The sequence below is a fragment of the Pantoea sp. Ep11b genome (assembly GCF_040783975.1).
GTDB lineage: Bacteria > Pseudomonadota > Gammaproteobacteria > Enterobacterales > Enterobacteriaceae > Pantoea.
Map to the genome: position 1 here is coordinate 2631008 of NZ_CP160631.1, position 57671 is coordinate 2688678.

A 57671-nucleotide genomic window follows, 5' to 3' on the forward strand; every position below is an offset into this window, starting at 1 on the left:
GGCCATCAGCAGCGCCCCCAGCCCCAGCCCCACCGCAATCCCCCAGAGCAGACAGCCCAGCGTGACACCAAAGGCGGTAGCCCAGGCGCGCTGCCAGCCCTGCGCAATCGCGGTGCGCAGCACCAGCGCCGTATCAAAGCCAGGGGTCAGCGTCAGGATGGTTATCGCAAACAGAAAGGAGAACAGCGTGGCGGTCATCATAATCTCTTTATCACTCCCTACGTTTTTTCACGCCAGGTAACGGCGCGGGCAGCCGGGTGCCAGGACAGCCAGAATGTGCCAGGCTGGATCAGGTTAATTCATTCCTGTCACGGAGTTGTGGTTATGAGCAAATTTATTTTTTCGTCACCCCGAAAATATGTGCAGGGCGCCGGCGTACTGGATGAACTGGGAACCTGGCTGGCAGAGCTGGGCGATCAGGCGTTTCTGGTGGCGGACGATGTCGTCTGGAAACTGATTGGTGAACGCACGCAGCGGACGCTGCAGTCGGCCGGTATCCGCTTCAGCTGGCAGCAATTTAACGGCGAGGCCTCCAGTAACGAAATCACCCGCCTCAGTAAGCTGGCGCAGGATCAGGGCTGTAACGTGGTGGTCGGGCTGGGCGGCGGTAAAACGCTGGATACCGTGAAGGCGATAGCGGATGAGCTGAAACAGCCGGTGGCGATCGTGCCGACGATCGCCTCCACCGATGCGCCCTGCAGCGCCCTGTCGGTGATCTATTCCGACAGCGGGGTTTTCGAGAGCTATCGCTTTTACAGCAAAAACCCTGACCTGGTGCTGGTCGATACGGCCGTCTGCGCCAGCGCCCCGGCACGTCTCTTCGCCTCGGGCATTGCCGACGGTCTGGCTACCTGGGTTGAAGCGCAGGCGGTGGCGCGTTCCCATGCCAAATCGATGGTCAATGGGGATCCGACCCTGGCCGGACTGGCGATTGCCCGCACCTGTGAAGAGACGCTGCTCAAATGGGGTTACAGCGCCTATATCGCCGTGACGGAAAAGCGGGTCACGCCCGCCGTGGAGGCGGTGGTCGAGGCGAACACGCTGCTCTCCGGGCTGGGTTTTGAAAACGGGGGACTGGCTGGGGCACACGCAATCCACAACGGGTTTACCGCGATTGAGGGTGAGATCCACCATCTGACCCACGGCGAAAAAGTGGCCTATGGCACGCTGACGCAGATGGTGCTGGAGCAGCGCCCGGATGAAGAGATTGCCCGCTATATTCGCTTCTATCGCGCAATCAACATGCCGACGACGCTCAGGGAGATGCATCTGGAGAATGAAAGCTGGGAGAATCTGGTGAAGATCGGTGCCCTGGCAAACAGCGACGGCGATACGCTGAAAAACCTTAATCCTCATCTTGCGCCGGAGGATATTGCCAACGCGCTGCTGGCGCTGGATGCCTTCAGCCGCACGGTGAAATAGTCCTTCAGCAGGCGATCGCCGGATCGCCTGTTACTCTTTCGCCGCAGATTCCGCCGCAGACGGCGAGTCCCAGTACTCATATTTGTAGGCGGAGCTGAGATGACGTTCCAGGGTGCCACGCGTGAAGACTTCTGTCTCATGCTGGTAACTCAGGGTGCAGTTACCGACCTCATCCCAGGACTGACACTCATCGACTGAGCGGATAGTGCTGAGTGGGGTCGTCTCCTGCGTGTCGAGTCGTTGTTCACGCCATTGCGCATCATAGCTGTATCTGTCGCTGCCGCGGGCAGAGGTAGTATGCGTCACCAGCCCCTGCGGATTCCAGTGATAGTAAAATTCACCGTTGCTCAGCGGATCGCTGCCGCGTGCCACGCTCTTTTCCAGCCGAAGCTGGCGATCGTAGTGATAGGTGGTGTCGGTAAAGCCGCTTTTGCCCATCGAGGTAAAGCGGTCAGAGGCGCTGGTGATATTGCCGTGCTCGCCCTTCTGCCAGTTGATTGTCCCCTGCCGGTTTTCGACCACCTCCTCTTTTCCCGCTTTCAGCACTTTAACCAGCCAGGCATAGTCGGCGACCCAGCCGCCCTGTACCCGGGCGATGTGCTGCTCCATGCTGAGGGTCACATTGCGTTCGCTTTTGTCATAGCTGACGTCGGCCACCGTCAGTTCGCCGCAGGCATCAAATTGTCCCAGCACCCGCTTCTGCGAGTTCACATCCTTACCAAACTCCCCGGCCACCACCTGCTTCACTGCCCCTCTGGCGTTGCCGCCCAGCAGAATCAGCTGATTGCTGTTAGCCACGGCCGCCCGGTTCGGGAGGCATCCGCTGGTCGCAGCATGGCTGCTGCAGGAGGCCGTCAGCGTCAGGATCAGAAGAGCCATCAGATTCCGTTTCATAGGGTAAGCTCCAGGCGATGATGCTTTGAGTGTAAACGCTGCGGCGGCGGGCCGCCGCCCTCCCGGCAGATTCCAGCCCGCGACACCGCGTAGCGGACAGACGCACAGTCTGATAGCCAATAGTCTGAACATGCCGGGTGGCCTTAAATCTCTCCAGGCCGGAACGGGAAGTAAACGGATAAGAATCGCCCGGCCACAGGAACGTGGAAGCGTGAATCAGTGTCCGCAGCAAACGTTGCACAAAAAGAACCCCAGCAAGCGTACTGGGGTTTGGTACTTGCAAACATCACGTCAATGATCGGCGTGCTGCGCGGCAAAATCTGTTGTGGTTCAGGCGACCCGAACGGTGCTCATCTGCATCACGCTTTTCATCGCCTCGACCACGTCGCCATCAACACAGTAGCGACTGAACTCATCGGTTTCGGCTTCAGAACACATGGAGACGCCCGCTTTGCGGTAGCGCATCGGCGACACCATCAGGTGACTGGCCGAGCTATGCACTTCATTTATCCCCATGTCGAGAAACTTTTGCAGGTTGCTGAGGCGTACGCCCGCACCCGCCATAATAATAGGACCGGTGCTGCTCTCATTTAGTTCCCTGAGTAATGCAATTCCGTTTTCCGCACTCTGCTGCTGACCCGAAGTCAGAATACGCGCTACCCCTAAATCCGTGAGCATCTCCAGGGCGCGCCTGGGGCTGTGACAGAGATCAAAGGCACGATGAAAGGTCACCGCCAGGCCATCACACAGCGCCATAATCTGCCGCATCTGCCCCAGATGAACGTGGGCATCCTCATCCAGCATCCCGATAACCAGACCGGGAAAACCGAGTTCGCGGATCAGCGCTACATCGGATTTCATCGCCTCAAACTCCCGGGAGGTATAACAGAAATCGCCACCACGGGGCCGGACAATCGGATGAACCGGAATCGAAACGTCACGACGGGCAGCCTGCAGTGCCCCTATCGAGGGGGTCAGTCCGCCTTCACGGGGAGCGGCACAGAGTTCAACCCGATCGGCGCCCGCCTGCTGTGCGGTCACGGCGCAATCCACGCCATAGCAGCAAATTTCCAGTGTGGTCATTCTTTTCTCCTGTACATGACTCTGGTTCAAGGCAGATTCATCAGTTAGTCTGGCTGCTGGAATGAGTTTACCGGGAAAGTTAACTATGGCATTCAATTTCGACCAACGGATAGACCGTCGTCACAGCGATAGCCTGAAATGGAACAAATATGCGGACCAGGACATTCTGCCGCTGTGGGTGGCCGATACGGATTTCCGATCGCCTGACTGTGTGATCGAGGCGATTAAAACCCGCGCTGAGCATGGGATTTTTGGCTATGGCGATACGCCAGTGGCTTTTATCGACAGCGCAGTGTCGTGGCTCGCCTCGCGCTATCAGTGGCACGTTAATCCCGAGTGGATCGTGGTTCTGCCGGGCGTCGTCAGCGGGCTTAACCTGGCCGTGCGGGCGTTTACCGCCCCTGATGAGCTGACCATTGCGCCCACGCCTATCTATCCACCGTTTCGCGGTGCCGCCAGACTGGCCGAGCGGGGTCAGCTCAACCTGCCTCTGACGCTGCAGCAGGGCCGCTGGTTGCCTGATATGGCGAGCGCGGAAGATGCACTGACCGGAAAAGAGCGGCTGTTAATGCTCTGTAACCCGCAGAATCCGGGCGGCACCGTCTATCGTCGCGAGGAGCTGGAAGCCCAGCTGAAATTTGCGCAGAAGCACGATCTGATCGTCTGTTCCGATGAGATACACAGCGATCTGCTGCTGGAGCCAGGCGTTCAGCATATTCCGTTTGCTTCACTGAGTGAGGATGCGGCGCAGCGCAGCGTCACGCTGATGTCCCCTTCCAAGACCTTTAATATCGCCGGGCTGGGTGCCTCCATCGCCATTATCCCCAGCGCAGAGCTGCGTGCCCGCTTTAACCGGCTGCGGCGCGGCATTGTGCCGGAGGTGGATATTCTGGCGATCACGGCCGCGGCGGCCGCCTGGCGCGAGGGGGAACCCTGGCTTAAGGCCCAGATTGCCTATCTGCGCAGCAACCGCGACTGGCTGGTTTCCCAGGTCAACAAGATGAACGGCCTGAGCGTCGCCTCACCGGAGGCGACCTATCTCGCCTGGATCGACGCCAGCGCGCTGAACGTTGCCAGTCCGGCACTCTATTTTGAAAAATATGGACTCGGCCTGACGGCCGGACGCGAGTTTGGCAACGATCAGTTTGTGCGGCTCAATTTCGGCTGTACCCGTGCGCTGCTGGATGAGGCCGTTGCGCGCCTGAAGCGCGCGCTGGCCGCCCGCATTTAGGCCTGTTCGCTGGCGACAATCTCTTCCAGCCGCCACGGGTGAAACTTAATGGTCGTCTGCCCGTCCGTCACCGCCAGGGTCGGATTGGGCAGGCGTTCATTTTCGCCCTGTGGCGAGCTGGTTTTAAAGGAGATACCCGGCTGCGTCAGGGCCTCGTCAGAGAGTAACGCCATGGCGCGTACCCCCAGCGTCTGATGATCGCCGCGCAGCACTACCTCGATATGCTCCCAGCCCTCGTGACGATACCGTTTTTCACCCGGCCAGGGCAGCTCTACCACATCGATCGCCCGATCGGCCACCCGCAGTGGATCATGTAGCTTAAACAGGCAAATCTGCCGTCCGTTGATCGTGGCGGCCGAAAATTGATGCCCCATCTGCTGCAAGCCTTGCTGCCAGCGCATCGCGGTCGTCTCCTGATGACAACGCACGGCAATATGGTCAATTTCCAGATCGTTAAGGCGTACACCCAGTCGCTGCGCAAAATTCAGCAACGATTCTTCAAAACGCGCTAAATCTGTCTTTAAATCATCCAATTCTGCCGGAAAAGATCTTTCCACTATCCCGATTCCTCATAATTTGTTTAGCATTTATAATCAGTCTGGTTTATTGTGCGCCGCCTGCCTGGCGCTACATAATGATAAGATTCATCTTATTTGCCCGGAAATTTAACGCAAAACCTTATAATAACATCTTTCATTTCGGATTTATCTTCTGTTTAGGACCATGAATTGCTTGATGAATGCAGCATAAGCAAATGATTTATATAGACTTCTTTGATACAATAAGATAACTCTTATTTGAAGACGAAACAATTGCAGCCCTCCCTGCCTTCCTATAAATTTGACCTAACACAACTAAAAGGAATGGCTCTATGTCTATGCTCATCGTTGTCGCTGTCCTTATCGCACTGATGGGATTTGCAATTTCCCGCCATTGGAAGGTGCGTGAAGATAAAAGCGTAAAGAATCCTCGCCGTCACTTACGACGCCGTTAATGCCTCCGGGAAACATCTTATTCAGCTCTGTTTCCCCACTTCATCCAACTACTGACGCCCACTGACATTTCACGTATACTTTTCCCCTCATTTTTTTCCGTTTTGTCTGACCTGTCCGTTTCGCTGTTCCGGTGACGCGGTCTGTTCAGGCAGGATGATGACAGCCCGGCTTCGCAGGCAGGGCGTTGTTCAGCACATGAAGGTAACGCGGTGAATATTCAGGCACTTCTTTCCGAAAAAGTCAGTCAGGCAATGGTTTTAGCCGGCGCGCCCGCCGATTGCGAACCTCAGGTTCGTCAGTCCGCACGGGTTCAGTTTGGAGACTATCAGGCTAACGGCATCATGGCCGTGGCGAAAAAGCTGGGACAGGCTCCGCGACAGTTAGCGGAAGCGGTGATCCAGCACCTCGATCTGACCGGTATCGCCAGTAAAGTTGAAATCGCCGGCCCGGGCTTCATCAATATCTTTCTTGACCACGCCTGGCTGGCAAAACATGCCCGCGAAGCGCTGACGCTGCCGCGTCTGGGCGTGCAGCTGGCTGAACCCCAGACCATTGTGGTGGATTACTCTGCGCCTAACGTGGCGAAAGAGATGCACGTCGGCCACGTCCGCTCCACCATCATCGGTGATGCGGCGGTACGTACGCTGGAGTTTCTGGGTCACAATGTAATCCGCGCCAACCACGTCGGCGACTGGGGTACGCAGTTCGGTATGCTGATTGCGTTCCTGGAAAAGCAGCAGAATGAAGATCACGCCGAGATGGCGCTCGCCGATCTCGAAGGCTTCTACCGTGAAGCCAAACGCACCTATGACGAAGATCCTGAATTTGCCGAGCGCGCGCGCGGTTACGTGGTGAAACTGCAGGGCGGCGATGAATATTGCCGTCAGATGTGGAAGAAGCTGGTTGACATCACCATGAGTCAGAACCAGAAAATCTACGATCGAATGAACGTCACGCTGACGCGCAACGATGTGATGGGTGAAAGCCTTTACAACGATATGCTGCCCGGCATCGTCGCCGATCTGAAGCAGAAAGGCCTGGCGGTCGAGAGTGAAGGCGCGACGGTGGTGTTCCTGGATGAGTTCCTGAACAAAGAAGGTGAGCCGATGGGCGTCATCATCCAGAAAAAGGATGGTGGCTATCTCTACACCACCACGGACATCGCCTGTGCGAAATACCGCTATGAAACCCTGAAAGCCGACCGCGTGCTCTACTACATCGACTCCCGTCAGCACCAGCATCTGGTGCAGGCCTGGACTATCGTCCGTAAAGCGGGCTACGTGCCGGAATCGGTGCCGCTGGAGCACCACGCGTTTGGCATGATGCTGGGCAAAGATGGCCGTCCGTTCAAGACCCGCAGCGGCGGTACCATCAAGCTCGCCGATCTGCTGGATGAAGCCTGGCAGCGTGCTTACACGCTGGTGCGTGAGAAGAACCCGGAGATGAGCGAAGAGGAAGTGAAAGCGCTGGCCGAAGTGGTGGGGATCAGTGCGGTGAAATATGCCGACCTCTCCAAGAGCCGCACGACTGACTACATCTTCGACTGGGACAATATGCTGGCCTTCGAAGGCAACACGGCGCCTTACATGCAGTACGCCTACACCCGCGTGCTCTCCGTGTTCCGCAAGGCGGGCATCGACGCCGGATCGCTGGATGCGGAGATCGTAATTAGCGAAGAGCGCGAAGCGCAGCTCGCTACACGTCTGCTTCAGTTTGAAGAGATCATCATGCAGGTGGCGCGTGACGGGACGCCGCACGTCATGTGTGCCTACCTTTACGATCTGGCCGGGCTGTTCTCGGGCTTCTATGAGCACTGCCCGATCCTCAGTGCCGAATCAGAGGCCATCCGTCTGAGCCGACTGCAACTGGCCGCGCTGACTGCGAAAACGCTGAAGCAGGGTCTGGATACGCTGGGCATCGATACCGTCGAGCGCATGTAATCCCGGAAACGGAGAGGACTCCCCTCTCCGTTTTTGATCCTGCCCTTCTTATCGCCTCCTTCTCAGCCGCCGGATGACCTGATGTCTGTAGCCACGCACCTTATCAGCAGTCACCTTCCCTCGATTAAGCAGCTGCAGTGTTTCCTGGCCGTCGCGCACGAGCTTAACTTTCGCCGGGCTGCAGAACGGCTCAGCATGACGCAGCCGCCGCTGACCCGACAGATTCAGAGTCTGGAAGGTCTGCTGGGGCAGGCGCTGTTTGATCGCAATACGCATGCTGTGACGCTGACCCATGCGGGCCAGGCTCTGGTGGGGAAAGCGGAAGCGATCCTGAGTGCGCTGAGCGCGCTGAAGCAGGAGGCACAGCCCGCGCCTTCCCGTGTGCGCATCGGCCTGACCCGGACACTGAACATTGAACGGATTGCGCCCCTCAGCCGGCAGCTTGCGGAGCTGCACGCCCGCGATGAGATAGAGATGCCCAGCCAGACCTCTCTCCAGCTGTTGCAGAGCCTGATCCGAAACAACCTGGATCTGGTCATTACCGGCGAAAAAGGATCGGAGAGCCTGCGATACGTATGGCTCTGCCGCGAGCCACTGCTGGCGGCGATACCCGCCGCGCACGCGGCCAGCCGGGAAGCGCAGGTTTCGCTGGCGATGCTGGCTGACCTGCCGCTGTTCTGGTTTACGCGCAGTGCCAACCCGCTGTTTTATGATAAATGTGAGCGCTACTTTTCCACGCTGAACTTTGCCCTCAGGCGCGTCAGGGAGCCGGATGACGCTCTGCTGATGCTGTCGCACATTGCCCGCGGCAAAGGCTTTGCCCTGCTGCCGCAGTCGAAATGTACCTTTGAACAGGCAGGACTCTGCTACCGTCCGCTTACCGCCGATGCCAGCGGGCCGCTGGCGATTGATGTGTACGCCGCCATTCGTGCTGATGAAAAGCGCGAGGCGGTTCTCACTGCCCTGCACCACCTCTCTCCCTGATCACCCAGCCGCTTAGCGTGGCGCAGAGAATCCGTCGCTGCCCTTTTCGCTACCGCCCTGCGTGGTGATACCTTTTTTGCATAACGCAAAGAGCAATTCAGTGTCACCGGCGGGAGTGGAACAATCGCCGCTCACTCACGAGGAGAGACAATGGAAAAGCGAACCTTAGGTCAGGATCTGGAAGTCAGCGCAATCGGCTATGGCGCGATGGGGCTCAGCGAATTTTATGGTCAGACCGATGACCGTCAGTCACTGCAACTGCTGAACACGCTGCACGACCTGGGCATCACCTTTATCGACAGCGCCGATCTCTATGGTCGCGGTCACAATGAGCAGCTGATCGGGCAGTTTCTGTCCGGGCTGAGGCCGGCCGATCGGCTGAACGTCAGCGTTGCCACCAAATGCGGTATTGAGCGCCCGGCTGAAGAGGCGTATGCCCGTACCATCAATAATCAGCCCGACTACATTACCCGCTGCTGCGAGGCCTCCCTGAAACGGCTGGGTGTCGAACGTATCGATCTCTTCTATCTGCATCGCATCAGCCCGGTGACGCCGATTGAGGAGAGCATGCAGTGCCTCAGCCGTCTGGTGCAGGCGGGAAAAATCGCCCGCATCGGGTTATGTGAAGCCGCCGCATCGACGCTTGCGCGGGCCCATGCTGTCCATCCGCTGACCGCTCTGCAGACGGAGTATTCACTCTGGACGCGTGACATTGAAGAGCAGATCCTGCCAATGGTGAAGCAACTCGGTATCGGCCTGGTGCCCTACTCACCGCTGGGCCGGGGCTTTCTGACCGGGAAATACCGCAGGAACAGCGATTTTGCCGAAGGCGATTTCCGCAAAAACAATGACCGCTTCCGCCAGGAAAATCTCGACCACAATCTGCGACTGCTGAATGTGATGACGCCGCTGGCAGAAAAATATCACGCGACCACCGGGCAGATCGCGCTCGCCTGGCTGCTGGCTCAGTATGAAAAGATTGTGCCGATTCCGGGCACTAAACAGCTGACCTATCTGACCGAGAATGCGAAAGCCGCCGATCTGATACTGGACGCGGACGATATCCGGTTGCTGAACACCCTCCATCAGCAGGTGGAGATAAAAGGCGGTCGTTACTCTGAAGAAGGCATGAAAGGCGTTAACGCCTGAGGAGTTGTGGCGCACTAGCGCACCGTGCTGCGGTGCGTTGATCTCATTTCACCCTGATACAGGGGGTGATCCGGTGGCGATGTTAAGAAACATTAAAGGCTGAATCCGCCCCCTGAAGGGTACGCTTCGATCCGGGTCAATGAGCAACAGCGGCTGATCTTCAGATGAATCGAAGGCAAGGCCGTCGGCCTTTTCTGGATAAACATTGTTATAAAACGCACAGGTAATGCGCGGCTTCAGGTGCGGTCGGGCAGCATGAAATCCCCTCTTTCCGCTCAGTGAATAAAGAGAGCAAAACTATGGATCAGGCAACCCGTAAACCGGCTACCTTTATGACGCAGAAAGAGAATCAGGTGGCATAAAACGCGCTGCCACGCTGGCGGCACAGGGGCGTTAAGCGGGCGTATCCTGAGGAGTGGCAGCCCGCACCATTATGAAAAGGAATGCTGTCGTTATTGGCTGACTCGCGCAGGGTGATGGCAGCAGAGCGTCACTTACTCGTAATTCACCATCACTTCGCTGCTGACCACCCGTAATCCGGGCGGCAGCGCCCCGCTGCCGGCAAAGCCAAACACCATGTGCAACGTTTCGCTGGCGTTCAGGTGAACCAGCCCGCGCGTGATGCCGCTGGCGCCCTCCAGCGTTGTGCAGCGCTGCTCACCGCACAGCCGCACCTCCAGTCCCGAGGGGGCCGGTCGGCTCAGCTGATAACGCCAGCTGATGACGCTGACCTCACCCGCGATATCCGCAGGCGGAACCAGCGGCTGCGAACGCTGCCAGCTGCCGCGATTCGCCAGCGGCGGGCCGCTGGCACTGGCGTTCCATGCGCCGCCGCCCGCCTGCGCCGCCAGAGGCAGCAGCATCAGCGCCAGGATTAGCCCACGCATTATTTGCCTCCGATCGTTGCCGTCATGCGGATCTGGCGGTTATCGCTCAGCTCCAGATTAGAGAGCACCACCAGTTGCGGCAGATTGCGGCGCAGGAAGCGCGCCAGCAGCGCCCGCAGCGGATGATTGACCAGCAGCACCGGCGGCGCACCCAGCATCTCCTGACGCTGCAGGGCCGCCTGAGCCTGACTTAACAGCCGGTCGGCCAGGCCCGGCTCCAGTCCGCCGCCGCCCTGCAACGCCTGCAGCAGCAGGCGTTCCAGCGTGGAATCCAGACCGATCACCTGCACCTCGTCGTTGCCCGGGAACCACTGCTGCGTAATCGCGCGGCCCAGCGCCACACGAACCACGCTGGTCAGCTCCTGCGGATCGCTCTGCACCGGCGCATGTTCCGCCAGCGTCTCGATAATGGTGCGCATATCGCGAATCGACACCCGCTCAACCAGCAGGTTCTGCAGCACCTTATGCAGCGTGGTCAGCGTAATCACGCCTGGCACCAGATCTTCGGTCAGCTTCGGCATCTCCTGCGTCACCCGATCCAGCAGCTGCTGCGCTTCCTGACGGCCAAACAGCTCGCTGGCATACTGACCAATCAGATGGTTCAGGTGGGTCGCCACAACGGTACTTGCCTCCACCACGGTAAAGCCCTGAATCTGCGCCTGCTCTTTCAGCGCGCTATCGATCCAGACCGCCGCCAGCCCAAAGGCGGGATCGACCGTCGCTTCGCCCGGCAGCGAACCCGCCGCCGTACCGGGGTTAATCGCCATCCAGCGCCCGGGATAGGCATCACCGCTGCCAATCTCCACGCCTTTCATCAGAATGCGATAGCGTGCCGGTGGCAGCTCCATATTGTCGCGGATATGCACCACCGGCGGCAGGAAACCGACATCCTGCGCCACTTTCTTACGGATACTGCGGATACGGCCCAGCAGTTCGCCGTTTTGCTGATGATCGACCATCGGAATCAGGCGATAGCCCACTTCCATGCCCAGCGTGTCTTCCAGCTGCACATCGGTCCAGGAAGCCTCCGTCGTGGCGGGGGTATCCGGCGTTTTGGTGATGCCGCCTGTCACTTCCGGTTTTTTCTTCGGCTGCATTTCGCGGCCACGCAGCCACCAGGCCAGCCCCAGTAAGGCGGCAGTGAAGAGCAGGAAGACGAAGTTCGGCATACCAGGCACCAGACCCAGCAGGCCAATCACCCCGGCGCTGAGCATCAGAACCCGCGGATCTTTGAACAGCTGCGTCACCATCTGCTCGCCGACATCCTGATCGGTGGCAACGCGCGTCACGATAACACCGGCTGCGGTTGAGATAACCAGCGCCGGGATCTGCGCAACCAGACCATCACCGATGGTCAGCAGCGTATAGGTCTCGGCAGCATGTCCCGCATCCATCCCGTGCTGAACCACGCCCACCAGCAGGCCGCCGATGACGTTGATCACCATAATCATGATCCCGGCAATGGCATCACCGCGAACGAACTTACTGGCACCATCCATCGAACCGTAGAAGTCCGCTTCCTGGGTAACTTCGGCACGACGGCGCTTGGCCTCATCCTCACCGATCAGACCGGCGTTGAGGTCGGCGTCAATCGCCATCTGCTTACCGGGCATCCCGTCCAGCACAAAGCGTGCGCCCACTTCGGCGATACGACCGGCACCCTTGGTAATGACCATAAAGTTGATGATGACCAGGATGATAAACACCACGATCCCGATGGCGAAGTTACCGCCTACCAGAAAGTGGCCGAACGCTTCAACCACCTGACCGGCCGCTGCGGCACCGGTATGCCCTTCCATCAGGATGATACGGGTGGAGGCCACGTTCAGTGCCAGGCGCAGCAGGGTTGAGAAGAGCAGAATGGTCGGGAATGCCGCAAACTCCAGGGTTCGCTGGGTGAACATCGCCACCAGCAGGACCATGATCGACAGTGCGATGTTAAAGGTGAACAGCAGATCGAGGATGAACGGCGGCAATGGCAGAACCATCATCGACAGGATCATCATGATCAGCACCGGCCCGGCCAGCACCTGCCACTGCATATCTTTCAGGTTGCCCGGTAAACGTAGTTTTGCGGCCAGGTTATTAGCCATCGTTTTTGCTCTCTCCTGCAAAGTCCATCTCTGCCGGCACCGGCAGGTTTTTAGGTTTGGCTGGGATCAGGCCGCCTTCGCGCTTCCAGCGACGCGACTGCCAGACCCACGCCAGCACTTCGGCCACGGCCGCATAGAGCGCGCCGGGAATGTGCTGACCAATCTCAGTGTGACGGTATAACGCACGCGCCAGCGGCGGTGCTTCCAGAACCGGGATGCGGTGTTCGGCACCCAGTTCACGAATTCTCAGGGCGATTTCACCCGCGCCTTTGGCAATCACTTTTGGCGCACTCATCTTCTTCTCGTTATATTGCAGCGCCACCGAGTAGTGCGTCGGGTTCGTCACGATGACGTCGGCTTTAGGCACATCGGCCATCATGCGGCGGCGGGCGGCGGCACGCATCTGCTGGCGGATACGCCCCTTCACATGCGGGTCACCCTCCTGCTGTTTGTGCTCGTCGCGGATCTCCTGCATCGACATCTTCAGCTTTTTGAAGTGGCTGTAGAGTTGCCAGAAGACGTCATACCCCACCATCGGGACCAGCCCCAGCATGACCAGCGAACAGCAGACCGCGATCATCTCCATGCCGTGAATGAGCGCGGTGACCGGTGATTCGCTGATCAGCCGGAGCATCTCGGGCCAGTGGCTCCAGATGTACCACCAGCCCACGGCACCGACTAAGATCGTTTTGAGGATGCCTTTAAACAGTTCGGTCCAGGCCTGAGCGGCAAACATGCGTTTGAAGCCCGCCATCGGGCTGAGTTTTTTCAGGTCGAACTTGATCGATTTTCCGCTGAATACGATGCCACCGAGCAGCATGGGGGCCGCGATCGCCACCAGCACCAGGCCGCCCATCAGCGGCAGCAGCGCCATCAGTGCCTGGGTAATCAGGCTGCCGATATGGCCGACAATAATCTTATCGTCCCTGACCATGCCGTGGTCAAAGCGCAGTCCGGTGGCCACCATCGCCGCCAGCCGGTGCGCCATCATGTTGCCGCCAATCCACAGGATCATGATGCCTGCCAGCAGCATCAGTAAGGATGTCAGTTCGCGCGAACGCGGAATCTGGCCCTCTTCACGCGCTTTCTCAAGTCGGTGGGCCGTGGGCGATTCTGTTTTGTCCTCGTCACTTTCTTCAGACACGACAAACCTCGGTTGGCAGGAATTCTGAGCATAGGATGCCAAATCTGGCTTAAGTCAAAGCGGGGATAAGATGGGGAAAACAGGCGTTCTTTCGGGGATGAGTCTGACAATGCGGAACGGGGCCACCGTCGGGGTGCCCCTGTATTGCTTAACCGCTGGCCGATCGGCCGCCCGCAGGCGGGCGATCGGAGGATTAGAATCCTAAGCTGTCCAGCAGGTCATCAACCTGATCCTGGTTCGCGACCACGCCTGGTGCATCGGCGTGGATCTGCGGACCGTTCAGCAGGCTGGTGCCCTCCTGACGCTTCTCGGCGCTGACTTCTGGCATGTTTTCCAGCAGCACCATCAACAGCTGGCGCTCGATCTCCTGGATCACATCCATCATGCGCTTGATAACCTGGCCGGTAAGATCCTGGAAATCCTGCGCCATCATAATGGCAAGCAGTTGCTTGTTGGTAAATGAGGTATGCTCGGGAACATCGGTGAGGAATGCGCGCGTATCCGTCACCAACTCACGCGCATCGCTCAGCTCGATTGGGTTCTCGAACCACTCATCCCAACGTTTTTTCAGCTGGGTTGCCCCGGCTTCCATTTTATCCTGATGAGGTTGTGCTGCTTCAACGCAGTTCAACGCACGATCGGCGGCCTGCGCGGTCATCTGTACAACGTAGTCCAGACGATCACGGGCATCAGGAATGGCTTCAGCCGCATCGGCAATGGCTTTATCCAGTCCCAGCTCGCGCAGACTGTCGCGCAGCATACGCGTCAGAGAGCCAATGCGGGTAATGATGTCGTGTGCCGAGGCATCCATCGTTGGTTTCGGAAGGTCGCTCATCACATCTCCTTACATGCCCAGTTTTTCGAAAATTTTACCCAGCTTCTCTTCCAGGGTAGCCGCCGTGAATGGCTTCACGACATAGCCGCTGGCTCCCGCCTGGGCGGCGGCGATAATGTTCTCTTTCTTCGCTTCCGCAGTGACCATCAACACTGGCAGTGAACTCATCGCCGCGTCGGCACGAATGGTCTGCAGCAGCTGCAGGCCATCCATGTTTGGCATGTTCCAGTCGGAAATCACGAAGTCGAAACCACCCGCTTTCAGTTTGCCGAGGGCATCCACACCATCTTCCGCTTCTTCTACGTTATTGAAGCCCAGCTCTTTCAGCAGGTTACGTACAATACGACGCATCGTATTGAAGTCGTCTACTACCAAAAAGCGCATGTTTTTATCAGCCATATCTACTCCTGAGTTGTCTCGCCCGGCAGGACGGGCCTGTTAAATACGCAATGCCTGTCCGGCGCTAATTTTCGCCAGCATATGCTGGCTGATGTTGCTTAAATCCACGACTTCGCTCACGCCGCCTGTGGCAATCGCCTCACGCGGCATGCCAAATACCACACAACTGGCTTCATTCTGGGCAATGGTCCAGGCACCCGCCCGGTGCATCTCCAGCATTCCGGCGGCCCCGTCGTTGCCCATGCCGGTGAGGATCACCCCCACCGCATTCCGGCCTGCGTTGATTGCCACCGATTTAAACAGCACATCCACGGAAGGTTTGTGCCGGTTAACCGGTGGCCCTTCATTTAGCTTCACCACATAGTTGGCCCCGCTGCGGGCCAGCTCCATGTGCATCGCGCCCGGTGCGATATAGGCGTGGCCCGGCAGAATACGCTCACCATCTTCCGCCTCTTTTACCGTGATCTGGCAGAGCTTGTTCAGACGCTCGGCAAAAGAGCGGGTAAAGCCTGGCGGCATATGCTGCGTGATCAATAACGCCGGGCTGGTCGCCGGTAGCGGCTGCAGCACATGGCGTATCGCCTCGGTGCCACCGGTGGAGGAGCCAATCGCAATCAGCTTCTCACTACTCAGCAACGGCCCCGCTTTCAGCGAGGCGGGCACCGGCATCGCGGCACGGTTATGCACGCGGGCACGGGCAGCCGCACGGATTTTGTCGCCAATCATCTGGCTGTAAGCCAGCATCCCTTCACGGATCCCGAGCTGCGGCTTGGTAACGAAATCGACCGCGCCCAGCTCCAGTGCCCGCAGGGTGATTTCAGAGCCTTTGCCGGTCAGCGATGAGACCATCACCACGGGCATCGGCCGTAACCGCATCAGTTTTTCCAGGAAATCGAGGCCATCCATGCGCGGCATTTCCACATCCAGTGTCAGCACCTGCGGATTAAACTGCTTAATCAGATCGCGGGCGACCAGCGGATCGGGCGCCGTAGCGACCATCTCCATATCCGGATGGCTGTTGATGATTTCTGTCATCAACTGCCGCATCAGCGCAGAGTCATCCACGCACATCACGGTGATTTTGCTCATCATCTTTCCTTCGTCAGTCCATAGACGGTTTGTCCACGCAGCCAGAACTCTTTACTGATCTGGCTGAAGTTTTCAGAGTGACCGGCAAACAGGATGCCGCCGGGCTTCAGCAGCGGGACAAACCGACGCAGAATCTTCTCCTGCGTCTCTTTATCGAAATAGATCATCACATTGCGACAGAAAATGGCGTCAAACGGTCCCGGCAGCGACCACTCATTTGCCAGCAGGTTAAGCTGCGCATAGGTGACCATATTGGTCAGCTCGGGTCGCGCCCGCACCATCCCCGCATGGGGACCGGTGCCGCGCAGGAAGAAGCGCTGCATCTGAGCCGGTGACAGCGTGCGCAGCTCCTCCTGGCGATAGACACCCGCTACCGCTTTTTCCAGCACCTGGGTGTCGATATCGCTGGCATGAACCTGAAACTTACCTGGCCCGGTGCCCAGCGTTTCCGCCAGGGTCATGGCGATGGAGTACGGCTCCTCACCGGTTGACGCAGCCGTGCTCCAGACGCTGTAGTTGCCGTGACGCTTGCGCGCGTGCTCCGCCAGAATCGGAAAGTGATGCGCTTCGCGAAAGAACGCGGTCAGGTTCGTGGTCAGGGCGTTAATAAAGGCCTGCCACTCGGCGCTGTTGGGGTCGGACTCCAGCAGCGCCAGGTAACGACCAAAATCGTCAATATTCAGCGTGCGCAGACGACGAACCAGGCGGTTGTACACCATCTCACGTTTGTGGTCGGCCAGTACGATACCGGCACGCTGATAGATCAGCTGGCTGATACGGCGAAAATGCGTATCGGAGAGCGGTAAACGCTGCACCATCTGCGACAGCAGCGTTGTCGTCTCGTTTTGATCTAATACTGTCGATTTCTTCATCATTGCACCTGGCCCGAACTGAATAGAATAACTGTCTGCTGCGATGCCCGGCGGCTTCATGGCGGCCGGGCGACGGGCGATTAAAAGGTTTCCCAGTTGTCGTCGCTGCGTGCCGCAGCGGAACGACCAACGGCTAACGGTGCGTCTGACTGGCGCGTTTTTATCGCCGTTGTCTTGTTAACGGCCTGAGCGACAAATTCTTTACCAATATTGAACACTGAAACCGCTTGTTTGAGATGACTTGCCTGATCTTCGAGCGCGGCAGCCGCCGCAGCGGACTCTTCCACCAGCGAGGCGTTCTGCTGAGTAACGCGATCCATCTCGGTAACGGCCAGGCCCACCTGGTCGATACCACGGCTCTGCTCGTCTGATGCTGAGGCGATTTCACCCATGATGTCGGTGACGCGGGTGACCGCGCTGACGATATTGCTCATGGTGTCACCGGCGCTCTCTACCAGCACCGAACCGGTATTCACACGGCTGACCGAATCCTCAATCAGGCTCTTGATCTCTTTGGCCGCCTGGGCGCTACGCTGCGCCAGGCTGCGCACTTCTCCTGCCACCACCGCGAAGCCTCGCCCCTGTTCACCGGCACGCGCAGCTTCCACTGCGGCGTTCAGCGCCAGGATATTGGTCTGGAAGGCGATACCGTCGATTACGCTGGTGATATCCGCAATTTTTTTGGAGCTGCCGGCAATCTCTTTCATGGTGGTGACCACGCCATCCACCACTTTGCCGCCCTGCTGCGCGGTTTCGGAGGCGGTCAGCGCCAGCTTCGACGCCTGACGGGCGTTTTCGGCATTCTGCTTCACGGTCGCCGTCAGCTCCTCCATGCTGGCCGCCGTCTGCTCCAGCGCGGCAGCCTGCTGCTCAGTGCGTGAAGAGAGGTCGTTGTTGCCGATGGAGATCTCGCTGGCGCCGGTATAGATGGCTTCCGAGCCGTCGCGTACGGTACGCACGGTGCGCACCAGCTCCTGCTGCATATGCTGTAATGAGGTCAGCAGGTCGCCAATTTCATTACGGACGTTAATCTCAACAGGCTGGGTCAGGTCGCCGCGTGCGATGTGCTGGATATGTTCAATACTCTGACGCAGGGGGCGGATCAGCACCGTGCGCATCAGGTTCCAGACCAGGATAATCATCAGCAGCGTAACGGCGAGCGTTGCGATGACGATGGTGATAGAACGGCTGTAAGCCTGCTGGTTAGCTTCCACACCCTGCTGGGCCAGCTCTTTGTTATGCTCCAGCCAGGCGCTGTAATCTTTCTGAAACTTGTCCTGATAGCTCTGGGTCGGTTGATCCACAAACCCTTTGAAGTTGCCGGTGGTGAAGAAAACCATCAGCTCGGCCAGCGCATCGTGATAGGCCTTGTAATTCGCCTGCAGCGTCAGAACGTTTTCGGCTGTTTTGCCCTGCTCTGACAGGTTGTCGTTAAAGATCTGATAGTTTACTTCCGCCTGTTTCAGCTCCTCGCCTGCCAGTGCCACCAGATCTTTTACGCTGGCACCGGAACCTGACATCTGCGCATCCTGCAGAAAACGAATACCGGCGCGGTTCAGGGTGTTGCGCGCCTGAACCAGCGAAACCCATGAAGTGCCCATCGCCTGTTGCAGGGTGTTTAAACGCTGGTTATAAGCAAAATTCTCTTTATCTGAACTGACCGTTTTAAAAAACATACCACCGGAAAAGAGCTGCAGCAGCGCAAAGAGCGCCAGCACACACAGCAGGCCGGTAACAACACGAACTCGACTAAACATAAACACCTCATTGGTTGGCGATTCGTGTTTATTTATCGGCGGCGAGGGGGGGAACTTTATGCACAGCGACGGCTTAACGCCGCCGCTGTGGTGGACGGGGGGAAAATCAGGCGCGGGAAATCCTGAAAACAGAGACCGCCTGGGTCAGTACGCTGGCCTGCTGCTCCAGCGCGGCGGCCGCGGCGGCTGACTCCTCAACCAGCGAGGCGTTCTGCTGCGTCACCCTATCCATCTCGGTGACGGCCTGCCCGACCTGCTCAATACCGCGACTCTGCTCATCGGAGGCAGAGGCAATCTCGCCCATGATGTCAGTCACGCGGGTCACGGCACCCACGATCTCACTCATGGTGCTGCCGGCGCTTTCCACCTGCAGTGAGCCGCTGTTAACGCGGGAGACGGAGTCTTCAATCAGCCCTTTGATCTCTTTGGCCGCCTGGGCGCTGCGCTGCGCGAGGCTGCGCACTTCCCCGGCGACGACGGCAAAACCGCGCCCCTGCTCTCCGGCCCGGGCCGCTTCCACTGCCGCGTTCAGCGCCAGGATGTTGGTCTGGAACGCGATGCCGTCGATCACGCTGATGATGTCGGCGATCTTCTTCGAGCTACCCGCGATCTCTTTCATGGTGGTCACCACGCCATCCACTACTTTGCCGCCCTGCTGCGCGGTTTCAGAGGCGGTCAGCGCCAGCTTCGACGCCTGGCGGGCATTGTCAGCATTCTGCTTCACGGTCGCGGTGAGCTGCTCCATACTGGCTGCGGTCTGCTCCAGCGAGGCGGCCTGCTCTTCGGTGCGGGCAGAGAGGTCATTGTTGCCGGCGGCGATTTCGCTGGCGCCGGTAAAGATGGCATCCGAACCGTCGCGCACGTTGCCCACCGTCATCACCAGCGACTGCTGCATCTCATGGATCCCGGCGGCCAGCTGGCTCATCTCATTGCGTCCTTCCACCACAATCGGCTGCGTCAAATCCCCGGAGGCGATAGTGCGAATCTGCACCAGCAGCTGCTGCAGCGGCTGAATCAGTACCTGACGCAGGCCAAACCAGCAGGTGATAATCACCGCCAGCACGACCACGCCAATGGTGGCCAGCAGCCACATCATCTGCGTAAAGGCTTTCTGATTCTGCGCCATACCCTGATCGGAGAGCGCGGTCTGGCGGGCACGCCACTGGTCATAACTGCCCTGCATGGCGACCTGCTTCTGTTCAATGTTCTCTCTGAACATCCCTTCCAGATCGCGCGCCTGCAGACTCTTTACCATCGCCTTCAGGCCATTCTCGTAGCTGGCGTAGTCGGCTTCCAGCTTATCGCCCAGGGTTTCATCCAGGCCCGGCGTGGTCGGCAGGTGGTAGTAGATCTTAAAGTGGCGATCGGCTTCCACTAACTGTTTCTGTGCTTTCGCGATCAGCTCATCAAGCTGACCGCCGTTCATCTGCGAGGCCATGCTGGTCTGCAAGCGCAGCATGCCGCGGTTGAGTGTGGTACGGCTGTTGTTTAACGAGATATAGGCGTCCGTCATCTCGGTGACATTGCGATTAGAGACCTGCGACAGTGCAAAGGCCGTTTTGTCTTTGTTGAGTGCTGACCAGAAAAGGCTGCCAGAAAGTAACTGGAGTGCGCCAAAGATCACCAGTACCGCGATAAGACTGGTGACCACTTTTATTTTTTTTAACATCTTGTTCCCCTGCAGGTTGATTAAGGTGCAGCGGCTATATCGGCGCAGTTACGCGATTAATTAACGCTTTTCGACGCTTTCCGGTAAGAATGCGCTTTTGTAACTATTTTTATCATTCAGGAGGGCTGAGGTTGCGGAAGCGCCGCAGGCGGGGGCTGCGCATCCCGCAGAATGCGCAGCCTGTTTTCAGAAGGTTTCCCAGTGGGTATCACTGACCGGCGCGGTCAGCGCTTTGCGCGGCGTCTGTGCCGCCGTAGCAGGCGCCGCAATCGGCAGATGTTTCGTCAGGCTCTGCTGCACGGTGTCGCGTTTGATTCTGAACAGGGCGACAGACTGGCTTAACCGGCTGGCCTGATCTTCCAGCGAGGCGGCAGCCGTGGCGGACTCCTCAACCAGTGAGGCGTTCTGCTGGGTCACGCGATCCATCTCGGTGACCGCCTGGCCGACCTGATCGATGCCGCGACTCTGTTCATCTGACGCCGAGGCGATCTCGCCCATGATATCGGTGACGCGTGTAACCGCATTGACGATGTCACTCATGGTTTCGCCTGCGGTGCCGACCAGCTGAGAACCGATATTGACCCGGTTAACAGAGTCATCGATCAGCCCCTTGATCTCTTTGGCTGCCTGCGCACTGCGCTGAGCCAGATTGCGCACCTCGCCCGCGACCACCGCAAAACCGCGCCCCTGTTCACCCGCGCGCGCAGCTTCCACCGCAGCGTTCAGTGCCAGAATATTGGTCTGGAAAGCGATGCCATCGATCACGCTGGTAATGTCGGCAATCTTTTTCGAACTGCCCGCGATGTCACTCATGGTTTTCACCACCCCATTGACCACGCTGCCCCCTTTCTCTGCCGTTTCCGACGCGCTGAGCGCCAGTTTCGACGCCTGACGGGCATTTTCGGCGTTCTGTTTTACCGTGGCCGTGAGCTGCTCCATACTGGCCGCGGTCTGCTCCAGGGAGGCCGCCTGCTGTTCCGTACGGGCAGAAAGATCGTTGTTACCGGCGGCGATTTCACTGGCACCGGTCAAAATCGCATCTGACCCTTCACGCACCTGGGTGACGGTCCGCACCAGAGACTGCTGCATGTCGTGCAGGCTGGCCGCAAGCTGCGCCATCTCGTTGCGCCCCACTACCACAATCGGCTGGGTCAGATCGCCCTGGGCGATGTGCTGAATATGATTGATGCTGCTGTTCAGAGGGGTCAGCACGATGCGGCGCAGTCCGGCCCAGCAGAGCACGATCACCGCAAGCACTGCGGCCATAATGCACGCCAGGACCCACATCATACTGCTGTATGCTTCGCTGTTCTTCTCCACACCCAGCATCGCCAGGCGATTCTGGTCGGCACGCCATTCGCGGTAAAGCGTCAGGAAGGCGCTCTGGCTGGGGGCGACCGGGATTTTTCCGGCAGCCGCCAGATCGCTGGCCTGCAGCGCGTTTTGCATGCTGTTCAGTGCGGCAGCATAGTCGTTAAAACGCTGGTCGAGCTGACGGTTAAGCTGCGGGTCCGATCCCGGTGTATCCGGCGTGGATTTATAATCTTTGTAGTAGCCGTCAGCCGCCTGCAGAAAACCTTTGCTCTCCCCGAAGAGACCGGCCACGTCCGCCGTTTTTCCCTCCAGTTTGCTGGTCGCGAAGCGCAGCTGAATGCGGGTCAGCAGCACACGACTCTGGTTAAGGCTCATATAGGCATCATTGAGCGACTGCGTGTTTTGCGTTGCCAGCTGCGAGACAGCGAAGCTCTCTTTATCGTGGCTTAACGCCGAATAGAAAACAGAACCGGACAAGGCCTGCAGCAGCCCAAAGACCAGCAACACCAGAAACAGGCTGGTGACAACACGGATTTTCGTTAACATAATTAACCCTGACAAAAGTAGGTGATTAAGGGGTGACGCAAAGGTTATCGGCAGCAGCGGGCGGGAAATTAGGATCAGATCGTGCTGAGATGATGATTTTAAAAGGATTTATTGCGAGATGAAACTATCACGGGCCGGTTATGACCGGCCCGTTATGCGGGAATTACGCGCTACGCAGGTTATCGACCAGCGCCATCTCGTCGCTGCTCAGCAGCTTCTCGATGTCGACCAGAATCAGCATACGTTCACCCAGCGCACCCAGACCCGTCAGGTACTCGGTGGACATGGTGACAGCGAACTCCGGCGAAGGACGGATCTGATCCTGGGTCAGAGAGAGCACATCTGACACACCATCAACCACGATACCGACCACACGGCTTTCCAGATTCAGCACGATTACCACGGTGTTCTCATTGTACTCCACATCGGGCTGCGCAAATTTCACGCGCAGGTCGATAATCGGCACGATCACACCGCGCAGGTTCGTGACGCCGCGGATGAAATCAGGGGTATTCGCGATGCGCGTGACCTGATCGTAGCCGCGAATTTCCTGAACCTTGAGGATATCGATGCCGTACTCTTCGTCGCCGAGTGTGAAGACCAGAAACTCCTGACCCACAGTTTCGTCAGCGATTTTTGTCACGGTTGCCATTCCATTCATAATATTTACCCTTTCGTTATCAATCAGGCGGCAGCGCCGGCCACACGTTTTTCACGGTTAAGTGACTGCAGTGCTGAAACATCAACAATCAGCGCCACGCTACCATCACCCAGAATGGTTGCTGCTGAGATGCCCGGCACCTTGCGATAGTTACTTTCCAGGTTCTTCACTACCACCTGATGCTGACCAATCAGCTGATCGACCAGCAGCGCGTAGCGTTTGCCCGCGCTCTGCAGGATCACCACAATGCCCTGTGTGGCTTCGGTTTTCGCGCCCTGCACATCAAAGACGTTCCACAGCTCGACCAGCGGCAGATATTCGCCACGCACTTCCAGCACGCACTCGCCACCGGCCAGCGGTTTCAGCTCTTCGGCGCGCGGTTGCAGCGATTCCATCACCGCATTCAGCGGCAGGATAAAGACTTCATCAGCTACCCGGACGGACATACCATCCAGGATCGCCAGCGTCAGCGGCAGCAGGATACGGATGGTGGTGCCTTTGCCCTGCTTCGAGGCGATTTCGACGTGACCGCCCATCTCCTGAATGTTTCGTTTCACCACGTCCATCCCGACGCCGCGCCCTGACACATCCGTCACCTGTTCGGCGGTGGAGAAGCCCGGCGCGAAGATCAGCATGCCGACCTCTTCGTCGCTCATATTTTCATGGACCGGCAGGCCGGAAGAGAGCGCCTTGGCCAGAATACGTTCACGGTTCAGACCTGCACCATCGTCTGAGACTTCGATGCAGATGTTGCCGCCCTGATGTTCCGCAGAGAGCGTCAGATTACCGGTTGCCGTTTTACCGGTTGCCAGACGTTTCTCCGGCGTTTCGATGCCGTGGTCAAGGCTGTTACGCACCAGATGCGTTAACGGATCGATGATGCGCTCAATCAGGCTCTTGTCGAGTTCGGTTGAGCTGCCCAGCAGCGTCAGTTCGACCTCTTTGCCCAGTTTGCTGGCCAGGTCACGCACCAGACGCGGGAAGCGGCTGAAGACATATTCCATCGGCATCATACGAATCGACATGACCGATTCCTGCAGGTCGCGGGCGTTACGCTCCAGCTGACCCATGCTGTTCAGCAGGTCGCCATGCGCCACCGGATCCAGTTCACCGGAACGCTGAGCGAGCATTGACTGGGTAATCACCAGTTCGCCTACCAGGTTGATCAGCTGATCGACCTTCTCGACCGCCACACGGATACTGGTGGATTCGCTCGATTTGGCTGGCGCCGCAGCGCGCTTGCTCTCCCGCTTCACCGCTGCCACCGGCAGTTCGGTGACGCTGGCGGTATGGACCTCTTCAACCTGGGGTGCAGCGGCCAGCGCCACCGGAGCGGCTGTGGCATTGTCGGCTTCAGGGAAGCGGATCTGCGCTTCGTCGATAACGAAACAGAGCACGGCGACGATGTCATCTTTACCCACGCCATCGATGCAGACATCCAGCGTGCTGGTGCCCTTCTTCACGTCGGTCAGGGTGCCAAGATTGCTCATCTCTTCCAGCATCAGATCGACCTCTTTCTCTTTGAGATCGATCAGCTGAACACGCAGGCCGCCGGTGCTGGCCGCGCCTGCGCTCACCGGTTCAGCAGTGGCCGCGACAGCAGGGGCAGGCACGTCAACCGGCAGACCTTTTGCCTCCAGCGCCAGCTGGCGCAGTGCTTCACAGATATATTTGAAGCTCTCCGCGTTAGGCTCCTGCGCGGTTTTATAAGCATCGAGCTGTTCCTGCATAATATCTTTGGTTTCCAAAAACAGGTTGATGATGTCGGTGCTGAGCTGCATCTCGCCGCGACGAGCACCATCCAGAATGTTTTCCAGGATATGAGTCGTTTCCTGTAATACCGTAAAACCAAAGGTTCCGGCCCCACCCTTGATGGAGTGAGCGGCACGGAAGATGGCGTTGAGCTGCTCCGAATCTGGCTCCTGTGGGTCAAGACCCAGCAGGTGTTGTTCCATATCCGCTAATAGCTCATCGGCTTCATCAAAAAACGTCTGGTAAAAATCGCTGATGTCCATACTCACGGGAATCACCTCGGTTGTGAGGGGGCTGCTGTATTCACCGCGCTGCCTGGTGTTGCCAGCGGTGCGCGAATCTGTTCAATCGCCGCCGGATCGCTGATCTGGACGGCATCACTTTCTGCATTTTCTTTTTCTATTGCTGCTTCGGTGTCGTGGTTCAACACCAGCAGGCTGATGCGGCGGTTTACTGCGTCATTCCCGCCGCGATTTTTCAGGCGCATGGTGTCGGCCATGCCTAACACCCGTAAAACTTTGCCGCTATCCAGACCGCCCATCACTAGTTCCCGGCGGGAGGCGTTGGCGCGGTCGGCCGACAGTTCCCAGTTGCTGTAGCCTTTTTCGCCGCTGGCATACTGAAAATCGTCGGTATGTCCGGCCAGGCTGATGCGGTTAGGAATGTCATTCAGAATCGGCGCTATCGCGCGCAGAATGTCGCGCATGTAGGGCTCAACCTCGGCCCGGCCGGTCTTGAACATCGGGCGGTTCTGACTGTCGATAATCTGAATACGCAGCCCCTCTTCCACCATGTTGATAATCAGATGCGGACGCAGCGTTTTCAGGCGCGGGTCGGCTTCAATCATCTGGTCCAGCTTTTCACGCAGCCGGTTAAGTCGAATCTCATCCAGCTGACGTTTCTGGGCATCCATATCGACAGCCTTTTTTACTTCGCCCTCTTTTTTCGTCGGATCGTCACCGCCACCCGGAATGGGGCTTTCGCTGTCACTGCTGCGCGCCCCGCCGGTAATCGCCACCTTCAGCGGCGTTTTGAAATACTCTGCGATCTGCACCAGCTGCTGCGGGTTGGCGATCGACAGCAGCCACATCACCATAAAAAAGGCCATCATCGCCGTCATAAAGTCGGCGTAGGCAATCTTCCACGATCCGTGGCTGCCTTCATGACCTTTATGTTTGCGCTTTTTGATCAGCACAATTGGGCGATTGCCGTGTTTCATGAAGTCTCGTCCGAAGTTTGTTTAGCCGGGTTCTTGGCGTTACGCACATGCTCTTCCAGTTCGCTGAACGACGGGCGCTCGGCGGAGTAAAGCGTTTTACGACCAAATTCCACCGCAATCTGTGGCGCATACCCGTTGAGGCTCGACAGCAGAGTCACCTTGATGCACTGCATCATCTTGGTGGTTTCCGCACACTTCTGGCGCAGCACCGACGACAGTGGCGAGATAAAGCCATAAGCCAGCAGGATCCCCAGGAAGGTGCCCACCATCGCGTGGGCCACCAGCGCACCCAGCTCTGCCGCCGGACGGTCAGCTGAGGCCAGCGCGTGCACAACCCCCATCACCGCGGCCACGATACCGAAAGCCGGCAGACCGTCACCCACCGCAGCAATACTTTGCGCTGGTACGTCACACTCGTGTTCGTAGGTCTCGATCTCTTCATCCATCAACGCTTCGATCTCAAAGGCGTTCATGTTGCCGCTCACCATCAGGCGTAAATAGTCAGTAATAAAATCCACTAACTGTTTATCGGCAAGAATACGGGGATAATTAGCAAAAATTTCGCTCTGGCTGGGATCTTCAATATCGCGTTCCAGCGATAACATCCCCTGCTGACGCGACTTTGCCATCAGGCGATATAGCAGCGCCATCAGATCCATGTAAACCGCTTTGTTGTATTTTGACCCGCGAAATAATAAAGGCAGCGCCTTCATCGTTTTTTTAATCGACTTACCGTTGTTGCCGACTAAAAAAGCACCGGCACCGGCGCCCCCGATCATTAATAATTCGGCCGGCTGATAAAGCGCGCCCAGATGGCCACCTACCAGCGCGTATCCGCCTAACACGGAGCCTAAAACAACCAGGTAACCTATAATTATCAGCACAAAAATTCCTTACGTCCGAAACGTGTTGGTGGAAGTGACGCCAGCGCCGCAGCTGTTATTACTGAACCGCAAGCAAAAAAAAGCAGCGGTATTAACCGCTGCTGGATGACTTCCACAATGCGAACAAACTTAAACGGCGTGTTTAACCTGTTCATCCAGCAGTTGTGGAAACATATCGGCAGGTTCTGCAGAAAGTTTACGTCTTTTTACGGCGCGTGATGGCGGCTGGCACAGGCTGCAGGTGAAGCTGCCAACTGGCTGATGCGCATGGTTAATAAAGCTGCCATTGCAGCACTTGCAATCCGCCAGCTCCAGCATGCCGCTTTCAACGAATCGGACCAGGGTCCAGGCGCGGGTCAGCGCCAACAGCGGGCCCTCGTCCGATTGCGGACATTGTTCAAGATATAACCGGTAGGCTTTGATCACAGCATCGACGCCGCTGCACAGTCCGGTTTTCAGCAAAAATTTCCACGCGTTGCAGAAAATCGAGGCGTGAATATTCTGCTCCCAGGTCATGAACCAGTCAGTCGAGAACGGCAGCATACCTTTTGGTGGCGGGCTGCCACGCAGCTCTTTATAAAGCTTAATTAATCGGCCACGGCTCAGCTGGGTTTCGCTCTCTAACATCTGCAGGCGCGCACCTAAGGTGATCAGTTCCATCGCCAGCTGAATATCACGGGCTTCCTGAACAATACTTTTTTCACTCATGACATCGCTCTCTTTTTAGCAGGCAGATCATCTTTAGACGCATTACGCAGTAAACCACTCGATAATAAAATACCGGTGTGGATTTGTTGTAAATCATCCACGCGCGATTCCTGTGTCAGACGATTGATCGCTGTGCTGTCGGTAAAACGGAACTGACAAACCAGTTGATTGGTTTCCGCCATTTTTACCATCTCAGGCAATGTTAATTCAGATAAGGCATTCGCCATTTTCTCATCGATTCCGAGGCGAAACATCGCAGAGGCTTTATCCTGGTTAATTAAACGCTGCGCGAGCAGTAAATAAGACAAGTTGAGGTCGTAAATATGTTTCAGTACTTCAGAGGTGCCCATTTTTTTCCATCCTGAGAGATGAGACGTAACTGTATCGCAGAAAATTATCTGCGGTTCGAGCTGCTGTTTATTAAATCAAAAGATGGCAAAGAAACCTTCAGCTAACCTTAATGCCATGCTTTCTGCCTTCTGTTTTTTGTGGGTTTCAGACCCACCGAAGGTCAAAAATCCATGCCATTTTATTTTCGAGTTCTGGTCACCTTCCGTGATGTCTTCTTACGTTTTTTAGGACTAATCCGAAAACAACGCAAATCTATATCGTCTGTTTTCGACATACAACGACAGCCAGATGAAATTTTAGATAAAGTGTGACGTAGATCACACTTTTAAGGCAAATTTCTTCAGCAACCCTTTACCATCGCTAACCTTCTGGTCAAATTCTGAGCAAAAATTTGCGTTTTTAAGTCCAATTTGTCCTGAGAAAGGTTTAATAGGGGGTAAATACAGCGTTATTCGACGCTTTAAACATGATGAAATGGATATCAGGTGTTAATCGTTTTATCACCCTATTTAGAACCAACTAATAAGAGATTGTCAGCATTTTATGCTGCACAGGGAGGTCGGTATTTACTGTTAAATTAGTCACTTAAAGGAAGTGTCGCGGAGCGTGAGTAATGAAAGCGTTAAGGTTTTAGCGGCAGTGTGGGGGGTTTCAGACAACCTGTTGTTAACAATTGCAGCAGAACGTTAAGGCTCCGGCAGCCTGTGTAACAAGGGTTTATATAAGAAATATGAATGAATTAACAACAAGTTATGCTTCGCCTCTGTCTCTATCGGCAGCCTGGCGAAAAACTTGAGTAAAAAAGCTAAAGAAAGTGACCAGCCACGGGCGACAGGGGCTTGCAGCGATCCCTGCAGGAATCGGGCCACTCTGTGCCGCGCGTCACGGACGCAGTAAGGAACAGGGCGCTGGCAATGTGAAACAAAAAAGGGGGCGTGGGGCGAGAAAAGCAAACGGCAGCGGTATCACAGGATACCGCTGCCGCTGTCAGCCTAATCAGGCGAGTTTCGGGAAGGTCGCAACTTTGTTGGCGGTGTTATGATCCACACTGCGCGGATCGATGCGTTCCAGGTCTTTCAGGAAGCTCTCACGCCAGGCGGTAATGTCGTTCTTACGTAAAACGGCCATCATGTCGTTATAGCGGGAGATCCTTTCCGTACGCGGCATGGTGATCGCCTTATCCAGCGCAGCGGCCACCTCATCGCGGTCATAAGGATTGACGATTAACGCAGAGGTCAGCTCGTTGGCCGCACCGGCAAAGCGCGACAGCACCAGCACACCCGGATCGTCCGGGTCCTGCGCCGCCACATACTCTTTTGCCACCAGGTTCATACCGTCACGCAGCGGCGTGACCAGACCCACATCGGTCAGGCGGAAGATCTTCATCAGCAGGCGACGGTCAAAATGCTGGTTAAGGTAGTAGAGCGGGGTCCAGCCCAGCGTACCGTACTTACCATTGATGCGCCCTGCCTCGGTCTCCAGCTGATGACGGATATCCTGGTAGGCCTGCACATCTCCGCGTGAAGTCGGTGCAATCTGCGAGTAGCGGATTTTGCCACGGTGCTCCGGGTAGTTTTCCAGCAGGGCTTCATAGGCAAGAAAACGTTCCGGCAGACCTTTGGAGTAGTCGAGGCGTTCGCAGGCGATAATATTGCGCGCATCACCCAGCTCTTTTTTCATTGCGGCCATTTTTGGCGGCAGCGGTCCTTCGGCCATCTCTTTAATACTGTCTGGCTCGATCCCGATCGGATAAACCTCAGTCATAAAGGTATTGCCAAAGGCGCGATGTTTTTTGTCGCCTTTGTTCTGCAACTGCGTCAGCTGGCTGACACTGTCCAGGAAGGCCACGCGATCCGATTCCGTCTGGAAGCCCAGCAGGTCATATTCACACAGCATCTCCAGCAGCTCTTTATGCGGCGGCAGCGCGTTGAATATTTCCGGGGTCGGGAAAGGAATGTGCAGGAAGAAACCGATACGGTTATTAATGCCTGCCCGACGCAGCGCGGCAGCGAAGGGTAAAAAGTGATAATCGTGGATCCAGACAATATCATCCGGCTTAATCAGCGGCTTTAAACGCTGCGCCACCGCGTCATTGACGTCACAGTAGCCTTCCCAGGCTTCACGCTGGAACTGCACCAGATCGAGACGATAGTGGAAAGCGGGCCAGATGACCGTATTCGAAAACTGGCAATAATAGAGATCGTAATCGTTCTGGCTCAGCGGGAAGGAGGCATATTCGATACCTTCGTGCTCCTGGACTTTGACCTCTTCCTCTTCTTCGCCAGAGAACTCGCTGATTTCGCCGTTCCAGCCAAACCACAACCCACCAGTGCTTTTCAGTGCATCGAGAATGCCGACGGCCAGGCCGCCTGCGCTGGTTTTAGACCCATCTGGCATGGCGACACGGTTAGATACAACCACTAAACGACTCATAACCTAAACTCCTTACCGACGTTGTCTTGTTCTGATAGTAATAATGTTTTTTCCAGCCAGCCGTAAACCGCATTGACATCCTTCAGCCGGTAGTGCGCCTGCGTGGCACCCTCACCCACTTTGATGGAGATGCCCTGCCGGGCGTTCACGGCGGCAAAGCCCTTCTCATCTGTCAGATCGTCGCCGATGAAAACCGGCGTCCGTCCGGCAAACGGGGGCTGCTGCATAAAGTCGCTGATGGCAGCGCCTTTATCGATACCTTGCGGTTTAATCTCGACCACACATTTTCCCGGCTGGAGCGCCAGCCCCGGAAAACGTTTTACGGACTGTTCAGCCAGTCGCAGCACATCCTGTTCATGCTGCATCGCCTGGCGATAGTGAAGAGCAAAGGCCATGCCCTTAACTTCCAGCTGGGTGCCCGGCCAGGCGGCCATCGCATCCTGCAGTTCTGTCCTGAGTGCCTGCTCGACCTCAACGGGCAGGCTGATGCGCTGCAGCTGCCCTTCCGCATTACGGCGTTCAGCGCCGTGCACGCCCGCCGCCGGCCCCTGCCATGGCGCGGCCAGCGCATCGAGTTGTGTAATGGGTCTGCCGGAAACCAGCGCAAGTGCGCCCTGCGCATGGGCAGAAAGTTGCTGGAGTTGGGCGATAACCTGCTCAGGAATAAAGACCGCTTCGGGACGGGACTGAATTGCTGCCAGCGTTCCATCGACATCAAAAAAGAAGGCGTACTCTCCGCCCGCTAATGTCGGGTAACTGGGATGGGGGTCTGCCACCTGGTTCACGTCACTTCTCCTGAAATCGTATTAAATAAATCATTGAGTTAAAACAAGAATGTCCTGACGCAGTCAGGTCAGCAAGCGGGAAATTCTGAAAGGCGGTGATTGAGGGGTAAAACGTGGTACTTGGATAGATCACTCTCCTCAAACGTGCAAACGCGTTGCTGACAATACTGGCTAACTGAGAACACCTTTGCATTAAGTGTAGTCATTGACAGGGGTTACGCCAGAAATATGCAGTTTTTATGCCAGCCGCTGCGGTTAAATAAGCAGAAAATCGCTCCGTCAGCATGCGCTCTTTCAGAGGATGCCGCCGGTTCCGGTCCGCCAATGGCTGGAGTTCATTCTGTGCAGCGGGCTGTCCAGCAGGCCGCGCTCAATCCTTAAGGCTCTTAAGGTATTCCTAATATTGAAAGCGCACTCTCATGACACTTTTATTATTCTGGTTTCTGCTCACATGGCGTTTACCCTTAAAAGGCCGCTGATTAGCCGCCTCAGCTTGCTGATCGTCGCTGCGATCTACATCGCAGTATGTCTGAACATCGCCTATTACCGGCAGGTGCTGGCGGTGATGCCGCTGGATAGCCTTCGCACCACGCTGGTATTTTTATCGATGCCGCTGGTCGCCTTCAGCGTCATCAATATCGTGCTTACCCTGGCCTCATTTCTCTGGCTGGACAGGCTGCTGGCCGCCCTGTTTATCCTGGTCTCCGCCTCGGCGCAGTTCTTTATTCAGACCTATCACATCGTGATCGATCGCTCGATGATCACCAATATGATGGATACCACGGCGTCAGAAACCTTTGCACTCATCACGCCGCAGCTGATTTTTACGCTGCTGACCTCTGGCGTGCTGATGGCCCTGCTGGTGTTCTGGCCACGGGTGAAACGGCAGCAGTGGCGCGGGATGCTGGTACGCCTGCTCAGCGTGGTACTTTCGGCTGCGCTGATCGTGCTGGTCGCCCTGCTCTTCTACAAAGATTACGCCTCGCTGTTCCGCAACAACCGTGAACTGGTAAAAGCACTGAGTCCGTCGAACAGCATCGCCGCGACGCTCTCCTGGTATAAGCATCAGGAGTTGCAGAACGTACCGCTGGTGCGCATCGGTGAAGATGCGCATCTGCTGCCCGATCACAGCACAGGTAAACCTCAGCTCACCATTCTGGTGCTGGGCGAGACCTCGCGCGCGCAGAACTTCTCGCTGGGCGGTTATGCGCGGCTGACCAACCCTCTGCTGGCGAAAGATGATGTGATCTACTTCCCGCACACCACCTCCTGCGGCACGGCGACCGCAGTGTCGGTGCCCTGCATGTTCTCCAACATGCCGCGCGCCCACTACGACGATGTGCTGGCCGCCCATCAGGAGGGGCTGCTGGATGTGATTCAGCGTGCCGGGATCCGCGTGTTGTGGAATGAGAATGACGGGGGCTGTAAAGGCGCCTGCGATCGGGTTCCGCATCAGGATATGACCAGCCTGAATCTGCCCGGCATGTGTATCGATGGCGAATGCTATGACGATGTCCTGTTCCACGGTCTGGAGACGTACATCAGCCAGCTGAAGGGCAACGCGGTGATTGTGCTGCACACGATTGGCAGCCACGGGCCGACTTACAGCCATCGCTATCCGCCGCAGCTGCGTCAGTTTGCCCCGACCTGTGACACCAATCAGATTCAGGATTGCTCGCAGCAGCAGCTCATCAACACCTATGACAATACGATATTAAACGTGGATCACATTGTTGATAAGGCCATCGGCATCCTGCGTGCGCATCAGGATCGCTTTACCACCAGCCTGGTCTATCTTTCTGATCACGGGGAATCGCTGGGCGAAAATGGTGCCTATCTGCATGGCCTGCCCTACGCTATCGCCCCGGACACGCAGAAACATGTCCCGCTGCTGCTCTGGCTGTCACAGGATTATCAGCAACGTTTCGCGGTTAACCGCAGCTGTCTGAACAAACTGGCCGCGACAGACGATTTCTCTCAGGATAATCTGTTTTCCACTCTGCTGGGATTAACCGGCACCGCAACCCACGAATATGTGCCTGCGGATGATATTTTGACATCGTGTCGGAGCCAACCTTAATGAAGATACTGATTGTTGAAGATGACGCCCTGCTGCTGCAGGGGTTGATGCTGGCGCTGGAAGGTGAAGGCTATGTCTGCGACGGCGTGTCGCGGGTGCGCGATGCCGAGGCGCACTTTGCCAGCGGCCTCTACAGTCTGGTGGTGCTGGATCTGGGTCTGCCCGACGAAGATGGGCTCCATTTCCTGATCCGTCTGCGGCGGCAGAAGAAGATGACGCCGGTGCTGATCCTGACCGCGCGCGACACCATCAGTGAGCGCATCGCCGGACTTGACGCAGGCGCTGACGACTATCTGATTAAACCGTTTTCGCTGGATGAACTGCTGGCGCGGATCCGCGCCCTGATCCGTCGTAACGTCAATCAGGGTGACACTCAGGTGAGAGTGGGCGCACTGGCGCTGGATATGACGCATCGTCAGATCTCGCTCAGCGATGTGTTACTGGACCTGACGCCTAAAGAGTTCGCGATTCTGTCACGCCTGATGCTCAAGGCCGGCAATCCGGTGCACCGCGAAATTCTCTATCAGGATATCTACAACTGGGAAACTGAGCCTTCGACCAATACCCTGGAAGTGCATATCCATAATCTGCGCGACAAGATTGGCAAAAGCGCCATCCGCACCGTGCGCGGCTTTGGTTATGCGCTGGTCACGCAGGATGCGCTTCGTGAGGCAACATGATAAGACGTTTCGATCATCGCAGTATGCGCTTTCGCCTTATTCTGACCATTGGCCTGATCCTGCTGGTGTTCCAGGTGATCAGCGTGGTCTGGCTCTGGCACGAGAGTAAAGAGCAGATTCAGTTTCTGGTGGAAGCGCATCTGCAGAAGCGCAATATGGACAGTAACGTCGAGCGCGAAGTCCGCGAAGCCGTGGCCAGCCTGGCGGTGCCGAGTCTGGTGATGATCACCCTGACCCTGCTGCTCTGCTATCAGGCGGTGAAATGGATCACCCGGCCGCTTTATCGCCTGCAGAGAGAACTGGAAAGCCGCAGCGAAGAGAATCTCGACCCGGTGGCCTGCCACAGCCAGGTACAGGAGATCGATGCGGTGACGCAGGCGATCAATCAGCTGGTGGCCCGTCTCAACAGCAGCCTGGAGCGCGAGCGCCTCTTTACCGCCGATGTGGCGCATGAGTTACGCACCCCGCTGGCCGGTCTGCGCCTGCATCTGGAGTTAATCGAACGTCACAGCGATGTCAAAGTTCAGCCGCTGGTTCAGCGACTGGATCAGATGACCCACAGCGTGTCACAGCTGCTGAGTCTGGCGCGCGCCGGACAGTCATTTACCTCCGGCACCTATCAGAACGTGGGGCTGATTGAAGATGTGATTCTGCCGATGGAGGCGGAGCTGAGCATCATGCTGGAGGCGCATCAGCAGACGCTGCTGCTCGATCTGCCGCAGGAGCATTTTGTACGGGGTGATGCGACGCTGCTGAAGATGCTGCTGCGGAATCTGGTGGAGAATGCCCATCGCTACAGCCCGGAGAACAGCACCATCAGTGTGCATCTGCTCGCGTCACCGCAGCCGATGATGGTGGTGGAAGATCAGGGACCGGGGATCGATGAGAGTAAAAGTGGCGAACTGAGCAAAGCTTTTATCCGGATGGATAGCCGCTATGGCGGGATAGGTCTCGGGCTGAGCATCGTCAGCCGCATCGTCCAGTTACACCGGTTTAAGTTTTTCCTGGAGAACCGTCGCGATCAAAGCGGCTGTCGGGCCGTGGTCCGGTTTTAGGCGCTGAACCAGGCCGAGAGAAACAGAACGACCGTCGCGGCGGCAATCAGCAGTGCAGCATATTCGCTGACCGGACGCGGGGTGGTAACAGGCAGGTCAGCAGAGACAGTTTTCATGGCATCCTCCTCAGTTGGAGCAGGCAGTATCGCGACTGCATATTAAGGAAACCTTAAGCTCAGGATGCTGCCGCGAAAATGGCGGTAAACCGTCCGTCTAACCCGCCACCCGCCTGCTGCATCCGCAGCGTGCTCTACACTTAATGGCTACGTTCCGTTGACGGAGTGACGCTATGAGCCCGCGCATGCACAAATATGCTTTTCCGGTCAGTAAAGCCCGCAAATATCTGGAACCTGGTCCGGTGCTGCTGCTCAGTTCGCAGTATCAGGATCACCATGACATCATGACCCTCGGCTGGCACACCGTGCTGGAATTTTCGCCCTCCCTCGTCGGCTGTATGATCGCGGGGGTGAATCACAGCCATGAGCTGATCCGCCACAGCGGCCAGTGTGTCCTGAATATCCCCTCCGCCTCGCTGATTAATGAAGTGGTTGCCATCGGCAACAGCCACGGCGATCGGCTGGATAAATTCAGCGCCTTTAACCTGACGCCGGAACCGGCCCAGGTGGTGAACGCGCCGATGATCGCCGAATGTTTTGCCAGCTTCGAATGTCAGCTCTATGACGACGCGATGGTGGACCGCTATAACCTGTTTGTTTTTGAAATTGTCAAAGCACATGTCGCTGAACAGCCGGAGTACCCCGCGACCCTGCACTACACCGGCGAAGGCCGGTTCAGCGTGATGGGCGATAAAATGCTGGATAAGAGCGGCGATTTTAAACCTGAGATGCTGTTTTAGTTGAAAGCCCGTTATCCCGCCCCCATTCAACTCTTTCGACCTGACAGGAGTAAAATATTATGGCAATCGAATATGCAGTGATCGCAGGTGGCTGTTTCTGGTGCACCGAAGCCGTGTTTAAGGATGTGATTGGCGTTGAGTCAGTGGAAAGTGGCTATACCGGCGGCGCCCGGCCTAATCCTACCTATGAGCAGGTCTGCAGCGGCGCCACCGGTCATGCCGAAGCGATTCGTATTGGCTTTGACCCGGAGAAAGTGAGCTTCGGCGATCTGCTGGATATCAGCTTCGTAACGCATGATCCGACGCAGCTTAACCGTCAGGGTAACGATATCGGCACGCAGTATCGCTCGGCGATTTTTCCGGCCAATGCCGAACAGGAAGCGGAAGCACGCGCCGCCATTGCACGCGCCCAGGCTGACCATGAGGTGCCGATAGTCACCACCATTGAGCCGCTGAAAGAGTGGTATCCTGCCGAAGCCTATCACCAGGATTACTGGGAAGGTGCAGGCCAGCGCAACGGCTACTGCATGGCGGTGATCCCGCCCAAGCTGCAGAAACTGCGTAAAAGTTTCGCTAACCGCGTAAAAAGCTGATTCACCGGGGGGACATCGTGCGGTCAGTTACGCCGCGGATGTCGCCCTCATGCGATCTTTATCGCTGGCCTGGACCGCGTAACGCTGAAGATTTCGGCAGAGAAAGGCGTATAAATCGGCGGTTTTGCAGTGTGGCAAATCGATTCGTACAGAGCTTAAGCGAATAGATCAAAAGAAAAAAATAGTGCTTGACCGTTTTCAGCCGACTCCCTATAGTAGCGCCCCGTTGACCCAGCGCGGTCAGCGAAGTAAATGTGGTGAGGTGTCCGAGTGGCTGAAGGAGCACGCCTGGAAAGTGTGTATACGGCAACGTATCGGGGGTTCGAATCCCCCTCTCACCGCCACATTCCAAAGAAGAGCCTGAACGAAAGTTCAGGCTTTTTTTTTGCATATTGCACTGCGAGAGGGGGTGAGAAGCTCCGCCGGGGTTCGACAGCGCAACGCGATGGACAGCGGAGCTTGCGACGCTGCCCGCAGGGTGAGCGCAGCGAATCCATCCCCCTCTCACCGCCACATTCCAAAGAAGAGCCTGAACGAAAGTTCAGGCTTTTTTTTGCATATTGCACTGCGAGAGGGGGTGAGAAGTCTGTCTGCTTAAGGGGCTTCCGCGCAGCGGGCCACCGAATCCCGGCTTACCAGCGTCCCCTGATGCGAAAACAGGATGCTCTCTTCAGGCCGCAAAATAATTTCCATCGCGTCACGGATCATCTCATCTACTGGAACATGAATGGTCGTTAAGGAGGGCGTGTAGTACTTTCCTATCACCGCATCATCGAAACCAGCAAGCGAGATCGCTTCCGGCACGCTTTTACCCGCCTCCTGAAAGGCTTTTGCCAGACCAATCGCCATATCGTCATTGGCGGCCAGCACACAGGTAAACGCCACGTTCCGCCCCAGCAGCTCACATCCGGCCGCGTAACCGCTCCCGGTACTCCAGGCACCCTGCACCACCAGTTGCGGATCCAGACTGATGCCCGCCTTCTGCAGCGCATGACGGTAGCCCGCTAAACGCTGCTCGCCGGTCGGTGAGCCAGGGCTTCCCGTGACAAAGGCGATCCGGGTATGTCCCAGCGCCAGTAAATGCGCCATCATCTCTTCACTGCTCCGCCGGTGATCAGTAAACACGCAGCGATTGCGGTTTCGGATGAGTTCGCGGTTGATTACCACTATCGGCGTCTGGTTCTCATCAATAATCTCATCCAGTTCGCTGACCGACAGATATTTGGGATAGATCATGATGGCTTCGCAGCGCAGTTCAAGGAGTAATCCAATCGCCCCACGCTCATCCTGCGCACTGTGTTTCCCGTCCGCAAGCACCAGCTGGCGGTTGTGTTTTTCGCTGAGGGTGGCCGCCTGATAAACCATCCCCGAAAAGAACGGGCCGTTGTAGAGCGCGTTGGTAATGACCAGCCCGATCGAATGGGTGGCATTATTGGACAGATTACGCGCCAGTCGATTGGGCCGATAGCCGGTCTCCGCCACCGCCTGCAAAATTCTGGCTTTCACCTCTTCCCGCACAAAGACTTTGCCGCTCAGTGCGCGTGAAACGGTCGCTTTGGACACGCCGGCCAGTCTGGCGACATCCAGTATGGTTACCATTCAACACCTCAATCAATGGATGAGTCACATCAGGCCCGTCTGAACCAGTGAATAGAGCGCCAGGAGACGCGCAGCCGTTGAAGCCTGCGCATCCCGCCCTGGCGTGTAGACGTTTATGCCAGCGACATCAGAGGCACACCAGTGCTGACAGCCCCCTGAGACCGATACTTCGTCAACGTGAATGCCTCGCTGTTCACGACCAGAACCGGCGTCGTCAGGTCATAACCTTGGCGTTCGATACTGGCTTGATCAAACTCAAGCAGTGGCGTTCCCGCGCTGACCACGTCGCCCTCTTTCACTAACGGATGAAAATGTTCGCCCTGCAGCTCAACGGTATTTAAGCCAACATGGATCAGTAACTCCGCACCATTTTCGCAGACTAAGCCAATGGCATGATGCGAAGGAAGCAGTGTTGCGACCGTCGCTTTGCACGGCGCCACCACCTTCCCCTCGTCAGGCTTAATCGCGAGTCCGTCGCCCAGGAATTTCCTGGCAAAGGTTTCATCCGCCACGCTCTCCAGCACAACAACGTTGCCTTTTAACGGGCTGAGGATGTCCATGCCGCCGGATAATGCGGCGTCCGGGGCGGTCCGGGTTCTGACCTCTGGTGACGGGATCGCGTTCTCATTGACGGGATCGTCAAAACCTACAAACTGCACCATCAGAATCGTCAGTACAATCGTGGTCCCGGCACCTGCCAGCTCACCCATAAACGACATGGGCGCCGCAGGGCTGATGGCATTAACCAGCGTAAACAGGCCCGGCAATGCTGCATAGGCGTAGTAGAGGCTGCCGAACAGGCTGGCAACCACCGCCCCGATCGCTCCACCGATGCAGCCACAAATAAAGGGTTTTTTAAACCGCAGCGTCACGCCATAAATGGCCGGTTCGGTGATACCGAAAACAGCGGTAATACCGGCAGACAGGGAGGTAGCTTTTAACTGCGTGTTGCGGGTTTTCAGGAACACGCCAAATACGGCGGCCATCTGACCGATAACCGCAATCGTCTGGTAAGCCTGAAAAGAGTCATACCCCTGCGTGTCGAAGTTCGCCATGATGACGGGCGTAATGCCCCAGTGAACCCCAAAAATAACGATAATCTGCCACACCCCACCAATCACCGCCGCCGCCACTGGCGGAGCCGCCTGGAACAGGGCGTTGTAACCACCCGCGACACCCATTGCGGCCCAGGTGGTAATCGGACCGATCACAATCAGCGTCAGCGGTACGATAACCACAAAACAGATCAGAGGCGTAAAGAGCGGGCTGACCACCTCTGGTATCCACTTCTCCACACGGCGTTCAAACAGGGAAAGCGCCCAGACCAGAAACAGCGGCGGTAAAACCGACGAGGTGTAGACCGTTTCGGAGAGTGGAAAGAAGAGGAAACGGATACTCTCCCCGCCGGCGATCCGTCCGGCCAGGGTCGCCCAGTCCGGACTGATCAAGGCACAACAGCAGAGTACGGCAATAAAGGGATTACATTTGAAATGCCGGGCTGCCGTCATGCCGATAAAGACCGGCAGAAAAGCGAACGGGGTCCAGGACATAAAGTTGAGCACAGCGAAGGTGCCCGTCGTTTTGACATCAGCATCAATCAGCGTGACAACAATCAGCAGCCCCTGCAGGATCCCTGCCGCCGCCAGGATATAAACGATAGGAGCGAAGACTGCCGACATAGTGGCGATCACTGCATCCAGCCTGCGCGTTTTCGTCGGCTGGCTGTCAGCGGGGCCACTCTCTTTCACCAGGCCCGACATCGCATTAAAGAGATCGGCGACATGTGTGCCGATAACCACCTGAAACTGCCCACCGCTCTCCACCACCGCAATCACGCCCGGCAGACTCTGTACCTTCTGCTTCGCTTCCGTCGGGGTTTCATTCAGCACCAGCCTCAGGCGGGTGGCACAGCGACTGAAACTGACGATATTCTTCTCCCCACCCACTTCCCGGAGGATGTCACTGGCTAACCTGTTGTAATCCCTGATAACAGCCATGCAGTTTTTCCTTCTTCATTCAGTAATTGCGTCTAACAAAAGGCGAGACTGCCTCTGTAGCTATCCGGAACAATGACCATGCAACCGGTTTCACCGTACCCCGTAACAGCAGCCATGCAACCGGTTTCATAAGAATGTGGGAGTCACTTCACCTATTTCATGGCAGGTAAAGCGCAGATCTGTGATCGGATCGATCTGTGCGCGTTAACGCGGCTCTCCCTGCGTCAGCAGCAACGCCGTGAGAGACGAATATCGCTGAGCTATCCGGGAGAAAGGGGTTAAAGGCGGTTTCAGCGGCGGACTGAAATCATCACGCCCGGCTGGAGGGGCCACGTAAAAACCGGAAGCTGCCCGGCGAAAAGAACGCTTTTCATTGACGCTGACGGCGTTCAGCCTGACGCTTCTGACCGTGAAAACTTACTGCGATTAAAAAAAGAAAACCCGGCCGGAGCCGGGTTTGGGCGCTACACTTCTTACTCAATCAAACGCTAGCTATACGCGTGCAGGGTGCGCTGACACAGCGCAGACCGCACACAATCCTCTTTGCCGAAGCGGACAATGCCAACCATCTCGTCCTCTTCAAAACGCGCCAGCGCGTCCGCGAGACCAGAAGGCACCCCAGCGGGCAAGTCGCACTGGGTAATATCGCCGTTAACGATGACCGTGACGTTTTCGCCCAGTCGGGTCAGGAACATTTTCATCTGCGCGGCGGTGACGTTCTGCGCCTCATCCAGAATCACCACGGCATTTTCAAAAGTACGTCCTCGCATATAGGCGAAGGGCGCAATCTCGACCTTGGCGATTTCCGGACGCAGACAATATTGCATAAATGATGCGCCAAGACGTTTAACCAGAATGTCATAGACCGGACGGAAATAAGGGGCGAATTTCTCAGAAATATCACCGGGCAGGAATCCCAAATCCTCATCTGCCTGAAGTACCGGGCGCGTAACAATAATCCTGTCGATATGCTTATGAATCAGGGCCTCAGCCGCTTTCGCGGCGCTTATCCAGGTTTTACCGCATCCGGCTTCACCGGTTGCGAAGATCAGCTGCTTGGTTTCTATGGCGTTAAGATAGTGCGCCTGAGCTTCATTACGGGCCTCAATCGGTAAGCGGTCACGCGTGTCGCGCGCCATGCCGATTGCGTCCAGTCCACTCATATGCACCAGCGAAGTGACCGACTCTTCTTCACGCTGACGGTGACTCCGCGAGTCACTGCGAAGCACTCTTCTTGCTTCACGACGTGCTTTGATCACTGCTTTCTGTCTTCCCATAGTGGCACCTTTCAGTTGGTTTCATTTCCCGCGTCAGGCGCGTAGCCCGTTGCGATTACGTGAACGCTTTAGAGGTTTCAGTTGGCTTCCTTCAGAGCCATGACAGAACAGGATAATGGGTATGCAGCCGCGCACAGACGTTGCTGAACACCGGATAATACAGGTTGCAGAACAAAAGAAAGGGTTGAAGAAAGGGAGAGATTACGAGGCAGAATTGCCCTCGCGTTCAGGCGCAATTTATTTAACGGCAGTGACTTTCCAGAAAAGAATCGACCCATGCGCGAACTCCAGTGTGATACAGCAACACATCCGATTACGCCTGTTTAATAAAGTGCACCATTTTGTTGGGCCTTTGCAACTCTAATTTTATCTGCTGGCAAAGGAATTGCTAATCGCAGGTAAACATTTCTTTTTCGATAAAATGTAAAACTGAATAATTACAATGTCTTGGTTTATTTCGGGGTGGCTGACAATCTGTGTAATCTCAGTAAAAACTCACCGCGTCACGCGCATAAACCGGTAATGACGGGCGGCCGGTCAACGGCACGCCCGTTGTGATGATATTTTAATCAGGCTTCCAGCAGCGACTGCCCTAAATAATGGCTCGCGTCGGGGACGCCGGGCAGCGCAAAAAAATAACCGCCGCCAAAAGGCCGGATATATTCTTCCAGCGCCTCACCATTCAGACGCTGCTGAACCGTGAGAAAGCCGCGCTCCAGATCGTGCTGATAGCAGACAAACAGCAGGCCCATATCCAGTTGTCCGGCGGCGGAGATCCCTGCCGAGTAACTGTAGCCACGGCGCAGCATCAGACTGCTGGCTGTCTCCGGCGTTCGGGGATTGGCGAGACGGATGTGGGCATCCAGCGCGATCACCTCGCCGTCCGGGTCTCGGGCGTAATCCGGCACGTCATGTTCATGCTGCATTCCCAGCGGTGCGCCGCTCAGCTTCTCCCGGCCAAAGATAGTCTGCTGCTCACCCAGCGGGGTGCGGTCCCACATTTCCACATGGAAGCGGATTAATCGCACAGCCTGATAGCTGCCGTCGCGCGCCCAGGCGGGCTCCTGCTGATCGGCCGTTACCCAGAGCAGCTGATTCATCAGCGCCGGATCGCGGGTATCGGGGTTGGCCGTGCCATCTTTGAAACCCAGCAGGTTGATCGGCGTCTCCTGCCCCTGACTGCGCGCAGCATGTTCAGAGATAAAGCCTTCACGCCGCCAGCGTACGCCGAGCAGGTCAGGCGTGTGTTTGATGATGTCACGCAGAGCATGGATCACCGTATCCTGGGTGTTGGCGCAGATCTGCAATAGCAGGTCGCCATGACACTGGCTGGCATCAAGCGAATCGTTAGGAAAGCGCGTCATCGGCTGCAGCTTTGCCGGCTTGTGCGGGGCCAGCCCGAAACGTTCGTCAAACAGGGAGTGACCCACAGAAACGGTTATCGTCAGGTTATCCGGCGCGATCGTCGGCCCCAGAATGCCGGAATCCATCGGCGGCAGCTGCGGATTTTTCACCACCGGTGCCGGTCCGCCGTGGGTCAGAAAGGCGATGCGCTGGGTCAGCAGACGAAACAGACGCACCAGCTCCGCCTTATCGCTGCTGAGCAGGTCAAACGCCACCAGCATCATTGAGGCCTGCTGCGGCGTCGTGATGCCCGCCTGATGCTGACCGTAAAACGGCTGACTCTGCTGCCGTGCCTGCGGTGTGACGGTGCCCGGTGAAAAATTATCAGCGCGGGCGGCGTGGAACGGACAGCCACCGCCCAGGGCCGCTGCGCCGCCCAGCAGCCCCAGCCCTTTTAATAAACGACGACGCGCAGGCTGCGCGTCATCTTCCTTACGACTCATGATTAATCCAGACCCAGAGTGCCACGAAGTAATGAAAGATCTTCCGCCAGCGCGGTGATCGGCCCTTTCAGCGCATTACGGTCGGCGCTGGTCAGTTTCTCGTAAGATTCGAAGCCGCTAGCCGTGCGGTACTTGCTCAGTATCGCATCCACTTTCTTAAAGTTAGCATCCACTTTCGCCAGCAACGCCGGGTTCTCTTTACCGATCAGCGGACGCAGCAGTTCAACAATTTTCTGCGCGCCGTCGATGTTGGCCTGGAAGTCCCACAGGTCGGTGCGGCTGTAACGATCTTCCTCACCGGAAATTTTGCTGGAGGCCACCTCTTCGATCAGGCCCGCTGCACCGCCGACCACTTTGGCTGGCGGAAAGGCGAGTTCGCTGATGCGCACCTGCAGATCTTTGACATCTTTATTAAGCTGGTCCGCATAGTCTGCCATGCCCTGGGTGCTGTTATCCCCGAAGAGGGCCTTCTCCAGACGGTGGAAACCGGTGAATTTGGGATCGGCGGCTTTCTTCTCATAATCATCCTCGCGGGCATCAATGCTGCCGTCGAGGTCAGAGAAGAGTTCAGCAATTGGCTCAATACGCTCATAGTACTGGCGGGTCGGCGCAAACAGGGCTCTGGCTTTTTCTGTGTCACCCGCTTTCACCGCATCCGTAAAGGCCTGCGTGCTGCTCACCAGCTGGCTGACCTGCCCGGTAACGTAAGCTTTATAGGCGGTGATCGGCCCTTCAAGCTGCATACGCGCCGAGGTGACGCCTTTGGCCGCCCCCTCGCCCGCTTCGACGATTAGCTTACCTTTGGGGTTGCTCAGCAGGCCGCAGGTCATCTCATATTCGCCCGGCTCCAGCGTGGCGGTCAGCTTCTGACTGAAGCCCGGCGCGATGTTTTCACGCTCTTCAACCACCAGTACCCCTTTCAGGATCTCCCACTCCAGCGCCTTCTGGCTGTTGTTCTTAATCAGGAACTGGGTTTTACCAGCCTTGACCGTCAGGCGCATCGGCTCACACTGCCTGTCGTTGACGCTTACGGTAACCTGAGGAACCGCCGCGGCCGCCGAAGCGGAGATCGCCAGCAGAGGAAGTAGCAGTGCCTTGCGGCGGAAACGCATTGTCATCTCTCTTTCCCTATCACGTTGCGGGCACAAGGTGCGCCCGTTAAATGGTGCATTACACAGTGGCCGACGCAGCAGGTCGCGCAGGCATGAAAAACAGAATCAGCGCCGGAATCAGGTAGACGACGTAGAGGGTCACTTCACTGACGCTGGGTGCCTCCTGATACCCCAGTACCCCTTCCAGCAGGGTGCCAAACAGCGAATGGGTCGATAAGGTATTGCTGAGATCAAAGGCCACCTCCTGAAAGTGGTTCCACAACCCGGCCTCGTGGAAGGCGCGAATCGCCCCCGCCGCCAGGCCCGCCGCCACAAACAGGATGAAAACGCTGGTCCAGCGGAAGAAATGCGCCATGTTCAGGCGAATCCCGCCCCAGTAGAGCAGCATGCCCAGCACCACCGCCGTCGCCAGCCCGAGCACGGCCCCCATCGGCGGCGCATAGCCCACGTCCTGTGTAAAGGCGGCCAGCAGGAAGAACACCGACTCCAGCCCTTCACGCGCCACGGCCAGAAACACCATCAGCACCAGCGCCATCCCGCCACGACCTGAACGCTGCAGTGCCTGATCGACTGCCTGCTCCAGCTCCACGCGGATGTTGCGCGCCACCCTGCGCATCCAGAAAACCATAGAGGTCAGGATCACCACCGCAATCAGCGCCACGATGCCTTCAAACAGCTCCTGCTCTTTTTGCGGAAATTCGCCCGTGGTGGCATTGATGAACAGCCCCAGGCCCAGGCAGAGCGCGGCGGCGATAAATACGCCAGCCCACATGGCCGGAAACCATTGGGTACGCTGGGTGCGTTTGAGGTAGCTGGCGATGAGGCTGACAATCAGCGCGGCTTCGATGCCTTCACGCAGCATGATGAGAAAGGGAACAAACATTGCCAACCTCTTGAATGTTAAGCAGCGTCAATCAACAGTAAAATCAGGTAAAGTGTAAACGATACCGATTATCATTATCGCTACAAAAAAAACAAGTTACCGGCGGAGATAATTTCATCTTTGGGTGATTTATCTTTGCAATAAAAAGGCCCGCCCTTTGCGGGGCGGGCCTGATAGTCTGTAGCCTGGCTTATTTCGCCTGATACTCCGCTTCCGCTGCAGCAAAGCGCTGCTGCGCAGCCGCTGAAGGTTCACGGCCCATCAGGCTGAAAAGAACAATCGCGATGCTGGCGAAAATGAAGCCCGGAATGATTTCATACAGTCCCAGCCAGCCATACTGTTTCCACACCAGTACGGTCAGGGCACCGACAATCATCCCCGCCAGCGCGCCGTTGCGGTTCATGCGTTTCCAGCAGACACCAAACAGGACAACCGGACCGAAGGCGGCACCAAAACCTGCCCAGGCGTAGCTTACCAGGCCCAGGACCCGGTTTTCCGGGTTGGAGGCGAGTGCAATCGCAATCAGCGCCACCAGCAGCACCATCAGACGCCCTACCCACACCAGCTCTTTCTGACTCGCCTTCTTACGCAGGAAGCCTTTGTAGAGATCTTCAGTCAGCGCACTGGAGCAGACCAGCAGCTGACAGCTCAGGGTGGACATCACGGCCGCCAGAATCGCGGAGAGCAGAATGCCGGCAATCCACGGGTTGAAGAGGATACGCGCCAGCTCGATAAAGACCCGCTCGGCGTTGGCGTTCACGCCCGCCGCCAGCGCCGGGTTATTCTGAAAGTAGGCGATACCAAAGAAGCCCACCGCCACGGCACCGGCCAGGCAGAGCACCATCCACGCCATACCGATGCGACGCGCCGTGCGGATAGAGCGATGCGAATCGGCCGCCATGAAGCGCGCCAGAATATGCGGCTGACCAAAGTAGCCCAGGCCCCAGCCCAGCAGCGAGATGACCGCCACGAAGTTCAGGCCCTTCAGCATGTCGAGGTTTTCCAGGCTCTTCGCCTGAATGACCGCCATCGAATCTGACCAGCCGCCGACCGCGATGATCACAAAGACCGGCGTCAGGATCAGCGCAAAAATCATCAGGCTGGCCTGCACGGTGTCGGTCCAGCTCACCGCCAGGAAACCGCCAATCAGCGTATAGAGAATGGTTGCAGCGGCACCAGCCCACAGGGCGGTCTCATAACTCATGCCGAAGGTGCTCTCAAACAGACGCGCACCAGCGACCACGCCCGAGGCACAGTAGATAGTGAAAAACACCAGAATGACGATGGCAGAGATGACCCGCAGAATTTTACTGTGATCCTCAAAGCGGCTGGTAAAGAAGTCCGGCAGGGTCAGCGCGTTGTTGTGATGTTCGGTCTGCACCCGCAGACGACCCGCAACAATTTTCCAGTTAAGCCAGGCCCCGATCGTCAGACCAATTGCAATCCAGCTTTCTGAGATACCGGAGATGAAGATGGCACCAGGCAATCCCATCAGCAGCCAGCCGCTCATATCGGATGCACCGGCAGAGAGTGCCGTGACCACGCTACCCAGACTGCGGCCACCCAGGATGTAATCGTCGAAGTTTTTGGTTGAGCGGTAGGCAGCAAAACCAATTAACACCATCCCAAGTATGTAAACTACAAAGGTCACCAGCATTGGTGTACTTACACTCATCTGTCTCTCCACTTATTATTTGATATCCCAGAGAAATCGCCAGCCGCCCGTCTGCCGGAACGGGGCAGCGCGGGCCGATTTTCTGTGTCAGGGGTCACTCATTTCCCAGCGGCGCGGTATCCTGCCGGAAAGCCGGAGCGCGCACAATGGATTTAACACAGGCGTTACAGTGATTTCACTAACCAGATGTTAAAACGTGCTCAGAGGTTGCACTCGCTCACAGTTATCTGGTTGCACCCGGGTTTTACCTGCCGAGAACCCGCTGTTTTACGGGCCTGCAAACCTGGCGAGGATCTTGCAGCAAGATTCATGCCGCATTGTCGGATTTAACATTTGACCACGTTAAAAGGGTGTTAACTGGCTCACATTTAACACGGTTGCACAAAGTTGCAACTTAAGTGATAGTGCAGCCAACGCCGTATCGAACCACTATTAAGGAGCTCTGGAGTCATGGGTACAACCACCATGGGTGTAAAACTGGATGACGCAACGCGTGAGCGCATCAAACTGGCTGCGCAGCGTATTGATCGCACGCCACACTGGCTGATTAAACAGGCGATCTTTACCTATCTGGGCCAGCTGGAAACCGGCGACAGTCTGCCAGAGATCCCCCTTTCTGCTCAGGCGGCCACTGAGGCTGACGACATCCAGCCCGAGGAGATGCACCAGCCGTTCCTCGACTTCGCAGAGCAGATTTTACCTCAGTCCGTGACCCGCTCTGCCGTGACTGCCGCGTGGCGTCGCCCGGAGACCGATGCGGTGCCGATGCTGCTGGAGCAGGCCCGTTTACCGGCGGCGCTGGCAGAGAAAACTCACCAGCTGGCTTACCAGCTCGCCGACAAGCTGCGGCACCAGAAAGGTGCAACCGGACGCGCCGGTATGGTGCAGAGCCTGCTGCAGGAGTTCTCTCTCTCCTCTCATGAAGGCGTGGCGCTGATGTGCCTGGCCGAGGCGCTGCTGCGTATTCCTGACAAGCCAACGCGCGATGCGCTGATCCGTGACAAGATCAGCAACGGCAACTGGCAGTCGCATCTGGGACGCAGCCCCTCTCTGTTTGTCAACGCAGCCACCTGGGGCCTGCTGTTTACCGGTCGTCTGGTTTCGACTCACAACGAGTCAAACCTCTCCAGCTCGCTGAACCGCATTATCGGTAAAGGGGGCGAGCCGCTGATCCGCAAAGGCGTGGATATGGCGATGCGTCTGATGGGTGAGCAGTTCGTCACCGGCGAAACGATTGCGGAAGCCCTGGCGAACGCCCGCAAGCTGGAAGAGAAAGGGTTCCGCTACTCCTATGACATGCTGGGTGAAGCGGCGCTGACGGCTGGTGATGCCAAAGCCTACCTGCTCTCTTATCAACAGGCGATCCACGCGATTGGCAAAGCCTCAAATGGCCGCGGCATCTATGAAGGCCCCGGCATCTCCATCAAGCTCTCCGCCCTGCACCCCCGCTACAGCCGTGCGCAGTATGAGCGCGTCATGGAGGAGCTCTACCCGATTCTGAAATCGCTGACGCTGCTGGCCCGCTCCTATGACATCGGCATCAACATCGATGCCGAAGAGGCCGACCGTCTGGAGCTGTCACTGGATCTGCTGGAGAAGCTCTGTTTCGAACCGGAGCTGGAAGGCTGGAACGGTATCGGCTTCGTCATTCAGGCCTACATGAAACGCTGCCCGTTTGTGATTGATGAACTGATCGATCTGGCGCAGCGCAGCCGTCGTCGCCTGATGATTCGTCTGGTGAAAGGGGCCTACTGGGACAGCGAAATTAAGCGCGCGCAGATGGAAGGACTGGAGGGTTATCCGGTTTACACCCGCAAGGTCTATACCGACATCTCTTACCTGGCCTGCGCCCGTAAGCTGCTCTCTGTACCGAGCCTGATCTATCCACAGTTTGCCACGCACAACGCCCACACTCTGGCGGCAATTTATCAGCTGGCGGGCAATAACTACTATCCGGGTCAGTATGAGTTCCAGTGTCTGCACGGAATGGGCGAACCGCTTTACGAGCAGGTCGTCGGCAAAGTGGCGGACGGCAAACTGAACCGTCCCTGCCGCATTTACGCGCCGGTCGGTACCCATGAAACCCTGCTGGCCTATCTGGTTCGCCGCCTGCTGGAGAATGGCGCGAACACCTCCTTTGTTAACCGCATCGCCGATACCTCGCTGCCAATCGATGAGCTGGTGGCCGATCCGGTCAGCGCCGTTGAAAAGCTGGGCGTCAGCGAAGGCACCATTGGCCTGCCGCATCCGAAGATCCCGCTGCCGCGCGAACTCTACGGTGAAAACCGCGTGAACTCAGCGGGACTGGATATGGCTAACGAGCATCGTCTTGCCTCCCTCTCCAGCGCCCTGCTGAGCAGCGCCGCACAGCCCTGCCTGGCTGAACCGATGATCGAGGGGGAAGCCGGTGCCGGTGAACTGCGTGACGTTCTGAACCCGGCTGCGCCGAACGATCGGGTTGGTCAGGTACGTGAAGCGACGGAGCAGGAAGTCTCCCTGGCGCTGGATGCTGCTGTGAACAGCGGGCCGATCTGGTTCGCCACACCGCCGCAGGAGCGTGCGGCCATTCTGGAACGTGCTGCACAGATCATGGAAGGCCAGATGCAGCAGCTGATCGGCATCCTGGTGCGTGAAGCGGGCAAGACCTACAACAACGCCATCGCCGAAGTGCGTGAAGCGGTAGATTTCCTCTATTACTACGCCGGGATGGTACGTGACGATTTCGACAACGAGACGCACCGTCCGCTGGGTCCGGTGGTCTGCATCAGCCCCTGGAACTTCCCGCTGGCGATCTTCACCGGTCAGATTGCTGCTGCACTGGCTGCGGGCAACAGCGTGCTGGCAAAACCGGCCGAGCAGACGCCGCTGATTGCGGCGCAGGCGGTTCAGATCCTGCTGGATGCGGGTGTACCCGCTGGCGTTCTGCAGCTGCTGCCGGGTCAGGGTGAAACCGTGGGCGCGCAGCTGACCGGCGACGATCGGGTTCGCGGCGTTATGTTTACCGGCTCGACGGCGGTCGCGACGCTGCTGCAGCGCAACCTGGCCGGTCGTCTTGATCCACAGGGTCGCCCGACGCCGCTGATTGCAGAAACCGGCGGCATGAATGCCATGATCGTTGACTCTTCCGCACTTACCGAGCAGGTGGTAGTCGATATCGTCGCATCAGCCTTCGACAGTGCCGGACAGCGCTGCTCGGCGCTGCGTCTACTCTGTATTCAGGAAGATGTGGCTGACCATACGCTGAAGATGCTGCGTGGTGCGATGGCAGAGTGCCGCATGGGCAATCCGGAGCGTTTCTCAACCGACATCGGCCCGGTCATTGATGCCGAAGCGAAAGCCAATATCGACCGCCATATTCAGGCGATGCGCAATAAAGGCTTTACCGTTTATCAGGCGGTGCAGGATAACCCGCAGGACAGTAAAGAGTGGAACAGCGGCACCTTTGTGAAACCCACCCTGATTGAACTGAATCAGGTCAGCGATCTGGACAAAGAGATCTTTGGTCCGGTGCTGCACGTCGTGCGCTTCAGCCGCACCGCGCTGCCTCAGGTGATCGATCAGATTAACGCCTCTGGCTACGGTCTGACGCTGGGTGTCCACACCCGTATCGATGAGACCATCGCCCAGGTCACGGCAAATGCCCGGGTCGGTAACCTTTACGTTAACCGTAACATGGTAGGCGCGGTGGTCGGCGTGCAGCCGTTTGGCGGCGAAGGTCTGTCTGGCACCGGTCCGAAGGCCGGTGGTCCGCTCTACCTCTATCGACTGCTGGCTCATCGCCCGGATAGCGCACTGCGTCTGACCTTTGATCGTCAGGATGCGGAGCGTCCGGCAGACAGTACGCTGCGCCAGTCTCTGCTGGCTCCGCATCAGGCGTTGAGCCTCTGGGCGAAAGAGAAGCCCGCCCTGGCTGAGCTGTGCCAGCACTATGGCGAACTGGCCCAGGCGGGCGTCGTCCGGCTGCTGCCTGGCCCGACCGGCGAACGTAACACCTTCTCGCTGTTGCCTCGCGATCGGGTACTCTGCCTGGCGGACAACGAGCAGGATGCGCTGATCCAGCTGGCTGCGGTCACCAGCGTCGGCAGTAAAGCCCTGTGGCAGGATGATGAGCTGCATCGCGCCTTACTGACCTCGCTGCCGGATGCGGTTAAGGCCCGTATTAAACTGGCGCGCGATCCGTTAGCGGCAGAGTTTGATGCGGTGATTTATCACGGCGATGCCGATCAGTTGCGCGCCCTGTGTGAACAGATCGCGGCGCGTGACGGCGCGATTGTGTCGGTGCAGGGCTTCGCTCGCGGCGAGACGAATCTGCTGCTGGAGCGTCTGCTGATTGAACGTTCGCTGAGTGTGAATACCGCTGCGGCAGGCGGCAATGCCAGTCTGATGACTATCGGGTAATGGGGAAATAAAGGGGCGGTGGGCGAACGGGAATTTTTGTTCGCCTGCGGGGCGGTGCAGGGTTGCTGCCTGAACGGGGTATCCTGAACGGGGTATGGTGCGGGTTTCGTTCGCCTGGTGGATTGGGCAGTTTCAGGCCCGCTTCAGCAGGCGACCGTCAAGGGGGCGCCAGTCGCCGCGCCCCCTTGACCCCGGGCTCCGGCCTGCATCACCGCCGCTTCGCGGTCCCTTCGCTTCTTCCGGATTTCTCACGGACCGGCGGGACGCGCCATCCCTGGCGCGAACCCACCTCTTCGCGACATCGCTGTCGCTCGTCCTGAAATCCCTCATCCGCTCAGCGGTTCTGACGGCCTCCCTCCCCCGCTGTTATTTCTTCTTCTGACTTTCGGTCTTTCATCGCGGTAAGTCTTCTGCCTTGCGGTGACTTTGGTTCTGACTCAATCAGGGGCACGCACTATTCCTGCATGTGCCCATCATCATATTCAGTGCTTTTGCTGGCGTTGCCGATAGCGGAGCTGGCTACAACTCTGTCAGACAACGCTGCACGTCAAAAACTCTATGAACTTACAGGCGGGGATTGGGAGAGGCGTCCGCAGCGCCGAGGAACAACCGGAGGCCAGGATGAGCCGACAGGACGTCGGCGAAAGGACGGTTCGCGCCAGGGATGGCGCGTCCGGACGGTCCGTCGGCCGCAGGGCGTGACGAGGGCACCCCGCGAAGCGGGGCGCGAAGGCAGCCGGACGCCGGGATTGTTAAGGGGCGGGCGTCCGCCCCCTGACGCGTCCGCCCGCAAGGGCAACCTGAAACTCCCGCTCGCCTGGCGGGCGAAACCCGCTCAGGGTACATCTGCTGCCATCCCAAACCCGCTCAGGGTACATCTGCTGTCATCCGAAACCCGCTCAGCGCCAGCCTGTTACCACAATCCCCTGCTATCCCCGGCTCACGCCGCCAGGCGTCCTTTTCAGCAGCGTCGGGAAGACAAACAGCGACTGGCCGACACCGCGATTGGTCAGCGACCAGATCGCTACCGAACTGAGTGAACAGAGTCCCACGATGGCCACCGGATAAAAACAGGTCCAGAGCCATGAAAACCACGCCTGCTCAAACAGATGATGCCGCTGCGCAAACTGAATCGCGGTCATACCAAAGAACTCGATAAAAATACGATGCAGGACGTAAATCTGTAGCGTATTGCGCCCTACCCAGTTGAGATAACGCATACTGAAGTGCTGATTCAGCCAGCGGCAGGCGGCGATACTGAACAGCACTGCCAGCACGCAGAGGAACAGACTCTTATCCAGACCGAATATCACATGAATACCGGCCACCGCCGCCAGCACCGCCCAGGGCACCAGATTCTCCCGGTGCCATTCACTCAGGCGCAGCATGGCCTGGCTCCAGAACGCACCTAGCAGGAAGAAGAGGAAATATTGCGCCAGACTCTGGGGTCCCCAGTAAGGGATCACTTTTTCCACCGCCAGATAATTCAGCAGCACCGCTACCGCCACCAGGGCCAGCTTATATTCACGGAAAATTTTGGCACAGAGGAAATAGATCCCGAGCCCATACAGATACCATGAGGTACTCATGGCCATAAAGGTCAGCCGGAGAAATTCCCACAGCGAACCGGCATAGGCAGCATTAAGATTCTGCGAAATACGCTGGCCGGTTATTTCTGTCGAGATACCAACGATTGACCACCATTGAATAAATCCCCACAGAATATAGAGATAAAAGAGATTAGTGATGCGACTGGTAAAGACCTGTTTCCAGGGACGGTTAACAATACCGTTGGTCGCCAGTAATCCCGACACAAAGAAAAAGGCGGGCATCCGTAATGGCGACAGGACCGTATTAAACTGTACCCATATTTCGGCAGGGATCCAGCCGGCAGAGAGATATTTCAGTGTGCCTTCGAAACCGGGCAGTACCGTGTGATAAAGCACTACCAGCATGATGCAGGCGCCTTTGAGGGTGTCCACCCACAGTATCTTGTCTGACTTGGTCTGATTCATTCAATGACTCCTGCTGTGTAGGTCAGAAGAGTGAAAAGTCAAAGCGAGGAAATCACTATTGCTTTATCGTTATCCGGCAATTATTCGCCTTTGAACAGTTGATGAATGTAGCGAAACTCTTAAAAGCCGCGCAGTGGCCCTGATGCCACAGTTATTTACTCAGCAGAACGTTTCCTTACACTTACGAATAGCAATGGATAACGGGAATTAGCCCCGCCAGATCCGCAGCAAAGGATAATCATTATTTGATAAAGCGATGAATATAATTAAGAGAAAGGCGTCACTGCAGAAGCCAGTTAATTTCTGATGAAAGGAAAAGTTTTGTCAGATGCGTCAAAAGGTTTAACGGGCAATTAAATAATTATGATAGCGGAGAAATCAGAGTGGTATAACCAGAGCGGAGGCGCAATCAGATGGGCAGATAAAAACTGCCTTCCGGAGAAGGCAGTGTGATTACTGATTCAGGAATTTGTCGAGGAACTGACGGGTACGTGGCTGGCGGGGATTGCTGAACAACGCCTTTGCATCGCCCTGCTCCACAATCCGCCCCTGATCCATGAAGATGGCACGGTCGGCCACGTCGCGGGCGAAGCTCATTTCATGCGTGACGATGACCATCGTGCGTTTCTCTTCAGCCAGTGCGCGAATGGTGCTGAGCACCTCGCCCACCAGCTCAGGATCCAGCGCCGACGTAGGTTCGTCAAACAGGATGACTTCCGGTCGCATCGCCAGCGCCCGGGCAATCGCCACACGCTGCTGCTGCCCGCCCGAGAGGCGACGTGGAAAACTCGCCTCTTTGCCCTGCAGTCCGACTTTTTCCAGCAGCGTGCGGGCGCGAGCTGCCGCCTCCGCTTTCGGCTCGCCCTTAACGATAACCGGCCCTTCAATGATGTTATCGATCACCGAACGGTGCGGAAACAGATTGAAGTTCTGAAAGACAAACCCGACCTGCTGACGCAGACGACGCACCTGCTCTTTCTGCTTACTCTCGGCCAGCGCCGCATCGATGGTTATATCGCCGACCCGGATGGTGCCGCTATCCGGCACTTCCAGCAGATTGATACTGCGCAGCAGCGTCGTCTTGCCTGAGCCGCTGGGGCCGATGATTGCCACCACTTCACCCGCGGCCACATCGAGGTCGATGTCGTGCAGCACCCTCTGGCCATTAAAAGATTTCACCAGCTTTCTGACTTCGATGGCGCTCATTTCGACTCCGAATCCTGACGATTAACATGCTGCTCCAGCCGGTTCTGCAGGGCAGATAATACCGTCGCCATCACCCAGTAGATCAGTGAGGCCGCCAGATACATGGTAAAGACTTCCAGCGTGCGCGAGGTGATCAGCTGCGCCTGACGGAACAGTTCCGGCACCTGAATGGTGGCGGCCAGCGAGGTATCCTTAACCAGGCTGATAAAACTGTTGCCGAGCGGCGGCAGCGCGGTGCGGGCGGCCTGCGGCAGAATAACCCGGCGCAGCGTCTGCCAGCGCGTCATCCCGATACTGGCCGCCGCTTCCCACTGCCCGCGCTCAATCGAGGAAATCGCGCCGCGCAGAGACTCCGACGCGTAAGCGGCCGTATTCAGGGAAAGGCCAATCATCGCAGAGGGGATCGGGTCCAGCTCAATGCCAAACTGCGGCAGACCGTAGTAGATCATAAAGAGCTGGGCGATCAGCGGCGTGCCACGGAAGATCGAGACATAGATACGCGCCAGCCAGCGAACCGGCCAGATGCGCGACAGGCGCATCAGGGCCAGAACAAAGCCCAGCAGCAGCCCGAAGAACATGCCGCCGATGCTGAGCTGTAGCGTAAAGAGCGCGCCTTTGAATAAAAAAGGTGCTGAATCCAGCACCAGTTGAAGGCTTTCCTGCATTATTTCGTCACGTCCGCGCCAAACCATTTCTGCGACAGCTTGCTCAGCGAGCCATCTTTCTGCATATCCGCAATGGCCTGATCGACCGCTTTCAGCAGGTCTTCATTGCCCTTGCGCATGGCGACGCCCGACTCCTGACGCGAGAAGGCGTCACCGGCAACGGCCATGGTATCGCCGGTCTTCTTCACCAGATCCAGCGCAGCCAGACGGTCAACCAGAATCGCATTCAGACGGCCAGAGCGCAGATCCTGATATTTGGTCGGGTCATCATCATAGGTACGGATGTCCACGCCCTTCACGTTTTCACGCAGCCACTGCTCATAGTTGGTGCCCAGACCCACACCCACCTTTTTACCCGCCAGGTCGGCCGGTTTAGTAATGGTGCTGGCATTGGCTTTCATGGTCAGCGCCTGGATACCGGAAACGGTATAAGGCGTGGAGAAGTCATACTTCTTCTTACGCTCATCGGAGATGGTGACCTGGTTGATCACCACATCGATGCGCTTCGCGTCGAGTGACGCCAGCATGCCATCCCATTTAGTCGGTTTCAGGCTCGCTTTAACACCCATATGCTGCGCCAGCTGCTCGGCAAACTCCACTTCAAAGCCGGTCAGCTTGCCCTTTTCATCCTGGAAGCTGAACGGCGGATAGGTGCCTTCCAGACCCACCAGCAGCGTGCCGCGCTCTTTGATTTTGTTCAGCAGGTTTTCTGCTGCAAAGGTTTTAACGTTAACGCCCGCAATCAGCGCCACAGCCATGACGCCCATCATCATCTGACGACCTGCACGAGAAAAGGACATATTCACCCCATTATTGACAGTATTGTGTGTGTGTTTTTTTATAAGGGCAGCACCGCGAGTCGCTGCCAGTCCAGAATGATAACGCACGGAGTATAAACTGTTTTGTTGGCTTGTCTCAGATCGAAGGATGATAAGCAAATAACGCCGGTGCACCACCCGTATGAATAAACAGCAGCGGACCTTCACGGCGGAAGCGATTCCGGCTGATGCCATCCAGCAATCCGGCCATCGCCTTGCCGGTATAGACCGGGTCCAGCATGATCCCTTCCAGTCGCGCCAGCAGCTTTACCGCCGCCATGCCTTCCTCATTCGGCTCACCATAGCGTGGCGCAAAATAGTCATCCCACAGGGTGACTGGCGCTGTCGCCTGCACTTCCAGCTTCTCAGCCAGGGCGTCACGCAACCGCTCAACCAGCGGCTGTTGCTGCGCAACCTGACGGGAAACAGTCACGCCGACCAGTTCGCTCTGTGGTAACAGATGCTCCAGGCCAACGGCCAGCCCGGCATGGGTGCCGGCACTACCTGAGGCGACAACAACGGCGGCGAAATCGACCACGCCTTCGCTCTGATGGGCAATCTCCTGTGCGCACTCCACATAGCCCAGCGCACCCAGCGCATTGGAGCCGCCAACCGGTACGATGTAAGGCCGGAAGCCCTGCGCCTCCAGCCGGGTGGCTTCCTCAGCCAGCTGCTCCACGGGATTATGCAGCGCCTCCACCATGATCACTTCAGCATCCATCAGATCCAGCAGCAGACGGTTGCCGTTGCTGAGGTAGTTTTCAGCGTCGGTGCCGATCGGATTTTCCAGCAGCGCCACGCACTTCAGACCCAGCCGGGCCGCGACGGCGGCCGTCTGACGCACATGGTTAGACTGAATCGCGCCCGCGGTCAGCAGCACATCGGCGCCTTCGCGCAGCGCATCCGCAGCCAGGAACTCCAGTTTACGCAGTTTGTTGCCGCCCATCGCTACCGGGGTAAAGTCATCACGTTTAATGAAAATATCGCGCCCCAGATAATCAGACAGACGTGGCAGATGCTCCAGCGGCGTCGGTGCGCCCAGCAGTTCAAGACGGGGAAACTGGTGTAACAGGTGTAAAGACAAAGCGGCCTCCGTATGGGCACGGGAATGATCTCTACAGTGTTACAGAAGATGAAGAAAGGATCACCCTGATTCAGGTGTCAGCAGAGGCGGTAACGAAAAGGCCGTGATAAAACAGGGGGCAGTAAAACCGCAGGCGGCGCCGTGCTCCCCCTTCCCCGTTACCCGGCGCGCGGGCAACAGGGCAATGTGCCACAGGCACAAGGGGGAGCAATCGGTGCAGAACAGGATTAACCCTGCTGCCAGCCTAAGAATTGATCGTACTTGCGCAGCGCAATGCGGTAATTGTTATTACCGGCATCGGGCAGATCGCTTTCCAGACACTGATGCCAGCTGTTTCCCTGCAGCCTGTCGGCCGGGAAATTTTTGGCTTTCAGCATCTCATCCAGCCGACGCAGCCGCACCACATATTCGCGAATCGTGCTGGGGCTCATCTCTGTCTGCTCAAACAGATACTGTTTAAACGACATAATGTCGAAATAATTAGGATGCGTATTGCAAAAAATATCACTGCAAAAACGACAAAGCGCGGTCAGCTCGGGCTGAAGTTTCAGCCACAGCTGCTCATCAATCATCTGGTCCATTCGCGCGATGGCCTCTTTATTGATGATCTGGCCACGAAAAACGAGCGCCATTCGATCTAATACCTTGCCACAGTGTGAACAATTGCTCTGGCTGTGTTTATAGTCTTTAAGATAACGACTTAACGGTCTGGCCTTGGTTTTGGCTCCCATTACT

Annotated in this window: 46 protein-coding genes, 1 tRNA gene and 1 other RNA gene (1 of these 48 cut by a window edge); 13 read left to right on the forward strand and 35 right to left on the reverse strand. The window is 57.1% G+C overall.

The features are described 5' to 3' along the window. Window positions 1–198: the 5' portion of a LysE family translocator gene (locus AB1748_RS12490; RefSeq protein ID WP_367396345.1), read on the reverse strand. It extends 429 nt beyond the left edge of the window; 198 of the gene's 627 nt are visible here — the first part of the coding sequence; it begins with the start codon at window positions 196–198; its stop codon lies off the left edge, out of view. Window positions 199–324: 126 nt separating this feature from the next. On the opposite strand from AB1748_RS12490, the gene AB1748_RS12495 reads away from it, so the two are divergent. Next, window positions 325–1422, forward strand: coding sequence for a glycerol dehydrogenase (locus tag AB1748_RS12495; protein WP_111139792.1), 1098 nt, complete (start codon window positions 325–327; stop codon window positions 1420–1422). Between the two features lie 30 nt (window positions 1423–1452). Here AB1748_RS12495 and AB1748_RS12500 read toward each other — a convergent pair whose 3' ends face one another. Both AB1748_RS12500 and cutC read right to left on the reverse strand, forming a co-directional pair. Beyond that, a complete protein-coding gene (locus AB1748_RS12500; protein WP_111139793.1) occupies window positions 1453–2316 on the reverse strand; it encodes a hypothetical protein in 864 nt (287 codons plus the stop codon). Between the two features lie 330 nt (window positions 2317–2646). Next, on the reverse strand, window positions 2647–3399 hold the full coding sequence (gene cutC, locus AB1748_RS12505) for a copper homeostasis protein CutC (protein ID WP_293771331.1): 753 nt from the start codon (window positions 3397–3399) through the stop codon (window positions 2647–2649). A gap of 85 nt (window positions 3400–3484) precedes the next feature. Here cutC and AB1748_RS12510 point away from each other — a divergent pair, with 85 nt between their 5' ends. Then, entirely contained in the window at window positions 3485–4630 is a 1146-nt protein-coding gene (locus AB1748_RS12510) for a MalY/PatB family protein (RefSeq protein WP_111139796.1), read from the forward strand. Here the strand turns inward: AB1748_RS12510 and AB1748_RS12515 are convergent. Further along, on the reverse strand, window positions 4627–5187 hold the full coding sequence (locus tag AB1748_RS12515; RefSeq protein WP_111139797.1) for a VOC family protein: 561 nt from the start codon (window positions 5185–5187) through the stop codon (window positions 4627–4629). The genes AB1748_RS12510 and AB1748_RS12515 overlap by 4 nt on opposite strands. Before the next feature lie 647 nt (window positions 5188–5834). Here AB1748_RS12515 and argS point away from each other — a divergent pair. The 3 genes from argS (at window position 5835) to AB1748_RS12530 (ending at window position 9698) form a co-directional block, all read left to right on the forward strand. Next, on the forward strand, window positions 5835–7565 hold the full coding sequence (argS, locus tag AB1748_RS12520; protein WP_111139798.1) for an arginine--tRNA ligase: 1731 nt from the start codon (window positions 5835–5837) through the stop codon (window positions 7563–7565). An 81-nt stretch (window positions 7566–7646) separates the two neighbouring features. After that, window positions 7647–8549, forward strand: a complete 903-nt coding sequence (locus AB1748_RS12525; protein WP_111139799.1) for a LysR family transcriptional regulator — start codon at window positions 7647–7649, stop codon at window positions 8547–8549. A 150-nt stretch (window positions 8550–8699) separates the two neighbouring features. Next, on the forward strand, window positions 8700–9698 hold the full coding sequence (locus AB1748_RS12530) for an aldo/keto reductase (protein WP_293771342.1): 999 nt from the start codon (window positions 8700–8702) through the stop codon (window positions 9696–9698). Between the two features lie 494 nt (window positions 9699–10192). Here the strand turns inward: AB1748_RS12530 and AB1748_RS12535 are convergent, their stop codons facing one another. The 18 genes from AB1748_RS12535 to otsB all read right to left on the reverse strand — a co-directional run bounded on the left by AB1748_RS12535 (window position 10193) and on the right by otsB (window position 31096). Then, the gene (locus tag AB1748_RS12535) at window positions 10193–10585 is read right to left on the reverse strand and encodes a flagellar protein FlhE (protein ID WP_293771345.1); all 393 of its coding nucleotides are present in this window, start codon (window positions 10583–10585) and stop codon (window positions 10193–10195) included. After that, a complete protein-coding gene (flhA, locus tag AB1748_RS12540; protein WP_111139802.1) occupies window positions 10585–12678 on the reverse strand; it encodes a flagellar biosynthesis protein FlhA in 2094 nt (697 codons plus the stop codon). Before flhA ends, AB1748_RS12535 begins: the two co-directional genes overlap by 1 nt. After that, window positions 12671–13822, reverse strand: coding sequence for a flagellar biosynthesis protein FlhB (flhB, locus tag AB1748_RS12545; protein WP_111139803.1), 1152 nt, complete (start codon window positions 13820–13822; stop codon window positions 12671–12673). Before flhB ends, flhA begins: the two co-directional genes overlap by 8 nt. A gap of 193 nt (window positions 13823–14015) precedes the next feature. Continuing rightward, a complete protein-coding gene (gene cheZ / locus AB1748_RS12550; RefSeq protein WP_111139804.1) occupies window positions 14016–14657 on the reverse strand; it encodes a protein phosphatase CheZ in 642 nt (213 codons plus the stop codon). Window positions 14658–14666: 9 nt separating this feature from the next. Next, a complete protein-coding gene (cheY, locus tag AB1748_RS12555; protein ID WP_010258559.1) occupies window positions 14667–15056 on the reverse strand; it encodes a chemotaxis response regulator CheY in 390 nt (129 codons plus the stop codon). Between the two features lie 39 nt (window positions 15057–15095). Next, window positions 15096–16145 (reverse strand): chemotaxis response regulator protein-glutamate methylesterase, encoded by a 1050-nt coding sequence (locus tag AB1748_RS12560; RefSeq protein WP_293772093.1) that lies wholly within the window; start codon window positions 16143–16145, stop codon window positions 15096–15098. After that, on the reverse strand, window positions 16145–17017 hold the full coding sequence (gene cheR / locus AB1748_RS12565) for a protein-glutamate O-methyltransferase CheR (protein ID WP_111142288.1): 873 nt from the start codon (window positions 17015–17017) through the stop codon (window positions 16145–16147). The genes AB1748_RS12560 and cheR overlap by 1 nt, the downstream gene beginning before the upstream one ends. A gap of 80 nt (window positions 17018–17097) precedes the next feature. Next, window positions 17098–18774 carry a methyl-accepting chemotaxis protein gene (locus tag AB1748_RS12570; RefSeq protein WP_293771351.1) on the reverse strand — a complete coding sequence of 559 codons (1677 nt, stop codon included), beginning with the start codon at window positions 18772–18774 and terminating at the stop codon, window positions 17098–17100. Between the two features lie 106 nt (window positions 18775–18880). Beyond that, complete coding sequence (locus AB1748_RS12575) at window positions 18881–20443, reverse strand: methyl-accepting chemotaxis protein (RefSeq protein ID WP_111142240.1); 1563 nt, start codon at window positions 20441–20443, stop codon at window positions 18881–18883. A gap of 186 nt (window positions 20444–20629) precedes the next feature. Continuing rightward, window positions 20630–22303 carry a methyl-accepting chemotaxis protein gene (locus tag AB1748_RS12580; RefSeq protein ID WP_293771356.1) on the reverse strand — a complete coding sequence of 558 codons (1674 nt, stop codon included), beginning with the start codon at window positions 22301–22303 and terminating at the stop codon, window positions 20630–20632. A gap of 163 nt (window positions 22304–22466) precedes the next feature. After that, the gene (gene cheW, locus AB1748_RS12585) at window positions 22467–22964 is read right to left on the reverse strand and encodes a chemotaxis protein CheW (RefSeq protein WP_111141558.1); all 498 of its coding nucleotides are present in this window, start codon (window positions 22962–22964) and stop codon (window positions 22467–22469) included. Between the two features lie 23 nt (window positions 22965–22987). After that, on the reverse strand, window positions 22988–24979 hold the full coding sequence (cheA, locus tag AB1748_RS12590) for a chemotaxis protein CheA (protein WP_199560036.1): 1992 nt from the start codon (window positions 24977–24979) through the stop codon (window positions 22988–22990). Window positions 24980–24990: 11 nt separating this feature from the next. Further along, a complete protein-coding gene (gene motB / locus AB1748_RS12595) occupies window positions 24991–25935 on the reverse strand; it encodes a flagellar motor protein MotB (protein ID WP_111141560.1) in 945 nt (314 codons plus the stop codon). Continuing rightward, a complete protein-coding gene (gene motA / locus AB1748_RS12600; RefSeq protein ID WP_111141562.1) occupies window positions 25932–26819 on the reverse strand; it encodes a flagellar motor stator protein MotA in 888 nt (295 codons plus the stop codon). Before motA ends, motB begins: the two co-directional genes overlap by 4 nt. 129 nt (window positions 26820–26948) lie before the next feature. Beyond that, complete coding sequence (gene flhC / locus AB1748_RS12605; RefSeq protein WP_111141564.1) at window positions 26949–27527, reverse strand: flagellar transcriptional regulator FlhC; 579 nt, start codon at window positions 27525–27527, stop codon at window positions 26949–26951. Continuing rightward, a complete protein-coding gene (gene flhD, locus AB1748_RS12610; RefSeq protein ID WP_111141566.1) occupies window positions 27524–27877 on the reverse strand; it encodes a flagellar transcriptional regulator FlhD in 354 nt (117 codons plus the stop codon). Before flhD ends, flhC begins: the two co-directional genes overlap by 4 nt. 997 nt (window positions 27878–28874) lie before the next feature. After that, the gene (otsA, locus tag AB1748_RS12615; protein WP_111141568.1) at window positions 28875–30311 is read right to left on the reverse strand and encodes an alpha,alpha-trehalose-phosphate synthase; all 1437 of its coding nucleotides are present in this window, start codon (window positions 30309–30311) and stop codon (window positions 28875–28877) included. Then, window positions 30308–31096, reverse strand: coding sequence for a trehalose-phosphatase (gene otsB, locus AB1748_RS12620; RefSeq protein WP_111141570.1), 789 nt, complete (start codon window positions 31094–31096; stop codon window positions 30308–30310). Before otsB ends, otsA begins: the two co-directional genes overlap by 4 nt. A gap of 451 nt (window positions 31097–31547) precedes the next feature. On the opposite strand from otsB, the gene eptA reads away from it, so the two are divergent. From eptA to AB1748_RS12655, 7 genes are all read left to right on the forward strand, one after another. After that, a complete protein-coding gene (gene eptA, locus AB1748_RS12625; protein ID WP_111141580.1) occupies window positions 31548–33176 on the forward strand; it encodes a phosphoethanolamine transferase EptA in 1629 nt (542 codons plus the stop codon). Next, window positions 33176–33856 (forward strand): two-component system response regulator PmrA, encoded by a 681-nt coding sequence (pmrA, locus tag AB1748_RS12630; RefSeq protein ID WP_111141572.1) that lies wholly within the window; start codon window positions 33176–33178, stop codon window positions 33854–33856. Before eptA ends, pmrA begins: the two co-directional genes overlap by 1 nt. Continuing rightward, a complete protein-coding gene (pmrB, locus tag AB1748_RS12635) occupies window positions 33853–34911 on the forward strand; it encodes a two-component system sensor histidine kinase PmrB (protein ID WP_367395560.1) in 1059 nt (352 codons plus the stop codon). Before pmrA ends, pmrB begins: the two co-directional genes overlap by 4 nt. A 289-nt stretch (window positions 34912–35200) precedes the next feature. Then, window positions 35201–35767 (forward strand): flavin reductase family protein, encoded by a 567-nt coding sequence (locus AB1748_RS12640; RefSeq protein ID WP_199560035.1) that lies wholly within the window; start codon window positions 35201–35203, stop codon window positions 35765–35767. Between the two features lie 59 nt (window positions 35768–35826). Beyond that, window positions 35827–36360: a peptide-methionine (S)-S-oxide reductase MsrA gene (msrA, locus tag AB1748_RS12645; protein WP_111141576.1), complete on the forward strand. Its 534-nt coding sequence runs from the start codon at window positions 35827–35829 to the stop codon at window positions 36358–36360. A gap of 256 nt (window positions 36361–36616) precedes the next feature. Further along, window positions 36617–36704 (forward strand) — tRNA-Ser (locus tag AB1748_RS12650). A 45-nt stretch (window positions 36705–36749) separates the two neighbouring features. Further along, window positions 36750–36873, forward strand: a non-coding RNA gene (locus tag AB1748_RS12655) — RtT sRNA. A gap of 81 nt (window positions 36874–36954) precedes the next feature. Here the strand turns inward: AB1748_RS12655 and AB1748_RS12660 are convergent. From AB1748_RS12660 to putP, 7 genes are all read right to left on the reverse strand, one after another. Beyond that, window positions 36955–37959, reverse strand: coding sequence for a LacI family DNA-binding transcriptional regulator (locus AB1748_RS12660; protein ID WP_293771375.1), 1005 nt, complete (start codon window positions 37957–37959; stop codon window positions 36955–36957). 113 nt (window positions 37960–38072) lie between these two features. Next, window positions 38073–39956, reverse strand: coding sequence for a glucose PTS transporter subunit IIA (locus AB1748_RS12665; protein ID WP_367395561.1), 1884 nt, complete (start codon window positions 39954–39956; stop codon window positions 38073–38075). 488 nt (window positions 39957–40444) lie between these two features. Further along, window positions 40445–41233: a phosphate starvation-inducible protein PhoH gene (phoH, locus tag AB1748_RS12670; protein WP_293771381.1), complete on the reverse strand. Its 789-nt coding sequence runs from the start codon at window positions 41231–41233 to the stop codon at window positions 40445–40447. A gap of 569 nt (window positions 41234–41802) precedes the next feature. Next, window positions 41803–43080 (reverse strand): iron uptake transporter deferrochelatase/peroxidase subunit, encoded by a 1278-nt coding sequence (gene efeB / locus AB1748_RS12675; RefSeq protein WP_367395562.1) that lies wholly within the window; start codon window positions 43078–43080, stop codon window positions 41803–41805. Window positions 43081–43082: 2 nt separating this feature from the next. Continuing rightward, window positions 43083–44198, reverse strand: coding sequence for an iron uptake system protein EfeO (gene efeO / locus AB1748_RS12680; protein WP_367395563.1), 1116 nt, complete (start codon window positions 44196–44198; stop codon window positions 43083–43085). Between the two features lie 52 nt (window positions 44199–44250). Continuing rightward, window positions 44251–45075, reverse strand: a complete 825-nt coding sequence (gene efeU, locus AB1748_RS12685) for an iron uptake transporter permease EfeU (protein ID WP_111141951.1) — start codon at window positions 45073–45075, stop codon at window positions 44251–44253. A gap of 190 nt (window positions 45076–45265) precedes the next feature. Further along, the gene (gene putP, locus AB1748_RS12690; protein ID WP_293771395.1) at window positions 45266–46750 is read right to left on the reverse strand and encodes a sodium/proline symporter PutP; all 1485 of its coding nucleotides are present in this window, start codon (window positions 46748–46750) and stop codon (window positions 45266–45268) included. A gap of 450 nt (window positions 46751–47200) precedes the next feature. On the opposite strand from putP, the gene putA reads away from it, so the two are divergent. Continuing rightward, a complete protein-coding gene (gene putA, locus AB1748_RS12695) occupies window positions 47201–51148 on the forward strand; it encodes a trifunctional transcriptional regulator/proline dehydrogenase/L-glutamate gamma-semialdehyde dehydrogenase (protein WP_367395564.1) in 3948 nt (1315 codons plus the stop codon). 929 nt (window positions 51149–52077) lie between these two features. Here the strand turns inward: putA and AB1748_RS12700 are convergent. The 6 genes from AB1748_RS12700 to fliZ form a co-directional block, all read right to left on the reverse strand. Continuing rightward, window positions 52078–53163: an acyltransferase family protein gene (locus AB1748_RS12700; RefSeq protein ID WP_293771401.1), complete on the reverse strand. Its 1086-nt coding sequence runs from the start codon at window positions 53161–53163 to the stop codon at window positions 52078–52080. A 453-nt stretch (window positions 53164–53616) separates the two neighbouring features. Beyond that, the gene (gene tcyN / locus AB1748_RS12705) at window positions 53617–54369 is read right to left on the reverse strand and encodes an L-cystine ABC transporter ATP-binding protein TcyN (protein ID WP_293771404.1); all 753 of its coding nucleotides are present in this window, start codon (window positions 54367–54369) and stop codon (window positions 53617–53619) included. Next, window positions 54366–55034 carry a cystine ABC transporter permease gene (gene tcyL / locus AB1748_RS12710; protein ID WP_111139953.1) on the reverse strand — a complete coding sequence of 223 codons (669 nt, stop codon included), beginning with the start codon at window positions 55032–55034 and terminating at the stop codon, window positions 54366–54368. Before tcyL ends, tcyN begins: the two co-directional genes overlap by 4 nt. After that, window positions 55034–55834, reverse strand: coding sequence for a cystine ABC transporter substrate-binding protein (gene tcyJ, locus AB1748_RS12715; RefSeq protein ID WP_111139954.1), 801 nt, complete (start codon window positions 55832–55834; stop codon window positions 55034–55036). Before tcyJ ends, tcyL begins: the two co-directional genes overlap by 1 nt. A gap of 115 nt (window positions 55835–55949) precedes the next feature. Beyond that, window positions 55950–56936 carry a D-cysteine desulfhydrase gene (locus tag AB1748_RS12720; protein ID WP_111139955.1) on the reverse strand — a complete coding sequence of 329 codons (987 nt, stop codon included), beginning with the start codon at window positions 56934–56936 and terminating at the stop codon, window positions 55950–55952. Between the two features lie 227 nt (window positions 56937–57163). Further along, window positions 57164–57667 carry a flagella biosynthesis regulatory protein FliZ gene (fliZ, locus tag AB1748_RS12725; RefSeq protein ID WP_111139956.1) on the reverse strand — a complete coding sequence of 168 codons (504 nt, stop codon included), beginning with the start codon at window positions 57665–57667 and terminating at the stop codon, window positions 57164–57166. Window positions 57668–57671 lie beyond the last annotated feature (4 nt).

What these genes read in the sequence shown, in the direction of transcription:
- AB1748_RS12495 (WP_111139792.1), top strand. Translation starts at nt 325, where the DNA reads ATGAGCAAATTTATTTTTTCGTCACCCCGAAAATATGTGCAGGGCGCC.
- AB1748_RS12500 (WP_111139793.1), bottom strand. Translation starts at nt 2,316, where the DNA reads ATGAAACGGAATCTGATGGCTCTTCTGATCCTGACGCTGACGGCCTCC.
- cutC (WP_293771331.1), bottom strand. Translation starts at nt 3,399, where the DNA reads ATGACCACACTGGAAATTTGCTGCTATGGCGTGGATTGCGCCGTGACC.
- AB1748_RS12510 (WP_111139796.1), top strand. Translation starts at nt 3,485, where the DNA reads ATGGCATTCAATTTCGACCAACGGATAGACCGTCGTCACAGCGATAGC.
- AB1748_RS12525 (WP_111139799.1), top strand. Translation starts at nt 7,647, where the DNA reads ATGTCTGTAGCCACGCACCTTATCAGCAGTCACCTTCCCTCGATTAAG.
- AB1748_RS12530 (WP_293771342.1), top strand. Translation starts at nt 8,700, where the DNA reads ATGGAAAAGCGAACCTTAGGTCAGGATCTGGAAGTCAGCGCAATCGGC.
- AB1748_RS12535 (WP_293771345.1), bottom strand. Translation starts at nt 10,585, where the DNA reads ATGCGTGGGCTAATCCTGGCGCTGATGCTGCTGCCTCTGGCGGCGCAG.
- flhA (WP_111139802.1), bottom strand. Translation starts at nt 12,678, where the DNA reads ATGGCTAATAACCTGGCCGCAAAACTACGTTTACCGGGCAACCTGAAA.
- cheZ (WP_111139804.1), bottom strand. Translation starts at nt 14,657, where the DNA reads ATGAGCGACCTTCCGAAACCAACGATGGATGCCTCGGCACACGACATC.
- cheY (WP_010258559.1), bottom strand. Translation starts at nt 15,056, where the DNA reads ATGGCTGATAAAAACATGCGCTTTTTGGTAGTAGACGACTTCAATACG.
- AB1748_RS12560 (WP_293772093.1), bottom strand. Translation starts at nt 16,145, where the DNA reads ATGAGCAAAATCACCGTGATGTGCGTGGATGACTCTGCGCTGATGCGG.
- cheR (WP_111142288.1), bottom strand. Translation starts at nt 17,017, where the DNA reads ATGAAGAAATCGACAGTATTAGATCAAAACGAGACGACAACGCTGCTG.
- AB1748_RS12570 (WP_293771351.1), bottom strand. Translation starts at nt 18,774, where the DNA reads ATGTTTAGTCGAGTTCGTGTTGTTACCGGCCTGCTGTGTGTGCTGGCG.
- AB1748_RS12575 (WP_111142240.1), bottom strand. Translation starts at nt 20,443, where the DNA reads ATGTTAAAAAAAATAAAAGTGGTCACCAGTCTTATCGCGGTACTGGTG.
- AB1748_RS12580 (WP_293771356.1), bottom strand. Translation starts at nt 22,303, where the DNA reads ATGTTAACGAAAATCCGTGTTGTCACCAGCCTGTTTCTGGTGTTGCTG.
- cheW (WP_111141558.1), bottom strand. Translation starts at nt 22,964, where the DNA reads ATGAATGGAATGGCAACCGTGACAAAAATCGCTGACGAAACTGTGGGT.
- cheA (WP_199560036.1), bottom strand. Translation starts at nt 24,979, where the DNA reads ATGGACATCAGCGATTTTTACCAGACGTTTTTTGATGAAGCCGATGAG.
- motB (WP_111141560.1), bottom strand. Translation starts at nt 25,935, where the DNA reads ATGAAACACGGCAATCGCCCAATTGTGCTGATCAAAAAGCGCAAACAT.
- flhC (WP_111141564.1), bottom strand. Translation starts at nt 27,527, where the DNA reads ATGAGTGAAAAAAGTATTGTTCAGGAAGCCCGTGATATTCAGCTGGCG.
- flhD (WP_111141566.1), bottom strand. Translation starts at nt 27,877, where the DNA reads ATGGGCACCTCTGAAGTACTGAAACATATTTACGACCTCAACTTGTCT.
- otsA (WP_111141568.1), bottom strand. Translation starts at nt 30,311, where the DNA reads ATGAGTCGTTTAGTGGTTGTATCTAACCGTGTCGCCATGCCAGATGGG.
- eptA (WP_111141580.1), top strand. Translation starts at nt 31,548, where the DNA reads ATGGCGTTTACCCTTAAAAGGCCGCTGATTAGCCGCCTCAGCTTGCTG.
- pmrA (WP_111141572.1), top strand. Translation starts at nt 33,176, where the DNA reads ATGAAGATACTGATTGTTGAAGATGACGCCCTGCTGCTGCAGGGGTTG.
- pmrB (WP_367395560.1), top strand. Translation starts at nt 33,853, where the DNA reads ATGATAAGACGTTTCGATCATCGCAGTATGCGCTTTCGCCTTATTCTG.
- AB1748_RS12640 (WP_199560035.1), top strand. Translation starts at nt 35,201, where the DNA reads ATGAGCCCGCGCATGCACAAATATGCTTTTCCGGTCAGTAAAGCCCGC.
- msrA (WP_111141576.1), top strand. Translation starts at nt 35,827, where the DNA reads ATGGCAATCGAATATGCAGTGATCGCAGGTGGCTGTTTCTGGTGCACC.
- AB1748_RS12660 (WP_293771375.1), bottom strand. Translation starts at nt 37,959, where the DNA reads ATGGTAACCATACTGGATGTCGCCAGACTGGCCGGCGTGTCCAAAGCG.
- AB1748_RS12665 (WP_367395561.1), bottom strand. Translation starts at nt 39,956, where the DNA reads ATGGCTGTTATCAGGGATTACAACAGGTTAGCCAGTGACATCCTCCGG.
- phoH (WP_293771381.1), bottom strand. Translation starts at nt 41,233, where the DNA reads ATGGGAAGACAGAAAGCAGTGATCAAAGCACGTCGTGAAGCAAGAAGA.
- efeB (WP_367395562.1), bottom strand. Translation starts at nt 43,080, where the DNA reads ATGAGTCGTAAGGAAGATGACGCGCAGCCTGCGCGTCGTCGTTTATTA.
- efeO (WP_367395563.1), bottom strand. Translation starts at nt 44,198, where the DNA reads ATGACAATGCGTTTCCGCCGCAAGGCACTGCTACTTCCTCTGCTGGCG.
- efeU (WP_111141951.1), bottom strand. Translation starts at nt 45,075, where the DNA reads ATGTTTGTTCCCTTTCTCATCATGCTGCGTGAAGGCATCGAAGCCGCG.
- putP (WP_293771395.1), bottom strand. Translation starts at nt 46,750, where the DNA reads ATGAGTGTAAGTACACCAATGCTGGTGACCTTTGTAGTTTACATACTT.
- putA (WP_367395564.1), top strand. Translation starts at nt 47,201, where the DNA reads ATGGGTACAACCACCATGGGTGTAAAACTGGATGACGCAACGCGTGAG.
- AB1748_RS12700 (WP_293771401.1), bottom strand. Translation starts at nt 53,163, where the DNA reads ATGAATCAGACCAAGTCAGACAAGATACTGTGGGTGGACACCCTCAAA.
- tcyN (WP_293771404.1), bottom strand. Translation starts at nt 54,369, where the DNA reads ATGAGCGCCATCGAAGTCAGAAAGCTGGTGAAATCTTTTAATGGCCAG.
- tcyL (WP_111139953.1), bottom strand. Translation starts at nt 55,034, where the DNA reads ATGCAGGAAAGCCTTCAACTGGTGCTGGATTCAGCACCTTTTTTATTC.
- tcyJ (WP_111139954.1), bottom strand. Translation starts at nt 55,834, where the DNA reads ATGTCCTTTTCTCGTGCAGGTCGTCAGATGATGATGGGCGTCATGGCT.
- fliZ (WP_111139956.1), bottom strand. Translation starts at nt 57,667, where the DNA reads ATGGGAGCCAAAACCAAGGCCAGACCGTTAAGTCGTTATCTTAAAGAC.